Raw genomic sequence first — 57,671 nt, 5'->3', positions numbered from 1 at the left:
AGAATCTGCGTACTATGAGTCGTTACATGAAACACCGCTTATTGCCAATACCATTGCCCGTAAAAAGTTATTTGAAATGAACAGAGTAATTTCTGATACAGCAGAATACGGTTGTTATTTATTTGATCATGCTTGTAAGCCTTTATTAAAAGATTTTATGGCTAAAGTAAATACTTCTGTTATTGGCAAACCATATGCTGCAGATGCAGGTAATGGTGTAGATAATGCTAAATTAATTGCCGTTAACAAGGCATTAAGAGAGCATCCGGTAGAAATTGTTGGTGCAAGATTAAGAGCATCTATGACTGCAATGAAACCTATAGTGTAAACCCAACCAAACTATTCTATAGCCTGTCTGGTTTTTTAGAAACTAGGCAGGTTTTTATTTTTTATTAAAAATGAACTATTTTCCTAACATAGAAAACATTCGCAAAGCGGCTGGTACTATAAGTGCAGTTGCAGACACCACACCATTATTAGACAGTATACGTTATTCAAAGTTATACAATGCTAATATTCTTTTAAAAAGAGAAGATTTGCACCGTGTAAGATCCTATAAAATAAGAGGAGCTTTTAATAAAATAAGCTCATTATCTGCACAAGAAAGACAAAAAGGTGTTGTTTGTGCAAGTGCAGGAAATCACGCGCAAGGTGTAGCTTTTGCGTGTAACCATTTGGGAATTAAAGGCACAATTTATATGCCTTCAGTTACGCCAAAACAGAAAGTAGAGCAAACAGAAATGTTTGGTGGAGATTGGGTTACTATTGTTTTAGAAGGCGATACTTTTGACGATTCTTCTAAAGCAGCTCTTCAATTTTGTGAGGAGCATCAAAAGGTATTTGTACACCCTTTTAACGATCCAAAAACTATTGAGGGGCAAGCTACAGTTGGTTTAGAAGCCATTCATCAATCTAAAAAAACAATAGACTATATTTTTGTGGCTATTGGCGGTGGTGGTTTAGCTGCTGGTTTGTGTGGTGTTTTTAAAGCGTTATCTCCTACTACTAAAATTATAGGAGTAGAGCCTGCTGGTGCACCATCTATGAAAACCAGTATAGAAAACGGAGTAAATACAGAGCTTGTACAAATTGATAAATTTGTTGATGGTGCTGCAGTACAACGCGTGGGCGATTTAACTTTTGAGATTTGTAAAGAGTATTTAGACGATGTTATTACAGTACCAGAAGGCAAAGTATGTCAAACTATTTTAGACTTGTATAATAGAGATGCTATTGTTGTAGAACCTGCGGGAGCTTTAACTATTGCAGCCTTAGACCAATATGCAAAACAAATAGAAGGTAAAAATGTGGTTTGTGTTGTTAGTGGTAGCAATAATGATATTACTAGAACTGCAGAAATAAAAGAACGTGCTTTGTTATTTGCAAACTTAAAGCACTACTTTATAGTTCGTTTTCCGCAACGTCCTGGAGCTTTAAAAGAGTTTGTTGCAGAAATTTTAGGGCCAACAGATGATATTACTCATTTTGAGTATTCTAAAAAATCTAGTAAAGAAAATGCTCCTGCTGTAGTTGGTATAGAGTTGAAAAAACCTGAGGATTTAGAGCCATTAATTGCTAGAATGAAAGAAAATAATTTCTTTGGCGACTACTTAAATAATAAACCAGACCTGTTTCAATATTTAGTATAAAAAGACACATTTTACTAAATTTTTATTAAAAAATGAAATTGAAAACGTTTTCGTATCAAAAGCAATAAATATATTGCTTTAGAACCTCAATTTTAAGCGTAAGATTTAGTAAATTCACTATTCAAGATACTAGAAATAGTCTATAAATTGATAAAAATGAGCAGAACAACGATACCTGAAGAATATAAAATTACAGAGTTAATAGAGCAAAAAGAATACTTAGTTGGTGGCGATCTTAAAAAATGGGATGGCGCAACAACAGAAGTATTTTCTACAATATCATCTACAGAAGAATACAAACCTACATTATTAGGTAGTATTCCAGATATGGGAGAAGAAGAAGCTTTAGATGCATTAAATGCAGCTTTAAAGGCGTATGACCAAGGTCAAGGTGCTTGGCCAACTATGCGTGTTAAAGAGCGTATAGATTGTATGGAGAAGTTTGTAGAAAAAATGATTACTAAGCGTGATGAAGTTGTAAAACTTTTAATGTGGGAAATTGGTAAGTCTTTACCAGATTCAGAAAAGGAATTTGACCGTACAGTAATATATATTAAAGATACTATTGAAGACTATAAACAGTTAGACAGGGATGCTGCTAAGTTTCAAAAAAACGATGGTGTTTATGCTCATATACGTAGAGGACCACTAGGTGTAGTACTTTGTTTAGGGCCTTACAATTACCCGTTAAATGAAACATTTGCATTGCTAATACCAGCAATAATAATGGGAAATACTACAATATTTAAACCTGCTAAACATGGTGTTTTATTAATTACTCCTTTGTTAGAGGCTTTTCAATCATCTTTCCCTAATGGTGTTGTAAATATTATTTTTGGTAGAGGTAGAGCAGTTGCTAGTCCTATTATGAAAACAGGAAAGGTAGATGTGCTTGCTTTAATTGGTAACAGTAAATCTGCAAATGCATTACAAGAGCAGCACCCAAAAAGTAACAGGCTACGTTTGGTTTTAGGTTTAGAAGCTAAAAACCCCGCAATTATTTTACCAGATGCAGATTTAGATTTAACTATAGATGAATGTATAGCTGGTACGTTGTCTTTTAACGGTCAGCGTTGTACAGCTTTAAAAGTTGTTTATGTACACGAGAGTATTGCAGATGAGTTTAATAAACGTTTTGCTAAACGTGTAGACGAGCTTAAATTTGGTAACCCTTGGGATAATGGCGCTAAACTAACACCATTACCAGAGCCAAATAAGCCTGCTTACATACAAGAACTTATAGATGATGCTAAAGCAAAAGGAGCATCAATTTTAAATAAAAAAGGAGGTAAAACTACAGATAATTATATTTGGCCAGCAGTATTATATCCAGTTTCTAAAGATATGCGTGTGTACCAAGAAGAGCAGTTTGGACCAGTTGTACCAGTAGTTTCTTTTAGTAATATTGAAGAACCTTTAGATGATATGGCTGCCTCTAATTACGGACAGCAAGTTAGTTTGTTTGGTAAAGATGTATATACATTAGCTCCGTTAATAGATACTTTGGTAAACTTGGTATGTAGAGTTAACTTAAATAGCTCTTGCCAAAGAGGACCAGATGTTTACCCTTTTACAGGCCGTAAAGACTCTGCACAAGCAACATTAAGTGTACATGATGCTTTGCGTTCTTTCTCTGTACGTACGTTTGTAGCGTCTAAAGACAATGATATTAATAATGAAATTATAGAGCAATTGTTAGAGACTAGATTATCTAACTTTATTAGCACAGATTATATTTTATAAGACCTATGGTTTTAAGTTATATAAAAATCCTCTCAATTAATTTTGAGAGGATTTTTTTTCACAGTTTTCTAATATTTCTTTAGCTCTTTCTAAACCACTATACGGGTAAAATTTAATTGTTTGTTCTTCTTTTTTAAATAATTCTATAGCTCTTTTTACATCTTTACAAAACGGTTCTAGTGGTTGTCCAAAGAACTTTGCAGCTCCCATATCCCATTCTGCTTTACCTAAAACTACTCTTGGGTTATTTGGTGCAATTGCTAATGCTTTGTTATAAATAGCTACGTTTTTACCAGATAATGTCATTCCGTATTTTTGTCCGTCAAAAGCAATATATGCTGTGTTTAATAACGCATATGACATTAATATTTCTGGGTTATTTTCAGATAGTTTGTCAGCAGTATCTAAAAATGTTTTTGCTTTGTTTAGTTTAGCAGTTAGTTCTGCTTCATCTTTTATACCAAAAGCACTTATAATTTCTACGGTAGCTGCATAATATGGCGGTAACCAATTGTCTTTTTCTACACTAGAAATACGCTCAAACATTTGTACTGCTTTTGCACTCTCGTTATTTTTCCATAGTTCAAAAGCTTTGGTCATTCCTTTTTCATATTGTGTTTGTGCACTTAAACTTGCTACACATATAAAGGCTAATAATAAGGCAATCTTTTTCATTTTTTTAAGGTTTTATATTGTTGTTTATTTCTTTATTCAAATATCATAACCTTTGGCTAGTTATGCATTTTTAAGTTACTCAGCTGTAGTATTAAGTAGCTGAAATGTATATTTATAAATTGTCTAACTGGTTATCTTTTTTATTATCACTAATGGTCCAAAAGAAACCAACAAAAAAGAAACGGTCTGCAGCTGGTTTAATAGTTCTACTTTCAAAAACGCCGTTGGTATTTGCTTGGTTTTTAAATTGATATCCGTTTACATTTTGAGTACCAAAAACATTACTAACAGAAAAATAAAGTATTTTTTGTGGACTAATTAAGTATGCCCAATTGGCATTTACAGCATTGTAATTTTTTGCTTTACTATTTAAAAAACCACTTTTATTTGGGTCTGTATAGTTACGCCCAGAAGCAAAATTATAGCTTACTCCAACCTGACTTTTTAAATTACTTATAAAGTGTTTTAGAACTACAGAAGCATTGTGTTGTGATGCAAAACTTGGTGTAGCTTTGGTTGGGTAATTTTTATAATCTCGTTTGGTATCTAAATACGAGTAAGAAACCCAGTATTCTGTATTTTTAATAGTTTTATTATCTCGCCAAAATAAATCTACACCCTTTGCAAAACCACCACCATTATTGCTATAGTTTGCTGTGGGTAGTGGTTGTTCTGTGTTGTATTTAACAAGGTTATTATAATCTTTGTAATAAGCTTCAGCCCTAAATATTTGCTTGTTTTTTACATATTGATAATTGGCAATTAAATGTGATGTATTTTCTGCAGAAAAATTGGTGTTAAATTTTAAATATTCATTTTTAGGGTTTTGGTAAAATTGTCCATATGCTAATGATACCTGAGAGTTAGCACCAGATTTATATGCTACAGAAGCTCTAGGTGAGGCGGTAAACTCATTTAATAAACTAGAATACTCGCCACGTAAACCAATATTTGCGGCTAATTTTTTAGAAAAGAAAATATTTGCTTCTGCAAAAGATGCAGTAATATTGTTATTAAACGTATAATTATAAGTATCCTCATTTAATGCAGTATAGTCTTCATTAAAACTTGTAATAAAATATTCTGCTCCAAAATTTAAACGAAATCTGCTGTTGTAAAATTTACTTAACTTTAATTTTAAATGAGCAGCGTTTTCTGTGTCTTGTACAGTATCTTCTATAATATCTAAATCAGAATAATCATTGGCATAAGACAAGCCAGTTTGTATGCTCCAATCATTTTTTAAAAAGTCTTTATAGGATGCATTAAAGTATAAATTTCTATTTTTCATACCAAAGCGTATACCTTCTTGTATGTTTATATCTTCTTGTGTTAAATCAAAATTTACAGTGCTAAAAGCTCCATATAGCTTAAGTAAACCATCAGTATTAATTTTATGTCTGTATACAGCTTCACCACCAAAAGACTGTACCGGTTTATGCCATTCATTATTATCTGGATAAAGTTCTTGGTAAGGCTGTAGATTTATATAAGAAGCATTAACACTTAAAGAGTTTTTCTCCCACTTTTGTGTATTCCCTATGCCTAAACCAACAGTCATTAAAGATATGTCTGTACGTTCTTCCTCTGGCTCATCAATACTATTTAAAAGTAAAACACTAGATAATGCTTGTCCGTATTCTGCAGAGTATCCGCCAGTAGAAAAAGTTATTCCTTTAAATAGAAAAGGAGACAGCCTACCTCTTGTAGGTATATTATTTGCTGTAGGTGAGTAAGGACTAAATACGCGCATACCGTCTACAAAAATTTGGGTTTCTTCTGCATCTCCGCCACGTACAAATAAGCGCCCATCTTCTGCTACATTAGATGTGCCTGGCAATGTTTGTAAAGCTCCAACAAAATCTCCCATAGCGCCGGCTGTAGTAACAACATCTAACGGTTTTAGTGCGGTAACTTTTGCATTTTCTCCTGCCTTAAATGAGCCTGCATTTACAATTACGGCATCTAAAGTATTTACGTCTTCTTTAAGTTTTATGGTTATATTTTTTAAGTTTTTAACCAAGTCAGTTAAGTGGTACGTTTCAAAAGAAATAAACGAAACTATTAAGGTTTGTTCTCCTGTTTCTTCTGTGGTAAATGTAAATGTTCCATTGTCTATAGTTGCTGTACCATCATAAGTGCCATCTAAATACACATTGGCGCCACTAATAGGAGCTCCTTTTTTATCTGTTATCTTACCAGTAATTGTTGTTTGTGCAAATAGAGAATATGTTGCTAGCACAAAGAGTAAAAAAAATAGCTGTTTCATTTTAAAAAAAGTTTAATTGTTTTTTTTGATTGATGAAGCAAATGTCTATTGGTAAGTTCTGTTTTGATAAAAAGAAATACCCAATTGTAGAATTTTACAGACCAGTTGTTTTTTATGTATTAATTAACATAAATGTGTTAATTCTGTATACAAGTTTCAGCAGTATTCTAGTTACCTTTGTTCGCTTATTTTAATTGTAAAGAAGGGTCTAATTTATTTAGAAAGCAGAAGAAAAAATGAGCGCAAAGAAGATGAACAAAAAGGCATTATTTGCTTTAGCTATAGGTGGTTTTGGTATTGGTATGACAGAGTTTGTTATTATGGGTATTTTGCCAGATGTAGCAAAAGCGTTATCTATTACCATACCAGAAGCCGGACATTTTATTGCTATTTATGCATTGGGTGTTGTTGTTGGTGCTCCTTTATTATCTAGCCTAGGTAGCAAGTGGCCTTCACATAAAATGTTACTTGGTTTAATGCTTTGGTTTACAGTTTTTAATACGCTATCTGCATTTGCAGAAAGTTATACTTCACTGTTAATTTTTAGGTTTTTATCTGGACTACCACATGGCGCCTTTTTTGGTATTGGTGCTGTTGTAGCTGGTAAATTGGCAACTCCTGGTAAAGAACCACAGGCTATGGCAATTATGTTTGCGGGTCTTACTGTTGCTAATGTTGTTGGCGTGCCATTAGGTACGTATTTTGGACATCATTTTAGCTGGAATGTAGCTTTTATGATGGTTGGTGTTGTTGGGGTTTTGGCAATGCTAACAGTTTACTTGTGGATGCCTAAATTAAAACCAGCATCTACAGTAAGTATTAAGCAAGATTTTAAAATTTTTAAAAGAATAGAGCTTTGGATATTAATACTATTAACAACTGTAGGAACAGGTGGTTTTTTTGCCTGGTATAGTTACATAGCACCATTAATTACAGACGTAACTAAATACCCAGAGTATATGATTGGTTATGCTATGATTTTAGCTGGTTTAGGTATGGTTGCCGGTAATTTTTTAGGAGCCAAATTAACAGAAAAATTGTCTCCAATGAGAGCCGTAATTACAAGCTTAGGGCTAATGGCAACTGTTTTGATAATTAATGCATTGGTGGCTGCAAATCCGGTAATGGTTTTAATACTAACTTTTACTATAGGAGCTATTTCTTTTAGTGTTGTAACACCTTTACAAATGGCAATAATAAACGCATCTAAAGGTTCAGAAATGTTAGGCTCTTCAATGAACCAAAGTGCATTTAATATGGGTAATGCTTCTGGTGCATTTTTGGCAGGTTTGCCAATTGCAATGGGGTATAGCGTAGTTTCTTCTAGTTATGTGGGTGCCATTTTAGCTGGTACAGGAGCACTAATAGCAGTTGGAATTGTAATTAGCAGAAGACAAAAAAGAAAATTAAATATTTCTAAAGAGTAAATACTCAAGTAATTTTAGTTTGTTTGCCTTATTTTTTATTTCTAGTTTAGTTTAATATATAACTAACCTATGAAATTTAAACACTATTGCTATTTCTTTTTATTCCTATTTTTAGTTACATCTTGTAAAGACCAAAACAAAGAGGAAATAGATTATTCTGAAGTTGAAGAAGTAATTATTTATGATGATTCAGATGATGAAATAATAATAGAATCAAATACAGGGGAAGAAGAAGTAGAAGAAGTTGGGTTTGATGAAGATATTGAAGAAGTAGAAGATCTAGATTTTCCAGAAACGGTAACATCAGAAGTAGAAACGGAAACAGAACAACAATCTTACAGTTCTATAAATTACCCAGTTTTTACTGCACCAACATACTCTAATAGGGATATAGATTATTACTCTATACTAGAAATTCCTAAACCTAGAGGAAAAGGTATTTTAGGATATGTATCTGATCCAGATGGTTATATTTCTGCTATTTACGAAGAAGAAATTAATAAAGTATTATTTGAGTTAGAAAGGAATACATCTGCAGAAGTTGCCATTGTTGTTGTTAAAAGTATAGGTGATGAAATACCTAAAAAATTTGCAACAAAACTTTTTAATAAATGGAGAATTGGCAAAGCTGATAAAGACAACGGTTTGCTAATTTTAACGGTAATGGACCAGCGTAGAACGGAGTTTGAAACTGGTTATGGTTTAGAAGCTATATTAACAGATAATATTTGTTATAGAATTGGTACAGATGAAATTGTTCCGTTTTTTAAAGAAGGTGAATATGGAGAAGGCCTTTTAAAAGCCGCAGACAAAGTAAAAGAAGTTGTAGAAAACCCAAATACCATAGATTATATCTATTCTAATGATGTTACTTATGAAGTAGATGATGACGATTCTGCATTTTTATTATTTATAGACGACTTATTAGCAACAAATAAATGGATTCTTTTATCGATTGTATATGTGTTTTTTTTAATTTTTCTTACCATTTATTATTCTCTTAAAATTAAATTTATAGATGCATCTAAAGAAGACTATTATGATAAATACAATAGTCTAAAAAAAGTTGAAATAGGTTGTTTTGCTTTTCTATTTCCTTTTCCGTTATGGGGAATGAGTACTACTATAAAAACAAGGCTAAAGCAATATAGATATGACCCCAGATTTAGTAAAGTAAATGGCAAACCTTTAATTTTATTAGACTCTAAAAAAGAAAGAAGTTTTTTAAAAGAAGGTGAAATTGTTGAAGAATATATAAATTCTGTAGACTATGATGTCTGGGTTACAGAGGATAAAAGTGATATTTTAATATTAAAGTATGATGGTATTTCTAGTAGAAAATACTCAAAATGTTACCAATGTAACTATAAGACTAAAGGAAAAACAAAGTCTACGGTTAGAATAAGACCTAATTACGATAGGGAAGGAGAACGTATAGATTTTTACGAATGTAAAAACTGTAATGATAAAACATCTGAGATTGTTGTATTGGCTAAATTGGTTAGAGAAAGCTCTAGTTCATCAAGCAGTTCAAGTTCCTCAAGTAGTAGTTATTCATCTTCATCCTCATCGTCATCCTCTTCATCTTCAAGTTTTGGTGGTGGTAGATCTGGTGGCGGTGGATCTGGAGTTAGCTGGTAATAAACATAAAAAAAGCCTCTGAAATTAAATTCAGAGGCTTTTAACTACTATATAATTGTACTAAGATTATATGTTTTCTGCTAACCAATCTCCAACTTCACTGGTTTTGTATGCTTTACCACCTTCAGATAAATCCTCGGTAACTATACCTTCTGCTAAAGATTTGTTTACTACATCTCTTATAGCTTGTGCTTCATCAACCAATTTAAAATCTTCAAATAACATTGCTGCAGATAATACTGTAGCCAATGGGTTTGCAATATCTTTACCAGCAGCTTGCGGATATGAGCCGTGAATTGGTTCGTATAATTTTGCTTTTTCACCTACAGATGCAGATGGCATTAATCCCATTGATCCTGATATAACAGAAGCTTCATCAGTTAAAATATCACCAAAAAGATTTTCAGTAATCATAACATCATAAGAGTTTGGCCATTGTACCAAGCGCATAGCTACAGCATCTACAAACTCATAAGAAACTTCTACCTCTGGATACTCTTTTTCCATTGCTTGTACAGTTTCTCTCCATAATCTAGAAGATTCTAAAACATTAGCTTTATCTACACAACAAAGTTTTTTAGAACGTGTCATAGCCAATTCAAATCCTTTTTTAGCCAAACGTTGCACTTCTGCTCTTGTATAGGTACAAGTGTCAAAAGCAGTATCTCCATTGTCTTTACGTCCGCGTTCACCAAAATAAATTCCGCCAGTAAGTTCTCTTAAAATAATAAGATCTGTACCTTCTATACGCTCTCTTTTTAAGGGAGATTTATCTATTAAAGAAGGAAATGTAAATGTTGGTCTAACATTAGCAAACAAACCTAATTTTTGTCTCATTTTAAGTAAACCTTGTTCTGGTCTTACTTTAGCAGATGGGTCATTATCAAACCTAGGGTGACCAATTGCTCCAAATAAAACAGCATCTGCAGCTTCACAAATAGCGTGTGTTTCATCTGGGTAAGGTTCTCCAACAGCATCAATAGCTGCAGCACCAGTTAAAGCTGGTGTCCAGTTAATTTCATGATTAAACTTTTTTGCAATAGCATTAGATACTTTTACTGCTTGGTCTATTACTTCCGGACCAATACCGTCTCCTGCTAATAGTGCTATATTTAATTTCATAGGTATGTTTTTTCTCTTTAATTATTTTTTAATTCTGCTAAATTATATTTAGCATTTTTTCTGTTGCTTTTATTGCCGATACAGTTTGGTCAGAGTCTAGTCCACGAGTTTTAAATTCGTTTTCTCCGTTTTGCCATGTTATAATGGTTTCACAAAGTGCGTCAGAATTACTGCCAGGCGGTATACGCACAGCATAATCTATTAATTTAGGAAGCTTAATATTTTTAGCTTTAAAAATTTTGGTAATAGCATTCATAAAAGCATCATATTGTCCGTCACCCTGCGCGTTTTCTTCAAACAATTCATTTTCAATTTCTACGGCAACCGTTGTGCTTGGTTTTAAGCCTTTAGAATGGGTAAGCACATAGCTTTTTACAATGACTTTATCTTGGTAACTATCACTATCAAGAACATCAGAAATTATATAAGGTAAATCCTCTTTAGTAACTTTTTCCTTTTTATCACCCAACTCAATAATTCGTTGTGTAACTTTTCCTAAATCATCATCATTTAGTGTTAGTCCTAGCTCTTGTAAGTTTTTTAAAATATTAGCTTTGCCAGATGTTTTTCCTAAAGCATATTGTCTTTTTCTACCAAAACGTTCAGGAAGTAAATCATTAAAATAAAGATTCTTTTTGCTGTCTCCGTCTGCATGAATACCTGCTGTTTGTGTAAAAACATTTTCACCAACAATAGGTTTGTTTGCTGGTATTCCAAAACCAGTAAATGTAGATACCAGTCTGCTTACCTTGTATAATGATGTTTCTTTTAAATCAATTTCTACATTGGGTAAAAAATCATTAATTACCGCAACAACACTGGCCATTGGTGCATTACCAGCACGTTCTCCCATACCATTAATGGTTAGGTGTAAACCGTGACAACCAGCTTTAATAGCCTCCATTACGTTAGCAACACTTAAATCATAATCATTATGACCGTGAAAATCAAAATGAAGGTTTGGGTATTTTTTTACCAGTTCTGAGATGTACGTAAATGTTTCAGTGTGTGTTAGTACACCTAATGTGTCTGGTAATAAAACTCTTTTTATAGGTTGATGAGATAAAAAATCTAAAAACTGATACACATATGCTTTAGAATTTCGCATACCGTTGCTCCAATCTTCTAAATATACATTTGTTTCTATTTGATGATTTTGAGCAAGCAGAATAGTTTCTTTAATTTCTTTAAAGTGCTGTTCTGGTGTTTTTTTTAACTGATGTGTTAAATGATTTAAAGATCCTTTGGTTAATAAGTTTTGCACTTTAGCACCTGCATCTTGCATCCATTTAATAGATACACCTTTATCTACAAAAGTTAAAACCTCTACATTGTTAATGTAGTTGTGTGCAGTTGCCCAACTTGTAATTTGTTGTACAGCTTGCAGTTCACCATCAGACACACGTGCAGATGCAACTTCAATCCTATCAACCTTTAACTCTTCTAATAATAATTTAGCAAGAGTTAATTTTTCAGAAACAGAAAAGGACACTCCAGAGGTTTGTTCACCATCACGGAGTGTGGTATCCATTATTTCAATCTTTCTTTTCATTATAGTATTGGCGGGTTATTCTGGTACGTATTAAATTACAAAGGAGTATTTTCAGCAAAAGCCGTAATTTCTTCTTTCATATTTAACAGGTAGTCAATATCATCAAAACCATTAAGCATATTTTCTTTTTTATACGCATTAATGTCAAAAGATTCTTTGTCGCCAGTATTAACAATAGTAATTGTTTGTTCTTGTAAATTTACCTCTACTTGTGAGTCAGCGTCTTTTTCTGTTTCTGCAAATATTTTTTCTAAAAATTCAGGAGAAACCTGTACAGGTAATACACCAACGTTTAAACAGTTGTTTCTAAAAATATCTGCAAAAAAACTAGATACTACACATCTAAAACCATAGTCATATACAGCCCAAGCTGCGTGCTCACGAGAAGAACCAGAACCAAAGTTTTTACCACCAACTAGTATTTTACCAGAGTATTTATCTTGGTTTAAAACAAAATCTTTTTTAGGAGAATTGTCTGCATTGTAGCGCCAATCTCTAAATAAATTATCTCCAAAACCTTTACGTTCTGTAGCTTTTAAAAAACGTGCTGGTATAATTTGGTCTGTATCTACGTTTTCTATTGGTAGCGGAACTACACTACTTTTTAAGATGTTAAATTTATCGTATGCCATTTTAATTTACTTTTTGCCTCTAGTTTTTGGCTAGTGGTATATTTTGATTATTAATTTTTATGTAGCATTTAACCAAGGTTAATTGCTAGCAACTAACAGCTATTTTATAGCAATTCTCTAGGGTCTGTAACTTTACCGGTTACTGCAGCTGCGGCAGCTACAAGCGGAGAAGCTAATAGTGTTCTAGATCCAGGACCTTGCCTACCTTCAAAATTTCTGTTAGATGTACTTACTGCATATTTACCAGCTGGTACTTTATCATCATTCATAGCTAAACACGCAGAACAACCAGGTTCTCTTAACTCAAAACCAGCAGCTGTTAAAATATCTAATAAACCTTCTTCTTTAATAGCTGCTTCTACTTTATGCGAGCCCGGCACCAACCACGCAGTTACATTTGGCGCTTTTTGCTTGCCTTTTACAATTTCTGTAAAAGCTCTAAAATCTTCAATTCTTCCGTTAGTACAGCTTCCTAAAAACACAAAGTCAATTGGCTTACCAATCATAGAATCTCCTTCATTAAAAGCCATATATTGTAAAGACTTTTTATAGGTAGATACACCACCCTCTAAACTCTCTGCAGTTGGTATATCTTTGCCAATACCCATTCCCATACCAGGATTAGTACCATAGGTAATCATAGGTTCTATATCTGCTCCTTTAAAAGTAAGTTCTTTATCAAATGTAGCGTCTTCTTCTGTGTACAAAGTATCCCAGTATGCTTTTGCTTTATCCCAAGCAGCACCAGTTGGTGTAAACTCTCTTCCTTTAACGTATTCTAATGTTTTTTCGTCAGGAGCAATCATACCTCCACGGGCACCCATTTCTATACTAAGGTTACAAACCGTCATACGGCCTTCCATAGTCATATTTTTAAATACATCACCTGCGTATTCTACAAAGTAACCTGTTGCACCAGAAGTGGTAAGCTGTGATATAATGTATAAAGCAACATCTTTAGGTGTAACCCCTTTGTTTAAGTCGCCTACAACATTAATACGCATACTTTTTGGTTTAGGTTGCATAATACATTGTGTAGCTAAAACCATTTCTACCTCAGATGTACCAATACCAAATGCAATTGCGCCAAAGGCACCGTGAGTAGAGGTGTGCGAGTCTCCACAAACAATAGTGGCTCCTGGTTGTGTAATACCATACTCAGGACCAACAACGTGTACAATACCGTTTTTTTCATGACCTAATCCCCAGTAACTAATACCGTGAGCTTTAGAGTTTTCTTCTAATGCTTTTAATTGGTTAGCAGATAAAGGATCTTTAACCGGTAAGTGCTGATTAATAGTTGGTGTGTTATGGTCTGCAGTAGCAAATGTTTTTTCTGGGTGTTTTACACCAATATTTCTACTTTTTAAACCTAAAAATGCAACCGGACTAGTAACTTCATGTACCATATGGCGATCTATAAAAAGAACATCTGGTCCGTTTTCTATTTTTTTTACTACGTGGGAGTCCCACACCTTGTCAAACAGTGTTTTCATGTATTATTTATTTTCATCTTGGTTTAGCAAAAGAATAGGTATTTCTACACTAATCTTGTTTTACAATCTATGTAAAACCTCTAACTCTCAAAAATAAAGAATACTATAAATTAACTGTTAAAAGATAGTTTTAAATTACGATGTTCAACTTATGTAGGTCCATATGTTTTTATGCTTTACAAGTTGTGCGTAAGCTTGTGAAACCACGTTATTATTGGGGTGGCTAAGACTAGGGTCTTCTTTTAAAATTTTAATAGCATAATGCCTAGCCGTTTGTAAAATGTCGTTGTCTTTTACAATATCTGCTATTTTAAGATTTAAAACTCCACTTTGTTGTGTGCCCATAATATCTCCAGGACCACGTAGTTTTAAATCTACTTCTGCAATTTCAAAACCATCATTGGTACGTACCATAGTTTCTAGTCTTGTTTTTGCGTCTTCAGATAATTTGTGACCAGTCATTAAAATACAATAACTTTGGTCTGCACCTCTACCAACTCTGCCACGCAATTGGTGTAATTGAGATAAGCCAAAACGCTCTGCGCTTTCTATAATCATTACAGATGCATTAGGTACATTTACACCAACCTCTATAACAGTAGTGGCAACCATAATTTGAGTTTCTCCTTTAATAAAGCGTTGCATTTCAAACTCTTTATCATCTGGTTTCATTTGCCCGTGTACAATAGATATTTGGTATTTTGGAGCCGGAAAATCTCTAGCAATACTCTCATAACCATCCATTAAATCTTTATAATCTAAAGCTTCAGATTCTTTTATTAATGGATATACTACATACACTTGTCTTCCTATATTTATTTCATCTTTTAAAAATCTAAAAACTTTTAAACGGTTTGCATCAAACCTATGCACAGTTTTTATTGGTTTACGTCCTGGTGGTAGTTCATCTATTACAGAAATATCTAAATCACCATACAAACTCATAGCTAATGTTCTAGGGATTGGTGTGGCCGTCATTACCAAAATATGAGGAGGCATTGTGTTTTTACGCCATAATTTTGCTCGTTGTGCTACTCCAAATCTATGTTGCTCATCTATAATAGCTAACCCTAAATTTTTGTATTGTACCTTGTCTTCTAAGAGTGCGTGTGTGCCAATTAAAATGTGTAACTCGCCACTCTCTAGTTCTTCATGTATAATTCTTCGGGCAGATTTTTTTACAGAACCTGTTAGTAATGATACTTTAATGTTTAAGCCTTGTAATAATTCTGTTATTCCGTTGTAATGCTGTGTAGCTAAAATTTCTGTAGGAGCCATTAAACAAGCCTGAAAACCGTTGTCTAAAGCCAATAACATTGTCATTAATGCCACAATGGTTTTACCAGAGCCAACGTCTCCTTGTAAAAGCCTATTCATTTGTGCGTTACTACCTAAGTCTGCCCTAATTTCTTTAACTACGCGTTTTTGAGCATTGGTAAGCTCAAAAGGTAAATAATTATTATAAAAGTCACTAAAATAGGTGCCAACAGCGTTAAAAGGAAAGCCCTTAATTTTGTTTTTACGCACCATTTTTTTAGCAATAAGTTGTAATTGTATATAAAACAATTCTTCAAACTTTAGCCTAAATTGTGCTTTTGCTAAATCTTGCTGACTTTTAGGAAAATGTATGTTTAGTAGCGCATCACTCTTGCCTATTAACTTTAACTCTTTTAGTAAATAAACAGGTAATGTTTCTGCAAATTGAGCTTTAGTATCTATAAATAACTGCTGTAAAAGTTTACTTGTTACTTTATTTGTAATGCCTTTGTTAGTTAGTTTTTCTGAAGAAGGGTATATAGGCTGCATACTAACCTTTAAACCGTTTTTATGGTCTTCTAATAATTCCATTTCTGGGTGAGGCATAGAAAATGTACCATTAAACCAATTTGTTTTGCCATAAATTACATAAGGCACATTTAGTTTAATATTTTCTTTAATCCATTTTTGGCCTCTAAACCAAACTAGTTCCATTTTACCTGTATCATCTACAAAAGTGGCAACTAGTCTTTTTCCTCTTTTTTGACCAACTTCTTTTAAGTGTATTATTTTTCCAATTACTTGTACTTCTGCACTGTTGCGTTGCAATTGGCTAATTTTGTAATATTGGGTTTTATCTAAATACCTGTTAGGGAAAAGATTAAGTAAATCCTGATAGGTATACACGCCCAGCTCACTCTGTAAGGTTTGAGCTCTACTTGGCCCAACACCTTTTAGATATGCAATAGGAGTTTGTAAATAATTAGGATTCATACGACTAAAATAAACCGAATCTGAACAACCACAAAAGATGAAAATGCTTATTTTGGTTGAAAATTAAAATGATGATTTTTTTTAGATACCTTACGCTGTTTTTAATTTGCACGCAATGCGTTGTTTTACAGGCACAAGAACAACCTAAAGTAGACTTTTTAACCGCAAATGTAGATGTTAAGCCAAATGAGCAGGCTAAAAAAATTAATGGTACTGTTACCTATGCTTTTAATGTATTAGCAACTGTAGACTCCGTTTTTTTAGATGCAAAAAAAATGAATTTCACAACAGTTTTACTTAACAATAAGCGTGTAAAATATAAGGTAGATGAAAATAGAATTACCATTTATAAAAAGCTAAAAAAGGGTAAAAAATATAATTTAAAACTTACTTACCAAGCACAACCAAAACAGACACTGTATTTTGTAGGTTGGAATAAAAAAGATGATAAAAACAATCAAATTTGGACACAAGGTCAAGGTAAATATACAAGCCATTGGCTGCCAAGTTTTGATGATATGAATGAGAAAGTTATTTTTAACTTAACTATTACTTTTAATGAAAATTACCAAGTTATAGCTAATGGTAAGTTAAAAACAACTAATGTAAAGGATAACTTAAAGGAATGGGAATTTAGGATGAAAAATCCAATGTCTAGTTATTTGTTAGCCTTTGCAATTGGTAAATACGCTGTTAATAAACAATTTTCTGCTTCTGGCGTGCCTTTAGAGTTGTATTACTACCCAAAAGATTCAGCAAAAGTAGAAACCACATATAAATACAGTAAAGCTATTTTTAATTTTTTAGAAGAAGAAATTGGTGTTGCATACCCTTGGCAAGTATATAAACAAATACCTGTACGCGATTTTTTATATGCTGGTATGGAAAATACAACAACTACTATTTTTTCTGATGCTTATGTGGTAGATTCTGTGGCGTATAATGATACCAATTATGTAAATGTAAATGCTCATGAGCTTGCTCATCAATGGTTTGGAGATTTGGTTACAGAAGTAGATAGCAAAAATCACTGGTTACATGAAGGTTTTGCTACTTATTACTCCTATTTAGCAGAGAAAGAGGTGTTAGGAGAAGAACATTTTAATTGGAAACTATTTTCTACAGCTTTACAACTAGATAAGTTTAGTCAAAAAAATAAAGGAGAGTCTTTGCTAAACCCAAAAGCGAGTAGTTTAACCTTTTATGAAAAAGGTGCTTGGGCATTACACGCATTAGTAGATTTAGTTGGTAAAAATGCTTTTAAAGAGGGAGTAAAAAACTATTTAGAAAAGTATAGATACAAAAATGTTACTGTTTCAGATTTTTTATCAAGTATAGAAGCGGCAAGTGGTATTAATTTAAAAGACTATAAGTCTACCTGGTTAACAGCAAAAGATTTTCCTACAAGCAAGGCTAAAAATATTTTAAAAAGGTCATCATCATCTATAGCAACATTTTATAAATTACAGAAGGAACTAACGGTTAGTAATAAAAAAAATAGTATAATAATAGATAGGTATTGGGATAAAGCTACATCAACCCAACTAAAAAAATATATTGTAGAGTTTTATTCTAAGTCGTTATCTAAAACAGTTAAAAAACATATATTAACATCTAATGATGTAACGTTAAGGCAAACATTGCTATTAAATACACAAAAATTAATAGGAGAGGATATTGCTTATTTTGAATCTTTTTTAATGGATAAAAGTTATACTACTGTAGAAAATGCACTGTATAAGCTTTGGATTTACAACCCAGAAAAACGTGTTACATATTTAAATAAAACTAAAGGTATTATAGGTTTTTCTAGCAAAAATGTGAGGCAATTATGGCTTGCATTGGCAATTATGACTAAAGAATATAATGTAGATTTAAAAAATGAATATTTAAAAGAACTAAGGGGCTACACTAGTGAAGCAGAACATTTTGAAACCAGACAATTGGCTTTTTCTTATTTAAACGATTTATTTTATTTAGATAAAACTAATTTAGTAGATTTAATACATGCAACAAACCATCCTGTGTGGCAATTTAAAAGTTTTGCTAGAGGTTTAGTTAATGATATTTTAGAAAAAAAAGAATACAGAAAAATGTTTTTAGAGCTAGAGCCACAAGTTTCTAAAGAAGATTTTAAATATATAAAAAGTAAGTTGTAAGTATGCGTGCAATGGTAATTTCTGGAGGAGGTAGTAAAGGCGCTTTTGCAGGAGGTGTTGCACAGTATTTAATACAAGATGCCAAGCATACATACAATATGTTTATAGGAACCTCTACAGGTAGCTTGTTAATTTCTCATTTAGCTTTACAAGAAATTGAAAAAATTAAACAAATTTATACTTCTGTAAATGAAGATGATATTTTTAGTTTATGTCCGTATACTAAAACAAAAAAACAAGGTGTAGAAACTATAGGTATTAATCACTTTAGTGTATTAAAAAACTTATTACGTGGCAGCAAAACTTTTGGCGAGAGTTATAACCTTTTAAAGTTGATAAAAAAATCTATTACAGAGCAAGAGTTTCATCAACTAAAAAAAAATAATACAGAAATTGTAGTTACTGTAGCCAATTTGTCTTTAAATAAAGTAGAGTATAAATCTATTAAAAATTGTACATATAATGAGTTTTGTGAATGGGTTTGGATTTCTTGTAATTACACTCCGTTTATGAGTTTGGTTAAAAAAAATGGATGTGAGTATGCAGATGGTGGTTTGGGTAGTATGGTACCAATTGAAGAAGCTATTAAAAGAGGAGCCACAATTGTAGATGCTATTATATTACAAACAGAAACTAATTTATTTAATAGAATGCCTTCTAAAAATGCGTTTTCATTGTTAACAAATATGTTTGCTTTTATGGCAGACAGAATTGAGCAACAAAACATACGTATAGGTAAGTTTGTAGCTAACCATAATAATGCAATTATTAACTTTTATTACACTCCAACAATTTTAACTACAAATTCTCTTATTTTTGAAGAGGAAAAAATGACGACTTGGTGGAAAAGTGGTTATGATTTTGCAAAAAATAAGAATACAGAAACCAACCTTATAGATATAGAATGAGAGCATTAGTAATAAGTGGCGGCGGTAGTAAAGGTGCATTTGCCGGTGGAGTAGCTCAGTATTTAATGGAAATTGAACACAGAGATTATGATATTCTTGTAGGTACATCTACAGGCAGTTTATTAATTTCTCATTTGGCATTAAACAATGTAGGGTTGTTGTATGATTTGTACACCAATGTAAACCAGCGTAAAATTTTTAGCTTAAACCCGTTTGTAGTTAAGCGTAAAGGAGAAAGAGAGTTTGTTTCTATTAACTACTTTAATGTTTTATTGCAGTTTATAAAACGTAAAAGAACCTTTGGAGAAAGTAAATCTTTACGATCTACAATTAAAAAGAATTTTACAATATCTGATTTTAGACAAATAAAAGAGAATACAGCTAAAGACGTTGTTGTAACAGTATCTAATTTATCAAAAAATAGGGTAGAGTATAAGTCTATTAGAGATTTTAGTTATGAAGAGTTTTGTGATTGGGTGTGGATTTCTTGTAATTACATACCATTTATGTCTTTAGTAAAAAAAGATGGTTATGAATATGGTGATGGTGGTTTAGGTTGTGTTTTACCTATTAGAGAAGCTATAGAGCGTGGTGCTACAGAGGTAGATGCTATTATTTTAGAATCTGAAAAAATGGAACATAACAAAGTATTGGGGAAGAATCCGTTTTCTTTAATGCTTAGTATTTATGGTTTTGTTTTAGATCAAATAGAATACCATGATATATCTGAAGGTGTAATTTATGCCAAACACAAAGGTGTTAAGTTAAATTTGTATTATACACCAACTAAACTAACAGAAAACTCTTTAGTATTTAATAAAAAACTAATGGCTCAATGGTGGGAGCAAGGTTTTAGTTATGCAGAAAAGAAAGCTGCAAAATTAAAAGTTAGCATTCCTATGTCTAAATAATATACAATAGTTGATATAAAAAAAAGACCGCTTTTAAAAGCAGTCTTTAGTATAAGTTATAACGGATGTAAGTTTACCAAAGTTCACTAATTTCCTTTTTAATGTAGCTTAATGCTGTAGCAGATGGTGATGCCTTATCCATTGTATCATTTAAAATATCTTCACGTAATTTATCTGCAGAATCTGCTTCACTCATAGCGGCTTTGCGTATGGTTTGTATTGTAGCGCTTTTAGCCGTTTTAATAATATTCCAGCTTTCATCAGACAAATATATTTGTTGAGACAAGTTGTGGTCAAACTCTTTTTCAATATTCTTTATTAATAAAGTTTCATATGCATTTTTATCATTACCCACAGGAGCAACACGTACTACTAAACTAGGTATAGATATACGCTCTAAAAATAAAGCCATACGCTCATAAGCTTGTAATCTGGTAGGTATGGTATTTTTTTGAGAATCTTTATGTAATAAAAAACGTCTTCTGCCTTCCTCATTTTTAGTATGCATTTTAAAAAAATAAAAAGCTACCATACCAGTTACTACACTAGGCAATAAATAGGCAAACATTTGTAATATAATTTCTGTTGTCATTGCGGGTTATATTTTAAGTTTGATTACGGTTGTAAAACGCACAATTTGCACAAAAATTATATGAATATTATATATCAACAAACATCACATTAGTTAATGCTTTTCATATGCTCTCTAACGCGTAAATAAAAGTTAGCATAATCTGTATGTATTTTAAACAAAACAGTATTGTTATTCTGCGTAGTACTTTCTAAGCTAATACGCTCTGTAACAACATTAAACTTGCTAACTAGGCTATTTTGTAATGCAGATAAGCTAGAGCTTGTACTAGTTATAGTTAGTTTAGAGTCTATATTTAACTCTAGTATTTTAGATATTTTTTCAAGAAAAGCTTCTCCTGTAGCGCTTACTTTTGTTTTTGATGCATCTAATATATTTTGCTCTGTTTCGGTAATTACAACTTCACCATTGGTTACTGCAATTTTAGTATTTTCACCTAAAGACTGTTTAGCGTTTGTTAATATAACAATAGCAGTAGAATCGTTTTTACTAAAAGAGTCTTCAATAATAGAAAGTTGAGATTCCTTAGCCTTTAAAGCTTCTAAAGTTCTTGCCATATTTTTAGAATTTTGACTAGATACTTGCGTAAAGTTTTTAAGATTAGTTAATAAGGATTTATTTGCATTTTGTAACTCTGTAGCTTGGTTTTTATATAAGTCTGCTTCTGCAACACTTACTTTTGCTACTTTATTAGCTTCTGCTAAGGCAATGTTGGTTTGTGAAATACTATCTTTTAGTGTCTGTATTTGAGCAATTAAGTCGCTCTTTTTTTGAGCAAAAGATACTATTGTAAAACATAAAAGTAGTAGGGTAGATAGGGTATTTTTTTTCATAAAATTTATAAGATTTAAGTGACAAATTTAAACATTTAATTTAGCTTACAAATTAATTTTAATAAGTTGTGTTTTTAATAAATAATGGTATAGTTTCCTAATAATAACGTAAAGATGTGTGGTAATAATGACTGGCATATTGTTTTTTAATATCTTGCACACCAAAAATTAATTACTGTTGCATATGTCATATACTACCTGTGTAGTAATACCTTGTTATAATGAAGTTAAAGAACTTAAAAATAGAGTTTATGATGGCTTTTTAAAAGAAGATACAGATACGCTTATTTGTTTTGTAGATGATGGCTCTACAGACGGTACATATACAGAACTAAAAAGTTTAGAAAAACAGTATCCAACCAAGGTTGTAGTTTATAAAAACCCCAATAATGTTGGTAAAGCAGAATCTGTTAGAAACGGAGTAAATTTTGCTTGTGAAAATTATGAAATAAAACTTGTGGGTTATTTAGATGCCGATTTGGCAACTTCATTAGAAGAGTTTTCTTTTTTAACCACTTATATAGACAATACTATTTCTTTTGTTTTTGGCTCTAGAATAATGAAGCTTGGCTCTACAATAGAGCGCAAGGCATCTCGTTTTTTTATTGGTAGGTTTATAGCTACAGTAATTTCTACAATTTTAGATTTAAAAGTTTACGATACACAATGCGGCTGTAAAATATTTAAAAAAGATTTGGCTTTAGAAGTTTTTAATAAACCATTTGTTTCTCGTTGGCTTTTTGATGTAGAAATATTTAATAGAATTGTAGTATTTTACGGTAAAGAAAAAGCTCTAACAAAAATGTTAGAAGTCCCCTTAAAGCGTTGGGTAGATCAAGGAGATTCTAAAGTAAAAACATCTTACTTTTTTCAGCTTTGGTTAGATTTATATAAAATTAATAAAATTTGCAAAAAGGGATTAAAACACAATAATAGTATATAAAATGACAGATAAGAAAACTACAGTAAATTATATGTTGATAGCAGTTTTGTCTATCGTTGTCTTCAGGTTTATTATTACAGGAGCAATACCTTTGTTAGATAAAACAGAGGCTCGTTATGCAGAAATATCTAGACTAATGCAAGAAACGGGAGAGTGGGTTGTACTACAAATAGATTATAACGAACCTTTTTGGGCTAAACCACCGCTATCTACTTGGATGTCTGCAATGAGTTTTGAGCTTTTTGGAGTAAATGAGTTAACAGCAAGGCTGCCATCATTTTTGCTAGGTGTTGCAATGCTTTTTATACTAGGTTACTTTGTTAAAAAAACAAAAGTATCTCCGTTAGTGCCAGCTTTAGTTTTAGTTACTACACCAGAGTTTTTAATTCATATGGGAGTGGTTTCTACAGATTCTGCTTTGTGTTTTAGTGTAATGTTAATTATGCTATCATTCTGGAAAAGTATTACATCAGACAAAAAAACAATTTGGAATTACCTCTTTTTTGTTGGCTTAGGTTTAGGTTTTTTAGCCAAAGGACCATTGGTGTTAGTTTTAACGGGAGCTCCAGTGTTTTTTTGGTTGTTGTTAGACCGTAAAACGTTTTTCTCTAACTTAGCTAAATTGCCTTGGATAGTTGGTTTGCTAATTACTGTAGTTATTGCGTTACCTTGGTATTTATTAACAGAACAAAGATCACCAGGTTTTATAGATTATTTTATTGTTGGTGAGCATTTTAATAGGTTTTTAAAGCCAGGATGGAGCGGAGATTTATATGGTCAGCCAAAAACACAGCCATTAGGTTTAATTTGGGTATTTATGTTGTCTTTTTGTTTGCCTTGGTTTTATATAGTATTGGCAAAAATAGTAAAGCTTAAAAAGCGCATTTTAGATGATAAGTATGTAGCGTTTTTATTGTTTTGGTTGTTTTGGACACCAATTTTCTTTACCATATCTAAAAATATTTTACATACCTACATTTTGCCTTCTACAGTACCAATGGCACTTTTAATTGCACATTGGTGGCCAGAATACAAGCATAAAAAGAAGGCACTAATTGCCTGTTCTATATTTCCTATTTTAGTTTTTATAGCAGGTGCAGGACTTTTGGTTACTGACCAATGGAAAGTATATATGAACTCTGATAAATTACTAGTAGCTAAATCTGAAGAATTAAAAATTGATAAAAACCCTCCTATTTTGTACCTTGATTCTAAAACATACTCTAGTCAGTTTTACAATAAGGGTAATGTTATAGACACTAGAGATGAACCTGCTAAAATAGATTCTATTTTAGAGGCTTATGATAAACTTTATATTTTATCGGATAAAAGAGAGTTTTACCTTTTACCTAAAAAGTACGTAAGTAAATTACAGGTAATAGATACAACAAAAAAAGCACGTCTTTATTTGTACAATAAATAAGCGCTTTTGCCATTATAATTTTAAAAAAAACGAGCCTATTTTTTAGGCTCGTTTTTCATATATTCTTTTCCGCCTAAGTGTGCACAATCATATAGTTCTTGCATGCCATTAAAAGGAACTTTTGCTTTGTTGTAACCATAGGTAAAAGCTAAACTTCTATTTAGTTCATTATCGTCTAGGTTTACTTGTATATCATCCATAGTATATTGGCAAGGATGCTCATAACCAGAGGCGTGTGTAATTTCTATTAACTCTTTTCTAAAACTTTTAAAATATTGAGCCAAACGATCTGACTTAAGAGGAACATTTATGCCTCTTTGCAACCACTGATTTTGTGTAGCTATACCAGCCGGACACGTGTTTGTATGGCAAGATTGTGCTTGTATACACCCAATACTCATCATTGCTTCACGTGCAACATTTATACAATCTACTCCCATTGCAAATGCCATTGCAGCTTTTGCAGGGAAACCTAATTTACCGCTACCAATAAACACAATTCTGTCTGTTAGTTTTTTCTCTAAAAACAATTTGTATAAGCTAGAGAAACCATAAACCCACGGTAAAGAAACGTGGTCTGCAAAACTTGGCGGAGCAGCACCAGTACCACCTTCACCACCATCTACAGTAATAAAATCTGGTCCTTTACCTGTTTTTAACATAATATCTGCTAGCTCTTCCCACTGATCTAATTTTCCAATAGCTCCTTTAATACCTACGGGTAAACCTGTTTTTTCTGCTATTTCTTCAATTAAATTTACCAATTCTTGTACAGAACTAAAGGCTTTGTGTGTAGCTGGTGACAAAACATCTTTTCCTATTTCTACACCACGTATTTCTGCTAACTCTGCAGTAATTTTAGCTCCAGGTAAAACACCACCTTTTCCTGGTTTAGCTCCTTGAGATAATTTTATTTCAATGGCTTTAATACAAGGGTTGTTTTCTACTAAATTGGTTAGCTTATCCATAGATAAATTTCCGTCTTCAGATCTTACTCCAAAGTAGCCAGTTCCAAAATGAAAAATTACATCTCCTCCTTGTTTATGGTAAGGAGATAAACCACCTTCACCAGTATTATGGTAAGCGCCACTTTTTAACACACCTTTGTTCATAGCTTCTACAGCAGCAGCAGATAAAGAACCAAAGCTCATTGCAGATACATTTATTGCAGATGCAGGTCTAAAAGGTTTTTTACGTTTATTGTATGCACCTATAACTTTAGCGCAAGGTAAAAAGGTTTTGTCTTTAGCGTTAGGATGATTTTCATCAATTTTATAAGCCATCATTTGGTTTTTAACAAAAATATGCTGGTGTGCATATACATCTCTGTCTGTACCAAAGCCTTCGTAATTATTTTCGCTTTTTGCAGAAGCATAAATCCACCCGCGCTCTATGCGGTTAAAAGGTAATTCTTCTCTGTTGTTAGCAACAAAATATTGTCTCATTTCTGGACCAATACTTTCTAACATATACCTTATATGCCCAACAATGGGAAAGTTGTGAGAAATAGTATGTTTTTTCTGAAAAAAAATATCTCGTATAGCAACTAAAGCTAATACTATTAATACCCATATCCACCATGAGATACTAGATATAAAACTTAAAAAAGAATCCATTTAATTATGTATTTGTTAACTAAAGCCAAACTTATTATAAGTTTGGCTTTGTAATTATGCTACAAAAATAACCAAATCTGTGGTCATTTATTGTTAGGTTTAACGTTATTTATTTAAATAATCTAGACTCATTTCTGTTAGTGTTTTAACACCTAAAAGCATTCCGTTATCATCTATTTTAAAGTCTGGCGTATGGTGTGGGTAAGCTTCTTTGTTTCCAGGAGTCATTCCGCCTAAAAAGAAATAGAAACCAGGGACTAGTTCTTGAAAATATGAAAAATCTTCGCCGCCAGTAGTAGCTTTAGTTAACTGCACATTTTTATTACCCGCAACTCGTTGCATTGTTGGTAACATTTGGTTTACCAAGGCAATATCATTATACGTAATAGAGGTCTGACTTTCTACACTAAATGTTGCACTACCACCATAAGCTTTAGCAATAGTTTCTGTCATTTCTTTCATTCTACGTAAAATAAGCTCTCGCATATCCGGATTTAATGTTCTTACAGTGCCAATAAGTTCGGCACTTTCTGGAATAATGTTAAAACGAACACCACTTGTAATTTTACCAACAGTAATAACTGCAGCTTCTTCAGTTAGTTTAGATTCTCTACTAATTATGGTTTGCAAGCCGTCTATAATTTTAGCAGAAATTACTATAGGATCTACACCAGACCAAGGTTGTGAACCGTGCGTTTGTTTACCTTTTACGTTAATAACAAAACGCTCTACTGCAGCCATTATACCCTCTGTTTTGTATTTAATAACACCTACTGGTGTACCAGAATTAATGTGTAATCCAAAAATAGCATCTACTTTAGGGTTTTCCATAACACCTTCTTTTATCATTAAAGCAGCACCACCTTCTTCTCCTGGAGGTGCACCTTCTTCCGCAGGTTGAAAAATAAACTTAACAGTACCGTTTATTTTGTCTTTATTTTTAGCTAAAATCTCTGCAACACCCATTAAAATTGCAGTATGTGTATCATGGCCACAAGCGTGCATAACACCAGTTTCTACGCCTAAAAATGTATCTGTAACGTTAGATTTAAATGGTAAATTATTGCGTTCAGTAACAGGTAAAGCATCTATATCTGCCCTTAAAGCAATTACTTTACCTGGTTTTTTACCTTTTAAAATACCTACAACACCAGTTATAGCAACCTTAGTTTGTACTTCTATACCTAATGATTTTAAATGAGCAGCAATTTTTTCTGCAGTTTTAAACTCTCTGTTAGATAATTCAGGATTTTGGTGAAAATGATGCCTCCATTCTATAACTTTTTTTTCTATGTTTTTGTAATCGTTCTCTAACTTATAATTTTGTGCTTGTAGGGCAGAACCGCAAAGCAAGAGTGTTAAAATAAATTTGTTTTTAGTTTTCATATTTATATAATTAGTCAGTTATTTTGGTTTTTTTATTAATCTTAAAAATTAGATTTCCATTCTCATATTTACTAAGTGTTTTTTAAATCCGGCTTTTTCATAAGCCCGTAAGGCAGCAGTATTTTCGCTGTAGACATCTAACCTAACTTCTGTAGTATTCTGTTCTTTTATCCATTTAAATAAAAAATCTATAATATTTTTATTTATTCCTTTTCCTCGGTATTTAGGGTCTATATACATAAAACCTAAATAGGCGTAATTGTTGTGTTTTAAATGTTTTTTAGCTTGTTTAATTGTTGCGTACGCAGAGCCAATTAATGTATTGTTTAGTGTTGCAACAGCTACAAGTGTGTTTGTATCTTCTAATAAATTTTTAATACTGTAATAAGAAATTGGATCTGGTTTTAGAGTTTTATCAAAAGGACGCTCGGCAGAAATAATGCCTTGCTCAAAAGATTTTAAAGTTTGTAAATCTTTTAATTCTGCTGCTCTAATTTTAATTTCTTTCAATATTTTTATGGTTTAAATTGTAGTATTCTCTAAAGATATTTAAAATTAAACTGCTATTAAATTTTATTGTTTATAATTATTAAAACTACTTGTTTTATCTGGAGTTAATTATGGTTAAATTTACACTTCTCTAAATTATATAAGAAAAAACAATTGGAAGAATTTATTGCCCAACTTAACGAGGCTCAAAAAGCACCTGTTTTACACACAAAAGGACCATTAATGGTAATTGCCGGAGCTGGTTCTGGTAAAACAAGAGTGTTAACATACCGTATAGCATATTTAATACAGCAGGGTGTAGACCCGTACAATATTTTATCACTTACGTTTACCAATAAGGCAGCAAGAGAAATGAAAGTACGTATTGCAGATATTGCTGGTAGTGCAGAGACAAAGAGTTTATGGATGGGAACTTTTCACTCTATATTTGCTAAATTATTGCGTTATGAGGCAGACAAGTTAGGTTATCCAAATAATTTTACTATTTACGATACTCAAGATTCTCAGCGTTTAATTGCATCTATTATTAAAGAAATGCAATTAGATAAGGATATATATAAGTACAAGCAAATACAAAACAGAATATCATCTTACAAAAATAGTTTAATTACTGTAAAGGCATATTTTAATAATCCAGATTTAATGGAGGCAGATGCAATGGCAAAACGCCCACGTACTGGTGAAATTTATAAAAATTATGTAGAGAGATGTTTTAAGGCAGGAGCAATGGATTTTGATGATTTATTATTAAAAACCAATGAGCTTTTAAACGTTTTTCCAGAAGTGCTTCAAAAGTACCAAAATAGGTTTCAGTATATAATGGTAGATGAGTACCAAGATACCAACCACTCACAATACTTAATAGTTAAGGCTTTATCAGACAAATTTCAGAACATATGTGTGGTAGGTGATGATGCACAGAGTATTTATTCTTTTAGAGGAGCAAACATTAGTAATATTCTAAACTTTCAAAAAGATTATGATAATGTTGCAATGTACAGGTTAGAGCAGAATTACCGTTCTACTGGTAATATTGTAAATGCCGCAAACTCTATCATAGAAAAAAATAAAAATCAGCTTGAAAAAGTTGTATGGACCTCTAATGATGATGGGCCACTGATTAAAGTTCATCGTAGTATTACAGATGCAGAAGAGGGTAGATTTGTTGCCGGTACTATTTTTGAAACTAGAATGAACGAGCAACTGCATAACGGAGAATTTGCAGTGCTTTACCGTACCAACTCCCAATCTAGATCTATTGAAGATGCTTTGCGTAAAAGAGACATACCGTACAGAATATATGGAGGTTTATCTTTTTACCAACGTAAAGAAATTAAAGATGTGTTAGCATATTTAAGGTTAGTAATTAACCCTAAAGATGAAGAGGCATTAAAGCGCGTTATAAATTTTCCGGGTAGGGGAATTGGGCAAGCAACTATAGATAAACTATTAGTTACGGCTAACCATTATGGACGCTCTATGTTTGAAGTTATGGAAAACATAGATAAAATAGAATTAAAAATAAACGCTGGTACCAAACGTAGATTAACAGAATTTGTTAATATGATTAAAGGTTTTCAGATAATGAATAAAGGAGCAGATGCTTTTTCTTTGTCTGAACACGTAGCTAAAAAAACAGGTATTCTTTTAGAGTTTAAAAAAGACGGCACACCAGAAGGTATTGCCAAAATGGAAAACATAGAAGAGCTTTTAAATGGTATAAAGGATTTTGTTGAAGGGCAAATGGAACTTGCTGATGCAACAGGTAATATAGCAGAATTTTTAGAAGATGTAGCACTTGCTACAGATTTAGATAATGATAAAGGTGATGATGACCGTGTTGCGCTTATGACCATACATATGGCAAAAGGGTTAGAGTTTCCGCACGTATTTATTGTTGGTATGGAAGAAGACTTGTTCCCATCTGCAATGAGTATGAACACGCGTACTGAGCTTGAAGAGGAGCGAAGATTATTTTATGTAGCTTTAACCAGAGCAGAAAAACAAGCTTATTTAACATATACAGAAAGTAGATACCGTTGGGGTAAATTAGTAGATGCAGAGCCAAGTAGATTTATAGAGGAGATAGATGAAAAGTATATAGAAAACCTAACTCCGGTAAGTAATTATAAATACAAATCTTTAATAGATAAAAATATTTTTGGTGAAGTAGATAAAAGTAAACTTAGACAAGTTAAACCTGTTTCAGGTATACCACCAAGTGCCCCTAAACCAAATGAAAACCAACTACGTAAGCTACGTAAACTAAAACCAGAACTTGCGCAGCCAATAGCAAATAATGCCAACCTAGATCCTAATTTGGTAGAAGGTGCAGCAGTTAACCATACGAGGTTTGGTAGGGGAGTTATACTTAAAATTGATGGTGTAGGTAACGATAAAAAAGCAGAAATTAAGTTTGATAAAGGTGATATTAAAAAACTTTTACTACGTTTTGCTAAGTTAGAAGTACTGTAAACAGGGATGTAATTTTCCTACTAAATAGTTTTATTTGTGTTATATTTATTACAAATAACCACCAATTTTTTTTAGTATGATATTTTACGGATCTAATTCATCGCAATTAAAGTCTAAGTTAACAAGGCAAATACCTTGTGCTAACTGTAATGAGAGTGCAAAATTTAATGTAGAAGTTTATGGCAAGTACGCCCATTTGTATTGGATACCTATTTTTCCAATAGGTAAAACAGGTGGTGCAGTATGTACCAATTGTAATACTGTTTTTGAGCCAAAGCAAATGGACCATAATTTAAAATTAGAATACCAAAATGTTAAAGACGAAGCTAAAACACCAATAAGACATTTTTCTGCATTATTTATTATTGCTATATTAATTACAGGATTAAGTGTTTCTTCATTTTTAGATGGTAAAAACTCTGAAGAATATATAGCACTCCCTATGGTTAACGATTTGTATGAGTTTAAAACTGAAGCTAATTATTATTCTACAATGAAGATTTCTTCTATATCAGATAGTATATACTTTAAGTTTAATGAATATGAAACCAATAAAAAGTCTGGAATTTCTGAAATTGATATACCAAAAAATTATGAAGAGCAAGAATATGGGTATACAACAAAAGAGTTGCAAGGACTGTTTAAAGACAATATTATTTACGAGGTAAAAAGAAACTAAGTGTATTGTAAGGTTTTTTATAATACTAAGATTTATTTTTATCTGTTATTAAATACATAAAATTATGGCTCAGTTTATTAAAATATACCCAGAGAATCCTAATGCAGATGCAATTAAAAAAGTTGTAGATGTTTTAAAAAAAGGAGGTTTGGTTATATATCCTACAGATACTGTTTACGGTCTAGGTTGTGATATAACCAATACTAAGGCTTTAGAGAAAATAGCACGTATTAAAGGAGTTAAGCTTGCCAAAGCTAATTTTTCATTTATTTGTGCAGACCTTAGCAATTTGTCTGAGTATGTAAAACAAATTGATACAGCTACATTTAAAATTTTAAAAAGAGCATTACCAGGGCCTTATACTTTTATATTGCCTGGTAATAATAATTTACCTAAAGATTTTAAAAAGAAAAAGACTGTAGGTATACGTGTGCCAGATAATTCTATAGCAAATGCAATGGTAGAAGCACTAGGAAACCCAATAGTGTCTACATCTATTAGGGATGAAGATGAGTTGTTAGAATATACTACAGACCCAGAATTAATTTATGAAAAATGGGATAATTTAGTAGACATTGTTATAGATGGTGGTTACGGAGATAATACGGCATCTACGGTGGTAGATTTATCTGATGGCGAACCAGAGATAATAAGAGAAGGTAAAGGAAGTATAGATATATTTTAATTGTAAATAAAATATAAGTTAAGGAATAAAAAAAGCCTCGCATTATGCGAGGCTTTCTTATTATAAATAATAATTAATACTATTTGTTTATTGCAGGATCTTTCATTCCTTCTTCAATCATACTGTAAAACTGATCAATTTTAGGAAGTACTACAATTCTTGTTCTTCTGTTTCTAGCTTTATCTGTAGAAGATACTGGTATGTATTGAGATCTACCTGCAGCCGTCATACGCTTAGGATCTACTCCGTACTCATTTTGTAATATACGAACTACAGCAGTTGCACGCTTAACACTTAAATCCCAGTTGTCTAATAAAACACCTTTTCTGTAAGGTACAGCATCTGTGTGTCCTTCTACCATAAATTCAAAATCTGGCTTGTTATTTACAACTTGTGCAACTTTACCTAATACTTCTTTAGCTCTTGTTGCTACATTGTAGCTACCGCTGCTAAATAATAATTTATCAGATATAGATACAAAAACCACACCTTTTTCTACGCTAATTTCAATATCCTCGTCATCTAAATTACCAAGAACACCTTTTAAACTCTGTACTAATGAAAGGTTTACAGAATCTCTACGTGTAATTGCATCGTTTAATTTACGTATTGTTAAATCTTTTTCTTTTAAACTTTCTAAAGACTTTTCTAAGTTTTCAGCACCTTTCGCAGACAAATCTGTTAGGTTACCCATATTATCTACTAACACTTGGTTGTTGGCTTTAAGAAAATCGTTTTGGTCTTCTAAAGTTCTTAACCTTGCATCTGCAGTAGCTTTTTCTTCTATACAGCTATTAAGCTTAACCGTTGCTGAATTTAATAAATCTTCAGTTTCTTTATTTTTTGCCTCTAACTCCGCATATTTCTTTTGCGATACGCAAGAAGATAATAATATTGTAGCTCCTAAAGCGCCTAAAAAAATCTTTTTCATATTCATATTACTATTAATTGTTATTTGTTTCAAAATTATATAAAATGTTCTATCTAATGGTACTACAATTTAGTTAATCTTTTACTAAATTGTTAAATTCCTTATAACCATTTACGAAATAAGACCACACAACGGATTTAATTAGATAATATTTTTTTGTTCTACTGTTTAACTCTTTCTTTTTTAGTGTTTTAGGTAAATTCCAATAAAAACTAAAATGTGCCTTAACAATTGCTAAACAATGTGTAAATCTCATTTGCGATAAAAATCGTAAACCTGCTATACCATCCAACAATAACCTTGCCATAACTATAAAAAATGCCTTATAAATTGGTATATTTTTTACAATACTGTAAAGTGAATTTCTAAAGTTTAAAAATGTCTTTTTTGGATTCATTTCATTAAGAGTAGACCCGCCTAAATGGTAAACTGTAGAAGCACCAACATACATAATTTTTAGGCCTTTGTTTTGTGCACGCCAACATAAATCTATTTCTTCTTGGTGCGCAAAGTAATCTTCATCAAAACCACCTAAATTAAAAAAAGTAGCTTTACGTATAAATAAGCAGGCACCACTTGCCCAAAATATTGGCAAATTGTCATTGTATTGTCCTTTATCTTCTTCTAATGTGTCAAAAATTCTACCTCTACAAAACGGATAGCCAAAACTGTCTAAAAAACCACCTGCAGCACCGGCATATTCAAAATGAGACTTCTTTTTTAAGTCTAAAATTTTTGGTTGTATTATAGCAGTGTTTTTATTTTCATTAAAATAGTTTTCAATAGGAGTTAACCAGTTAGGTGTAACTTCTACATCTGAATTAAGTAAGCAAAATATATCTTCTTTTACATTTGGTAACGCATCATTATACCCTTTTGCATAACCTCCATTGCTTGTGTTTTGTATAATTTTTACACCAGGAAAATTCTCTTTTACATAGCGTATAGATGTATCTGTAGAAGCATTGTCTGCTACATAAATTTTATGGTTGTTAGAGTGTTTTATAACTAATGGCAAAAAACGTTCTAATAGTTGTACGCCATTCCAGTTTAAAATAACAACAGCAATTTTAGGCATAATGTATATCTTACTTTATCTAAGTTCTTTTACAAATTTAACGGTTAAAATCAGGAATATCACGTAAAAACGTATAATTATCTTCGGTACTATTTGTTTTGCAATAAAAATGATTTAATCCGTTAGTAACCATTAAATAATTTGCATCTAATTGCATATTGTAACGTGCAATTTGGTCAAAAGTAGCTTGTGTAATTGTTATTTCTGGAGCTTTACATTCTACCAAAATGTTAATGTTTCCATTTGGTTTAAAAACAGCAACATCATATCTTTTTTTTAAGTCATTAATTACCAGTTGCTTTTCTACATTAATAAGGCTAATTGGGTATTTTTTTTGATGAATAAGATGATGTACCACATGTTGCCTAACCCATTCTTCAGGTTGTAAAACCACAAACTTTTTTCGTATTACATCAAAAATATAGACTTTATTTTCGCTATTTTTGAAACGGAAGTTGTGCGTGGAAAAATTTAGCTTCTGCATACTGCAAATTTGATGATTTTTTTTAAATGGACGAAGTAAAAAAACTAATCTCCGATATAAAAAACGGAAACGTAAAACCTATATATTTTTTAATGGGAGAGGAGTCTTACTATATAGATAAGATATCTGAATATATTGAAAAAACTGTGTTAACAGAAGAGGAGCGTGGTTTTAACCAAATGGTATTGTATGGTAAGGATGTAACTATAGATGACATTGTTTCTAATGCCAAGCGTTACCCAATGATGGCAGAAAAACAAGTTGTAGTTGTAAAAGAAGCGCAACATTTATCTAGAACAATAGATAACTTAACAAGCTACGCTAACAACCCACAACTAACCACGGTACTGGTAATTTGTTATAAGTATGGTAAGTTAGATAAGCGTAAAAAATTGTATAAAGCTGTACAAAAAACTGGTGTATTGTTTGAAAGTAAAAGTTTGTATGAAAACAAAGTTGCAGACTGGATAATGAAAGTGTTAAAAGGCAGTGGTTATACAATTACACCTGTTGCTGCGCAGTTGCTTGTAGAGTATTTGGGTACCAGTTTAAGTAAAATTAATAACGAGTTAGAAAAGCTAAAAATAGTTATTACAAAAGATACGCAAATTACACCTGCAACCATAGAGGAACATATTGGTATTAGTAAGGATTTTAATAATTTTGAGCTTAAAAAGGCAATAGGCGAGCGTAATACTTTAAAAGCAGCGCGTATTATAAACTACTTTGCACAAAACCCAAAGGATAACCCGTTTGTGGTAACAGTAACCGTGTTGCATACTTATTTTACGCAAATACTACAGTACCACGGATTAAAAGACCATTCTAAAAGCAATGTAGCTAAAGTGTTGGGAGTAAATCCATATTTTGTTAATGAATACCAAACAGCAGCCAGAAATTTTCCAATGAAAAAAGTTAGTGGAATAATATCTGCTTTACGAGATTTAGATTTAAAGGGGAAAGGTGTAGGTGCCTATAATATGTCTCAGGCAGACTTACTAAAAGAGCTTTTGGTAAAAGTTTTTTAATTATTTACCGTCTACACTAAATCTACCAGGACCTAAAAGAAATATAATCATAAAAAACAGAAGGTAAAGTACAGCCATTTCTTTTACACTAAAAGGATCTGCAGCGTGTTGTACAAATGCAGCAATTAACATTGTTACAGCAGCTGGTACAGCAAACCATCTTGTTTTGTACCCTAATATTATAAAAATTGGACATAAAACTTCACCAATTACCGCTAAAAATAAAGAAGGGCTAGCTCCTATACCAATTGGGTCTGGAAATTTTATTTCATCGCCACTAAAAAAGTTTTGTAATTTAGGTATTCCGTGTGTAAGCATCATTGCAGATGGCGCAATACGCAAAAGCGCCAATCCTATATTTGTCTTTATATTATCTCTCATTCTATTTGGCTCCGGGGATATAAATATCTATGTATTCCAAATTTAGAAATATTTTTTTAATACACGAAAAATAACAACTAATAAAAGAATAAAATTAGACAAAAAGTGTTATTTACAACAATTACCTAAGTTTTGGAAAACTGCTAGGATTAGCTTCATGCATTATATCGTATATTTTTTCAAATATATCTTCTGCATTTGGCTTAGAAAAATAGTCACCATCTGTTGCATATGCAGGTCTATGGGCATTAGCAGTTATTGCTTGTGGCATACTGTCTAAATACTTGTAAGCTCCTTGTTTTTCTGTTATTTCTTGTAGTAAATAAGCAGAGCATCCTCCTGGTACATCTTCATCAACAACTAGTAATCTGTTGGTTTTTTGCACACTTTTTACCACATCATGATTAATATCAAAAGGTAGTAAACTTTGAGCATCTATTACTTCTATATCTATTCCAACCTCTAACAATTCTTTTGCTACTTGTTGTACAATACGTAGTGTAGACCCATAAGATAATACGGTTATGTCTGTACCCTCTTTTACCGTTTCTACAACTCCAATAGGAGTACAGTGTTCTCCTAAGTTAGCTGGCTTATCTTCTTTTAATCTGTAGCCATTTAAGCACTCTATTACCAAAGCAGGCTCATCAGACTTTAATAAGGTGTTATAAAAACCTGCGGCTTTAACCATGTTACGCGGTACAAGAATATGCATACCTCTTAACAGGTGTATAAAACCACCCATTTGTGATCCAGAATGCCATATACCTTCTAACCTGTGTCCTCTAGTTCTAATTATTAAAGGAGCTTTTTGTTTACCAACAGTACGGTATAGTAGTGTTGCTAAATCATCACTTAATGTTTGCAATGCATACATTAAATAATCTAAATATTGAATTTCTGCTATAGGTCTTAATCCTCTTAAAGCCATACCAATTCCTTGGCCAATAATAGTAGCTTCTCTAATACCAGTATCTGCAACTCTATGTTCTCCGTATTTAGCTTGTAAGCCCTCTAGTCCTTGGTTTACATCTCCAATAGCACCAGCATCTTCACCAAATATTAAAGTGTTAGGGTTGTTCCCAAAAATGTGATCAAAATTATCTCTTAGTATTACTCTACCATCTACAGATTCTGGGTTTTCATCATAAACTGGTTTAACCTCTTCTATATTTGTAGCTTTGTTAGGTAAATTACTATATAAATGAGAGCTGTACTTAGGTTGCATTTCATTTAAATAGTTTGTAATCCAGTTTGTTAAAGCCTGTTTCTCAGGTGAGTTTTCACCAATTAAATAACGTAAAGCTTTTCTGGCACTAGATGCTAAATCTCTTTTAATTGGTTCTTCTATTGCAATTAAATCGTTTTTAATTTTTGCAATAAAATTTTTGTTAGGGCTTTTGCTAGCAGCATTATCTAAAACAACAACTAAAGCTTTTTTTTCTTCTTTATTAGGGTTAATAAATTCTGCCCAAGCTTCTTTTTTGGCAGTACGTACTTCCTTTTTAGTTTCTTTATCTATAGCGTTCAGTTCTTCTTCTGTAGCTATATTATTTTCTATAATCCACTCTTTAAAGCGTTTGTTACAATCGTTTTCCTTTTCCCACTCTAGTCTTTCAGGAGATTTGTATCTTTCATGTGAACCAGAAGTAGAGTGCCCTTGAGGCTGTGTTAATTCTTTTACGTGAATAAGTACAGGAACGTGTTCTGTTCTTGCAATTTCAGAAGCATTCTCGTAAGCGTGAATTAATGCGGTATAATCCCAGCCGTTAACTTTTATAATTTCATAACCCTTATTATTTTCATCTCTTTGAAAACCTTTAAGAATTTCAGAAATATTTTCTTTTGTAGTTTGGTGTCTTGCGTGTACAGATATACCGTAAGCATCATCCCAAACACTAATTACCATTGGTACTTGTAAAACACCAGCAGCATTTATAGTTTCAAAAAAGTGTCCTTCACTTGTGCTTGCATTACCAATTGTACCCCAAGCAACTTCATTACCATTGTTTGAAAAATTGGTTGCATCTATACCTGAGACATTTCTGTAAATTTTAGACGCTTGTGCCAAACCTAATAACCTAGGCATTTGCCCAGCAGTAGGAGAAATATCTGGACTACTATTTTTTTGTTCTGTTAAGTTTTTCCAACTACCATCTTCGTTTAAACTATGTGTGCCAAAATGACCACCCATTTGTCTACCGGCACTCATAGGGTCTTTGGTAATATCTGTGGTAGCATATAAACCATGAAAAAACTGCTTAGCGTTTAATAAACCTAAAGCCATCATAAAAGTTTGGTCTCTATAGTACCCACTTCTAAAATCGCCGTTTTTAAAAGAACGTGCCATTGCTAATTGTGGAAGCTCTTTACCGTCACCAAATATTCCAAATTTAGCTTTACCAGTTAAGACTTCTCGCCTCCCTAACAAGCTGCACTCCCTACTTAATACGGCTATTTCATAATCTTTAATGATTTGCGATTTAAAATCGTCGAAAGAAATATCGTCTTTTGTTTGTGGTTTTACGCTCATAGCTTACGAAGTTATATTTCTGCAAAAGTACCAAATTTGATTGGTTTTTGCAATAGCTATTAGCGATATGTTATTGAATATTTATCAAAATAAGGTGTAATTGGGTGTTTTAAATTATGAAATACTTAAAATATTTACCTTAAAATGACAATTTGCTATTTAATTAAAACCATTTTCTTGTAAATAACCCAGTTAGGGACTTTGGGCTTAAAGTAACAATAAAACGTATTTTTTCTCCGTAATTTGGTTGAGACACTTCCCATCCATTATTAGAATACATAGGAAAAAATAGCTCAAAATAATCTGTTACTAAGTTTAAACGTATACCAGCATCATACACAAAGCGTGCTTTAGAGCCTTTGTTTTTTAAGTAGCCAATATCTCCGTAAGCTTCTATCCACCTATAAATATTGGTACTTGCGTTTGTAGTAGCTATCCAGTCATTAGCAAAGGGGTTATCTAATTTAGATTTAAATCCTCCCTCTGCAATAATTATTTGTTGGCTATAAATACCAGAAGATGCCGATCTACCTAAATAAGAGTAATCAAACAAATAATCTGTAGGTCTGTCTAATGCATAACTAAAATAGTCATCATCAGTTTTATTGTTTATAAACTTACCAGCAAAAAACCTTAAATTAAATTGTCTGTTATTTTGAAAAAGTTTGCGATATTCTAAGTCAAAAGAAAGTTTAGAAAATTTGCCTGCATATTGTGCATCTACAAACCAAGATAAATAATTTATTAAGTCGTTATTTGTATCTCTAAATCTTGCATTTAAAACACTATAATCTGGCTCTAGCTCATTAGCTTCTACAAAAGCTGGGTCAAAATCACGAAATACATTTATATAGCGTACAAAAAGACTTTGACTTCTATTAGATCTTAGGTCTTTTGGTCTCCACGCTAATCCAAAAGAAGGAGTAATGGTAGAGTATCTAGAGTTTTTTTGAAAATGAAATGTAGAAAAGCTTAAAGAGTATGTACTTAAAAATAAGTTTTTATTTTTATGCTGATCTCTAATTGTAAAGTTTCCAGAACCAACAAAAGCATTTTCCTTTGTTGCATAACCTGGGTTTAGTGCAAATACAAATGGCCTATCTAGTAACGTTTTGTTGTGCAGTTTTAAAATAGGTGTAAAGCCATCATAAGCATTAAACCTCATTTCTGGATTGTAAAATATTTGGTTATAGTATGGGTTTTCTGCATCTTTAAAAAACTGTAATCTTAACTTTTTGTTACTAGCTAAAAAGCCCTTTAGAGATTTCCAATTGTCTCTTTGGTTGTACTCTGGTATTTTTTTATCGTAGTTTAATACCAACTTATCTTCTCCGTTTCTTGGTATAGTTACGTTTTTTTGAGTTACTACATTAGATACCCAATATTTAGATACTATAGAATCATTTTTTAAACCAAATAAGGAAATAGGAAGATTTGTAGATGTTTTATTTTTAATTGTAACAGTTAGTGAGTCTTCAGTTTTTTCAATTTTTTTAATTTTAAAATCTATTCTATCATTGGTAGATATAAACTCATTAAAAAACCAATTTATATCTTTATTGGTAGATTTTTTTAAAATATTTTCAAAATCATTAGTAGTGACTTTTTGTTGGTTGTATTTTTTGTAAAATTCCTTAATACTTCCTTTTACATTATTATAACCAATATATTCTGATAAATAGGTGAGTCCTAAGCCAGATTTATAGCTGTTTGCTATTCGTTGATTAAATTTTATTAAAGAATCGTTAGATGCTGTTAATGGTTGATCTAGATTTTTTCTGCTGGTAAGCATAGACATTAAGGCATACTGATCATTAAAATCATACTTAGAAATTTCAAAACTTCTAACTCCCCATATTTTTGAAAACTTACCCAGTAATTTTTGACCATTGTAAAACTCATCTACATACGTAATCATTAAATAATTAACTATAGCATCTGTAACCCATTTTTCTTTTCTGGGGTTTAAATATACACTCTCATTTAAAATTTTATAAAGTGTAGTTTTTAATAGTTTTAGTTCATAACTAAAGGCTTCTGAGTAAGGAACTATAAAAGAAGGTAGTTGGTTAATGCCGTATAATGGGTTCTTTTTATAATCTAACTCACTTACTAATATTTTCTTATGTGGGTATTCTCCTAAATTATCTTTTATATATTTGGCAACTTTATTAATAGAAATTCCTTGTAAAATTTCAGGGTATTTTGAAGCTTTAAAATCGGTTTCTATTGTAAGGTCTGGAGTAATATGGGTAATAAATTCTTTTTGATTACTTAGAATTACTTCGGCACTTTTTCTGTTTTCTCCATCAATAACTATTGTTTTATTCCCGTTTAAACTGTATTCATTAGTTTTATTAAGGTTTGTAGTAACATAATAGTCTTTATTTATAGTTAAGTAGAGTTTGGTTGTTGTAGCATCTGTTTGTAAGTCCTCTAGGTTTTTGTTAGAGTAAAGGTTCCATTTACCATTGTAGGTTGCAGGTGTTAAATACCAGTCTTTTAGGTAGTAAGTACTATCATTACTATAACCAAAATTAGTGTATTTGTTTGGTGGTAACTGTACTTTGTAGTTTATTTTTAGTGTTAAGGTAGTATCTGGAGCTAGTGGTTTATTAAGTATAAACATCACTATGTCTTTACTTTTTGTATGTTTGTTAGCAAGTGTGTTACCTTTATTGTCCTTGGCTTTAATAATATTTGTGTAGCCTCTTTCTTTAGGTTTTGCTAAATGTAAACTTTTTTTAAATTCTTCAGAAAAACGTTTTGCTAAAGCTGTTTTTTTGCTAGAATAGGCGTTAGGCCAATCGTTAAAATATAAAACCTCTAATGTATCTTTTGATGTGTTTTTATAGTTAAACTCTTGCTGAATAGAAATTTCATGGCAAGATGTATCTAAAAAAGCATTTATAATAGTTTTGTGTTGCGCACGTAATTGTACACAGTTTAGGAAAAGTATTCCTATAACTGTGTATATTACATTTTTCTTTATTTTAAATGCTGTCATACTTTAATTAGAAGTTAGGACTAAGATCATGTCCTTTGTAGAAGGCATCAATTATTTCTACAACTTCGTCTGCAGTATCTACTATTTTAATAAGATCTAAATCTGAAGCACTAATATTACCCTCACCAAGCATTGTTTCTTTAACCCAATCAATTAAACCAGTCCAGAAGCTAGTACCAACAAGTATAATTGGGAATTTTCCAATTTTGTTAGTTTGTATTAGTGTAATGGCTTCAAAAAGTTCATCTAAAGTTCCAAATCCACCAGGCATTACAACAAAACCTTGAGAATATTTTACAAACATTACTTTTCTAACAAAAAAGTAGTCAAAGTTTATGCTTTTGTCATGGTCTATATATGGATTGTCATGCTGTTCAAAAGGTAATTCTATATTTAAACCAACAGATGTGCCACCTGCTAAGTGAGCACCTTTATTACCAGCTTCCATAATACCTGGTCCGCCACCAGTAATAACACCGTAACCAGCTTCTGCAATACTTTTTGCTACGTCTACAGCTAGTTCATAATATTTAGACCCCTCTTTTGTACGTGCAGACCCAAATACAGAAACACAAGGTCCAATGGCACTCATTTTTTCAAATCCGTGTACAAATTCTCCCATTATTTTAAAAAGTGCCCAAGAGTCGTTAGTTTTTATCTCGTTCCAGCCTTTAGGGTGTTTTTCTCTTCTCATTTTATTCTATTTTATTAGCAGCAAACGTTATTCTGTTTGCAATATTTTTAATGTTATAATTCTTTTTTAAGAAACTTTGCAGTGTAACTTTTTTTATCCTTAATAATTTCTTCTGGAGTTCCTTTTGCTACCAATTTTCCTCCGCCACGGCCACCTTCATAACCAATATCTATAATATAATCTACCATTTTAATTACATCCATATTGTGTTCAATAACTAAAACTGTATTTCCTTTGTCTACTAATTTGTTTAAAACTTCCATTAGTACACGAATATCTTCAAAATGCAATCCTGTTGTAGGCTCATCTAAAATATAAAAAGTATTACCTGTATCTCTTTTAGATAATTCTGTAGCTAACTTAATACGTTGTGCTTCACCACCAGATAATGTAGTAGATTGTTGGCCAAGAGAAATGTATCCTAAGCCTACATCTTGTATGGTTTTTAATTTGCGATTAATTTTTGGGATGTTTTCAAAAAAAGTAACGGCTTCATTAATTGTCATTTCTAATACATCTGCAATAGATTTTCCTTTGTATCTAATTTCTAAGGTTTCTCTATTAAAACGTTTGCCATTACAGGTTTCACAATCTACGTAAACATCTGGTAAAAAGTTCATTTCTATAACGCGTAGACCTCCACCTTGACAAGTCTCACACCTTCCGCCAGTAACATTAAAACTAAAACGACCTGGTTTGTAGCCTCTAATTGCTGCTTCTTGTGTTTTAGCAAATAAGGCTCGTATTTCTCCAAAAACACCTGTATATGTTGCTGGGTTAGAACGTGGAGTTCTGCCAATTGGTGATTGGTTAATATCTATTACTTTATCTATATGCTCTAAGCCTGTAATTTTTTTATACGGCATTGGTTTTTTAACACCGTTAAAATAGTAAGCATTTAAAATAGGGTAGAGGGTTTCATTAATTAAGGTAGATTTTCCACTGCCTGAAACTCCTGTTACTCCAATCATTTGACCTAGAGGAAATTCTACCGAAACATTTTTTAAATTGTTACCTGTACAACCCGTAAGTTTTATTTTTTTACCATTTCCTTTTCTTCGTTTTTTAGGAACGGAAATTTCTCTCTTACCTGTAATATAATCAGCAGTAAGTGTATTGTAATTTTTTAAATCTTCAGGTTTACCTTCAGAAATTATTTGTCCGCCGTGCTTGCCCGCTTTTGGTCCAATATCTATAACGTGGTCTGCACGCTCTATCATATCTTTGTCATGTTCTACTACAATAACAGAGTTTCCTATATCTCTTAAAGCCTCTAAAGATGCTATTAAACGCTCGTTGTCTCTTTGGTGTAACCCAATACTTGGTTCATCTAAAATATATAAAACACCTACTAGTTGAGATCCTATTTGTGTGGCTAAACGTATACGTTGTGCCTCACCACCAGATAAAGATTTAGAGCTTCTGTTTAATGATAAATAGTCTAAACCAACATTTAGTAAAAATTGTAGCCTAGTTTTTATTTCTTTAATGACTTCTTCAGCAATTTTAAGTTGATTTTTAGTGAGCTTTTTATCAACCTTACTAAAAAACTCTGCCAAGTCAACAATATCCATTGTTGCTAAATCTGCAATATTTTTATCATCAAATTTAAAATATAAAGATGCTTTTTGCAGTCTAGAGCCTTCACAAGTAGGACAAACAACTTTGTCCATAAACTCTTTAGCCCAACGTTTAATAGGAGCAGAGTTAGCCTCGTTATATTGGCTTTCAATAAAATTAGAAATACCCTCGTATTCAATTTTATAGTTTCGTTTTATGCCTAGTGTTTTAGAATCTACCTCAAAACTTTCATTACCACCATTTAAAATAACTTCTATAGCCTCTTCTGGTATTTTAGAAATAGGATCTGTTAATTTAAAATTGTAACGCTGAGCAATAACATCTAACTGTTTAAAAGCCCAAGAATTTTTAAACTTACCTAATGGAGCAATACCACCATCCTTAATAGATAACTTAGTATCTGGAAAAATTTTAGATGTATTAACTTGGTATTTATGACCCAAGCCATTACAGCTAGGGCACATACCCTTTGGTGAGTTAAAAGAAAATGTATTTGGTTCTGGTTTTGGGTAAGATATACCTGTGGTAGGGCACATTAAATCTCTACTAAAATAGCGAGGTTCTTTTTTACCTTCTTCCAAAATCATTAATACATTATCACCACTATACATTGCTGTATTTATGGTTTCTGTAATACGTTTATCTAGGTCTGCGTTGTCTGATATTTTTAACCTGTCTATAACAATCTCTATATCATGTACTTTGTAACGATCTAATTTTAAACCTTTAACGATGTCTACAATTTCGCCGTCTACTCTTACTTTTACAAATCCTTGTTTAGCAATTTGCTCAAACAACTCACGGTAATGACCTTTTCTAGATTTAATAACAGGAGCAAGAACGTTTATTTTTTTATCTTTAAAATCGTTTATAATAAGCTCTTTTATTTGAGCATCACTATAACTAACCATTTTTTCTCCTGTGTTGTAACTATGTGCATCTGCTGCACGAGCAAAAAGGAGTCTTAAAAAGTCATATATTTCGGTAATTGTACCTACTGTAGATCGTGGAGACTTTGACGTTGTCTTTTGCTCTATGGCAATTACGGGCGATAATCCATCTATTTTATCCACATCTGGACGCTCTAAACCTCCTAAAAACTGACGAGCATAGGCAGAAAAAGTTTCTATATACCTACGTTGGCCTTCTGCATAAATAGTGTCAAAAGCTAATGAAGACTTACCACTACCAGACAGGCCTGTAATAACAACAAGCTTTTCTCTAGGTATTGTAACGTCTATATTTTTAAGGTTGTGCACACGTGCACCTTTTACCTCTATGTTTTCTTCGTATGTAATCATTTACTAATTTGGCAAAGTTGCTAAGTTACGATTTTGGATTTTAATTTAATAATTGCGTCTATTTAGTTTTTGTTAATTAGTACTGTAATTATATTTTAGCAGCATTAACTAAAAAAATACAACAATGCAATTATTAGGAATAGGCTCTAGAATACAACATAATGAATTAGGAAAAGGAGTGGTAACAAATGTTACAAGTAAACATTATTGGGTTACTTTTATAGAGAATGGTTTAGAAACTATAGATATAGATTCTGATTTTGAGGTTATTGAAGCTGTAGAGGATGAAGTAGACAGTGTTAGTTTTTCTGATGTAGAAAACTCTTTAATAACAATATTAAGAAAATGGAGTGATGCATCTAGCATAACGCCAATTGCAGATAAATGGAAAAAGGGGACATTAATTTTAGAACCTGGAGATGGAAAATCGGCTAACAAGGAAATACCAATTGATACTTTTTTTCATAAAATAGTTATGGTGCGTGACAGAATTAGAGTAATGGAGCAAAAAATTAATGCTAGTAAAAACCTTGTAGATCAAGAAAAAGTAGATTTACAACAATATATTACGCGTATTTACGGTAGTTTAACTTCTTTTAATGTGTTATTTAAAAGTAAAGAAGATCAATTTGTAGGTGAGCGTAGTAAATAGAGAATTAATATAGAAAAAATAAAAGCCCAAACTAAAACATAGTTTGGGCTTTTAATCTACTAATTTTAGATTAGTTATTATTTTTCAAAGAAATATTGGTCAACATATGAATTGCCATTATCATCATTTTCTATAATATTTATAATTAAAGATGATTCAGTTAGTGTAATTTCATCGTTAAAATCTATATCTCCATTTTCATAGTTATCATTGTATACTTCTCCGTCATACATTTCTGTGTCAGAAAATGTCACTAGAGTAAGTTTGCCATCTTCACTGTAAGCCCATTTACCAATAGCTTTGTAAGTGTAATTAGACTCTTCATAAATAGCTTGACAGTTTTGATTGCTTGCATCCCAATCTATACTTTCTTCTATAGATGCCTCATTTAATTCATATGTACCATCATTATTAAGTTCAAGCTTTAAAGAATTTATAGTTTCACAATTATTCACAGCGGTTTCAATTTCACATATATCAGCATTAAAACTATAACACTTTACTTCATTTACTTTTGTCTCTTTACCATCTTCTATATCCTTAGTAAAGTTCCAAGTACCAACTAAATCACTATTACCTCCCCAGGCTTCAACGGTTACACAAACCTCTGTAGGTTCGCTAATGTTTCCTTGTGCATCGTATAAACAAATAACATAGCAAAAAGTGCCTGCTGTAACACTTTCGTCAAGGTTTACTTCAATAGTAGCATCATTTTCTTTACCGGCAGATTTTCCTTTTAAAAAGCCTCTATTTTTTTTAGTTTGTTCGCCTTTACCAGAAACGTAAATTTCATCTCTTGGAACATCAAAATAAGAATCTGCCATTCCGTTTTCATCCTTTAATTGTATGTAACCGCCAGTATAATTTGATGCGGAATTAAATTCAATTTCAAATCCGTTTTTCTGAAAAGCAGATTGTTTGCTGTAATCCATAGTAAACTCTAAACCACCTGTAGGAGTTAGGGTTCCTGTTTTTTTAGTAGCTCCTTCTATAATAAGTGCAGAACTTACGCTGTTTATTTCTAAAGGTTCATCTTCCTGAGCATTAATTTCTGCATCATTATTTTTAGAAGATGAGTCATCATCAGATGAACAAGAAAAAAAATTTAGTGCTAAAAAGCACACAATCATAATGTTAATTTTTTTCATTATAAAAATTGATTAAGGTTATAAATTAGATAAACGAATGTAGTACTAATTTAGTATTTACACGTAAGGTATTTCGTATATTTTAAGTAGTGTAAGTGTATAAATGAAAAAGCCCAAACTAAAATATAGTTTGGGCTTTTAATCTGTTAATGTATTGATTTTAAATTAGTTATTCTTTTTCAAAGTAATACTCATAAATATCCTCTTCTAAACCAACATTTTCAAATAATTCTTTTATTATTAATGAAGATCCAGAAACTGTAACTTCTCCTTCAATATCTAATGAGCCATTCTCGTAAACATAAGATTCTTCTTCGTTATTATAAGTTTCTGTTTCAGAAAAAGCAACTAAAGTAAGCTGGTTCTCTTCCTCATTGTACGCCCATTTTCCAGATGTATCTGAAGAAGATTCATCATTGTTATAAATAACTTCACAAGCTTCATCACTATCTATCCAATTTATATTTTTATCAGAAAATGAATTATTATATGTAAATGTTCCATCACTATTAAATTTTATTTTTAAAAAATTTACGGTAGAGCATTCGTCAACAATTACTTCTTCATTACATAAAGTATAGTCAAAAGTAAAACAATCCTCTTCATTCACTTTTACTTCATCACCATCCGAAATTTCTTTTGTAAAGTTCCAAGTACCAACTAAATCACTATTACCACCCCAAGCTTCAACTGTTACACAAATCTCTGTAGGTTCACTAATGTTACCCTCACCATCATACAAACAAATAACATAGCAAAAAGTGCCTGCTGTAACACTTTCATCAAGGTTTACTTCAATAGTAGCATCGTTTTCTTTACCTGCAGATTTTCCTTTTAAAAAGTTTCTATTCTTTTTAGTTTGTTCTCCTTTACCAGAAACATAAATCTCAGATCTAGGAACATCAAAATAAGAATCTGCCATTCCGTTTTCATCTTTTAATTGTATATAAGCGCCAGTATAATTTGATGCGGAATTAAATTCAATTTCAAATCCATTTTTTTGAAAAGCAGATTGTTTGCTGTAATCCATAGTAAACTCTAAACCACCTGTAGGAGTTAGGGTTCCTGTTTTTTTAGTAGCTCCTTCTATAATAAGTGCAGAACTTACGCTGTTTATTTCTAGAGGTTTATCTTCCTGAGCATTAATTTCTGCATCGTTATTTTTTACAGATGAGTCATCATCAGATGAACAAGAGAAAAAATTTAGTGCTAAAAAGCACACAAGCATAATGTTAATTTTTTTCATTATAAAAATTGATTAAGGTTATAAGTTAATTTAACGCTATAAGAGATGTTTTAGTATTGTTTTTGTAGGTATTTACATAGATAAGTTATTAAAAAATTGGATTTATTCCATTTTTGCAATGGATTTATTCCAAAATAACTATATTAGCGTATGGGAAATGATTATAGTATAGAGGTAAAACGGTTTACAGAGGTACGTAGAGACTTAGGTTTTACTCAAGCAGAATTCGCAAAATTATTAGGAATATCTAGTACAACAGCAGATATAGAACGAGGACGAACTAAACTTTCTGGTAAAGTTGTTACAGAACTATTAAAACAATTTAAAATTAATCCGCTATGGCTTTTTGGAGAGGGAAATCAGAAATACCTATCTGCTACAGCAAATAGTGTAATTCCAAAATTTGTTACAGTAGATGCAGAAGACAACGAGAATATGGTGTTGGTAAATGCTAAAGCTGCAGCTGGTTACCCACAAAATATACAAGATGCTAGTTGGTATAAGCAATTGCCTGCTTTTGATTTGCCCATTCCGGAATTTAGAAATGCAACCTATAGAGGGTTCCAAGTAGAAGGTGATAGTATGTTGCCTAATTTATACCCTGGAGAGTGGGTTTTGGCTAAAGCAACAGAAAGTTTAAATGACATTAGTGCAAATAAAATGTATGTAGTTGTTTTGTATGATGCTGTATTGGTTAAAAAAATAGAAAAAGTACCTAATAGTAATTTTGTATCCTTAATTTCTTTAAATGAAACGTATCCACCATACCAAGTGGCAGCAGACCAAATACAAGAACTTTGGCAAGTAAATAGTAAAATTTCTTTTGGTTTAGATACAACCACAGAAAAAGGTTTGTTAAAAGAACTGCAGCAATCTATGGAGGAGTTAAAGAAAAGAATTAAGTAAAATAACTACGCCATACCTTGCATGGCTAAATAGGTAACAACCCATACAATTACAGAAGAAAAGAAAATGCCAATGGTGTTAGCTAAAAAAGCTTTTTTTCTTTCTATTTTAAATAAATAAGTAGCTATTGTACCTGCGTATACACCTGTACCAGGTACCGGTAGCATAACAAAAAATATTAATCCCCAAAAGCCGTACTTTTTAATCTTATCTCCAGATCCTGTTTTTGCTTTTCTGGCAACAAATATTGCTCCTTTTTTATATACACGCCATTTTAGTAAATAATGATTTATTTTATTTAAAAAAAATAACATCACAGGAAAAACAAGCACGTTAGACGCAAAGCATAAAATAAAAACAACGTAAATGTTTAGCCCGTTGTACATACCATAAGGAATACCAACTTTGGCCTCTCCAAACGGAGACAAGCTCCATAACATTGCTATAATATATTTTATAATCACTCTTGGTTAGGTTTTAATTTGCAAATCTAACATTCCACTTTTAATATTAACTTATTATAAACATAAAAAAATATTAATTTTTAAAATCAAGATCGGTTTAATAACGGTCTATTAGTCGTAATATTATTTTATTCATACAAAACGTTTTTATGCTTGGTTACTTTTCTTTTATTAAAAAAATAAGTTAAATGCATAAAGGAAATACTATATTTATTTGTGATGCTCTTTATTTTTTATTACCATAGCTTTATAGTGAAATATGTATCAAACAGCATTAAGTCCAACATACTACTGTTACACGTATATTTTATAGAAATTTAGGTATGAGTGAGAGAAAAGAGAAGAATAGTCTAAATGTAAAAAAACAAAATCATAATTATTTTAATATAGCAACAGGTTTTAAAGCATATTTACCCGCAATACTAAGTTTTGTAATACTCCTTATAGGTATTGCTTTAGATTACTTTAATAGTACTCCATATTTTAAAGGATGGTATAGATTAGTTTGGTATACATTAGCATACTTACCAGTAGGATTACCAGTTTTAAAAGCAGGGTTTAAAAGTATTCAAAAAGGAAATTATTTTACAGAGTTTTTATTAATGTCTATAGCTACAATAGGCGCTTTTGCTATAGGTGAGTATCCAGAGGGTGTAACTGTAATGCTTTTTTATACCATAGGAGAGTTATTTCAAGGAGCAGCAGTAACTAAAGCTAAAAGCAATATTAAAGCGCTATTAGATATTAGACCAAAAGAGGCGTTAGTACTTAGAAATAGTAGTTATGTAAGTGTAAAACCAGATACTATAAAAATTGGAGAAATTATAAAGGTTAGATCTGGAGAAAAAATACCTGTAGACGGTATTTTGTTATCTAGCAATGCATCTTTAAACACTGCAGCTATAACAGGAGAAAGTAAACCTTGTAATATAGGTAAAAACTCTGCCGTTTATGCAGGTAGTATAAACTTGCAAAATGTTATAGAAATTAAGTCTACTAAAGAGTTTAAAAACAGTTCTATAGCTCGTATCCTAAACTTGGTACAAAATGCTACAGCTCGTAAATCTAAAACGGAATTATTTATTAGAAAATTTGCAAAAATATACACGCCAATAGTAGTTTTTTTAGCCGTAGGGCTTACGCTTTTACCTTTCTTTTTTGTAAATGATTATGTTTTTAGAGATTGGCTGTACAGAGCATTAGTTTTTTTAGTTATTTCTTGCCCTTGTGCATTAGTAATATCTATTCCTTTGGGGTATTTTGGTGGACTTGGAGCAGCTTCTAAAAACGGAATTTTGTTTAAAGGAGCATCTTTTTTAGACATCATTGCAAAAGTAAATACTTTAGCAATGGATAAAACAGGTACAATTACCAAAGGTGTTTTTAAAATTCAAGAAATAAAAGCACTATCTATTAATGAACCAGAAATGATGAAATATATGCTTGCATTAGAGGCTTCGTCTACGCACCCTATAGCAAAAGCATTATTAGATTATCCTTTAAATGAAACTTTTAATGCAATAAAAATTAAAGAAATAGCAGGTAAAGGAATAAAGGGTATTGTAAATGAAAAAAGAGTGTTGGTAGGCAATGCAGCGCTATTGTTAGATTATAAAATAGATGCATTAACAGAAATTGAAGATATAGTTGAGTCTAGTGTATTAATTGCTATAGATGGCCAATTTGTGGGTTACGTAATTATATCAGATGAAATTAAAGAAGATGCTAGAGAGACTATTTCTGAGGCTTATAAAATTGGAGTTAAAGATTTTTATATGTTTTCTGGTGATAGGGAGTCTATTACTAAAAATGTAGCTAAGCAAATAAATGTATTACGTGCTAAAGGTGGTTTGCTGCCAGAACAAAAGCTAAAAGAAGTAGAAGAATTAATGAAAAACCCTAAAGCTACAGTGGCTTTTGTTGGAGACGGTATTAATGATGCTCCTGTGCTAGCAGTTAGTGATGTTGGTATTGCAATGGGTGGTTTAGGTAGTGATGTAGCTATAGAAACTGCAGATGTTATTATACAAACAGATCAACCATCTAAAATTGTACAAGCCATAAAAATTGGCAAGTCTACAAAAACAATTGTATGGCAAAATATAGCACTAGCTTTTGGTGTAAAACTTATTGTATTGCTTTTAGGTGCTGCTGGATTGGTAACTATGTGGGCAGCTGTTTTTGCAGATGTGGGTGTGGCATTATTAGCTATTTTAAATGCTGTAAGATTACAGCGAATGAAATGGTAAAAAACTAGAGATTAGTATATGAAAAACATAGAAGAAATTACACCTTTTAAGGTTACTACTAATGAGTTGAGCTTAGGTGTAATTACTGCATTAGAAATGAAAAACGGAATATCGGTAAAAAACAGTATTTACTGTAAAAAACAAACATTAATAGCTAGTTATGTTTATGATATAGATGGTGGTTATAATCTGGTATATACAATTATAGATAACAAGGGAAAAGCAGAAAACTTTAAAGAAGAAGATGGGGTTTTGCCAACATTATTTTTTAGTCCGTCTTTAGAAAATTACGTGTCTGTTGTTCCTTACCACCCAAACAAACAATTAGAAATTAGTATTCCGATTTTTAATAGAGAAGAAACTAAATTACCAAAAGGGAATAGACCTTTTACGGGTAAATTTATAGGGGTTTCTAATCAGTTTTCAATTTTTTATGACGTAGATATTTGGAATGATAAAAAACCAGATAAACTTTTAGCAATAGAGTTTAAAAATAATATACTTAAGAAAAAACATAATATAAAAGTTCCTTTACCAAGAAACAATAAAATATTTATACAAAATAATGAAATTCATTTGCTCTCTAATACCAGAACTACTTGGTTGCACAGACAAATAGATGAAAAAGGTAAAGAGATAAGACGCAGAGAACTACAAGCTTCTACCAACTTTTATAGAGAAATTATTAGCTTATCTTTTGAGTCTAACTCTTATGTTTTAACCCAAGAAAATGGGAAACTAAGTATAGAAACAATAACAGTTGATGCTATTTGTACGTCTAAAATATTAGCAGATATTAAAGATGATTTATTTAATACGTGGCAACCAGAGAAAATTAGTAATAACACTTGTGTTATAAGATTTAATACAGAATTTGGTAATGGTTGGTTTACTATAAGGGGCAACGAAATTCTAGAACTTTTTTATAGTAAAGATGTTAAAGGATTTAAAGACTTAATTAGTGGCGAGGTTATAGATTTTAGCTACTCTAATTTAATTATATCTAACATTAATAAAACAAAAGATAACGGCTATGCAGTTGTTTTGTATCCTGTGGTAGAGCGTAAAGAAAAGAATAAAGAAATGTTTGTATTTCAAAGGGTTTTGGAGTAATATAAATAAGAGTACTTTTATAGTCTACAAATTAGTTATGGAACAAAACTTTAAAACATATCTTTTTGATAAAATGGGGGTAAGTACTGTTGCTTTTAAGCAATTAGAACCTCATATAAAAACTAAAAAAGTACTAAAAGGAGAACAACTTTTAAAAGCAGGAGATGTTTGTAAGCATACATTTTATGTAGAAAAGGGTGTTTTACGCCTATATGGTTTAGATGAAAATGGTAAAGAAAATATTCTGCAATTTGGTACAGAAAATTGGTTTGTTACAGATAGAGATAGTGTGTATTTTAAAGAACCATCAAACTATTATATAGATGCTTTAGAGGACACAACTGTAATACTGTTAGATGAAGATTTTGTAGAGCTTGTGGCCGATTTAAATCCATCTTTTAGAAAAAAAAATGAAAAATTATTACACAACCATATTCGTCATTTAAACAGAAGAATACATTTACTTTTAGGGGCTTCTGCTAAAACAAGGTATTTAGAGTTTATAAAATTATATCCAGATGTTTTGTTGCGTGTACCACAATGGATGATAGCATCTTACTTGGGTATTACACCAGAGAGTTTAAGTAGAATACGTAAAGACTTGGCAAAGCAAAACTTTACCAAGTATTAAGTATATGTTTAAAAAACCATAGGAACCTCTATTAATAGTACTTTACTATTTTTACTAGCATTTATAGCTATATTGTCTGTTTCCCATAAACCAATACCATCACGTTTACTCAATTGCTCACCTTCAATACTAACATTACCTTCTAAAACAAAAGCATATACACCATTGTCTTTTTTGTTTAAAGCATAGCTTGTAGTAGTATCTTCTTTAAAAGTACCTAAATTAAACCAGGCATCTTGGTAAATCCACACACCAGCATCATTAGCATTAGGAGATAATATTTGATATAACGAGTTCGGTTTTTCTAGCTCTTTTAAGGATATTTGATCATATCTGGGCTTAACATTAGTTTTATTAGGAATAATCCAAATTTGTAAAAATTCCACAGCCCTGTCTTTATTTTTGTTGTATTCACTATGCATTATTCCGGTGCCAGCACTCATTACTTGTATGTCTCCTTGCTTTATAATTGTAGCGTTTCCCATATTATCTTGGTGCTGTAAGTCGCCTTTTAATGGTATAGATATTATTTCCATATTTTGGTGCGGGTGCGTACCAAAACCTCTACCTTCACTTACAGTATCATCATTTAATACACGTAATGCTCCAAAATTCATACGTTCTGTGTTTTGGTAATTGGCAAAGCTAAAAGAGTGGTAGCTGTTTAACCAACCGTGATTAGCGTGTCCTCTTGTATTTGCTTTATGTATTACTGTTTTCATAATTACTTTTTTTAATCTTCTAAATAACCAAATTTACCCATATTAAAATCGTTTATAGCTTGTGCAATTTCTTCTTTAGTGTTCATTACAAACGGACCTTGGGCTGCTATAGGCTCGTTAATTGGTTCGCCACTAAGAACTAAAACAATTGCTTGTTCTGTTGCTTTAATTTTAAAATCTTTCCCTGTATTTTCAAACAACGCAAAATGGTCTGTAGTAACATTTTCTTTATTATTTACAACTACAGAGCCTTCTATAACCAAAATTGCTGTGTTGTAATTCGCAGGAAAACTAAAGAGCGCTTCTTTATTGGTATTTAACTTAGCATTAAGCATATGCAAGGGAGTAAAGGTACTTGCAGATCCTTTTGTGTTTTTATAATTACCAGCAATAACTTCTATTGTACCAGCATTATTATCCAATATATGTTTGTTAATATCATCATTAGAAAAACCTTGGTATTTAGGTTTGCTCATTTTGTCTTTAGCAGGCAAATTTACCCATAGCTGTACCATTTGAAACTCGCCACCTGTTTTGCTAAACTCTTTTTCATGATATTCTTTATGTAAAACGCCAGATGCTGCTGTCATCCACTGTACACCACCTTGACCAATAATACCGCCGCCGCCGCTACTATCATGATGCGCAATTTTACCTTTGTAAGCAATTGTAACAGTTTCAAAACCTCTATGCGGATGCACACCAACACCTTTTGGAGTATCTGAAGGAGGAAAGTTGTATTTAGAATTGTAATCTAACAATATAAACGGACTCATACGTTCCATATCTAGCCTAAAACCGCTTGGGATAAAATTATGAACTCTAAAACCATCACCCACAAAGTGTGGAGTTCTTGGTGCTGCAATAAATTCTATATTTTTTGTGCTCATATTATAACTATTTGTAACAAAATTACACAGGTATGGTAAAAAGTACATTGATGTATGATAAGAAACAAATAAGCCTATATTTATTATCTTTTTACTTAAAACTAATACTTACTTTTGCTGCTTTATTTTTTATCCCTTTATTATGAGTAAATCATCTAATACAACCTTAATAATATTGGCTTTTTTCTCTATCTACGTTATATGGGGATCTACCTATTTATTAAATAAAATAGCAGTAACAGAGTTGCCACCTTTTATGTTAGCAGCTATACGTTTTATTACTGCAGGTATACTTGTATTTGTAATTAGTAAATTTTTAAAGTTTAAATTAAAAATAACAGCAAGGCATTTACTAAATACCATAATAGCAGGTTTTTTATTTTTAGCATTAGGTAATGGAGTAGTGGTTTGGGCTTTACGTTATGTAGATAGTGGCTTTGCTGCTTTAGAAATATCTGCGCAACCGTTAGTTGTTTTATTGTTAATGAGAATTTTTCAAGGTAAAAAAATACAACCAATGTCTATTGTAGGTGTTGTTTTAGGCATAATTGGTATTTACCTTTTGGTTAGTCAAAAACAAGTGGTAAATAAAGAAGGGTCTTTGTTGGGAATGATAATGATTTTTGTGTGTATGGTAAGCTGGTCTAGTAGTAGTTTATTTGTTGCAAAGTCAGATTTGCCAAAAAATTACTTTGTAAATACAGGTTATCAAATGTTATCTGGAGGCTTCTTTTTGTTAATAGCAAGTTTTTGTTTTGGAGAAACTTGGTCTTTACCAACCCAATGGCAAGGAAAAACACAAATGGCTATGCTATTATTAATTGTTTTTGGTAGTATTGTAGCGTTTACTTCTTTTAACTATTTATTAAAATTTGTTTCTCCAGAAAAAGTAGCCACTTCTACTTATGTAAACCCAATTATTGCATTGCTTTTGGGGTGGTATTTTTTAGATGAAACCATTACCATACAATCTGTTATAGCTGCAGTTGTACTTTTAACAGGAGTTTATTTTATTAATACCAAGAAAAAAATTATGATATTCTCTAGATTCTCTAACAGAATAGGAAAAAAGTCTTAGTTTTTACGATATCCCTATTTTTTTTAATATTTGTGAATAGTTTTTTAGCTAATTATTCGTTAAAAACGCAGCAAAGAGCGTATTTTTGCAGCCCAATTAGATATGGATACTATGACGAAGACTGCTTTCGAACTACAAGAAAAGAAGACAGATAAAGAGCTGTATGACTACCAAAAAGGAGCTTTAAATGAAATTTTTGAGCGATTTGAAACAGCTCCAGATGACCATCACTTACTATACCAATTACCAACAGGTGGTGGTAAAACTGTTATTTTTTCTGAAATAGTTAGGCAATACTTAAAGCACCACCAAAAAAAGGTGTTAATAATGACACACCGTGTAGAGCTGTGTAACCAAACATCTAAAATGTTAGATAGTTTTGGTGTAATAAGTAAGGTGGTAAATAGTACTGCTAATTTAGATGACCAAGAAAGGTATAGCTGTTTTGTAGCAATGGTAGAAACACTTAACAATCGTTTGAATGACGATATGTTAGATATTTCTGATATTGGATTGGTTATTATTGATGAGGCACACTACAACTCATTTACTAAATTATTTAAGTTTTTTGATAAATCTTTTATATTGGGTGTCACGGCAACACCGTTAAGTTCTAATAAGAACTTGCCAATGAAAGATAATTATGATGAGTTAATTACTGGAGAAAGCATTGGTTCTCTTATAGAAAATGAGTTTTTGGCTCGTGCAGAAGTTCATCAATATAATATGGGGTTAACCTCATTAGAAATTGGCTCTAATGGAGATTATACTGTAAAATCTTCTGAAGATTTATACTCTAGTACTGCAATGTTAGATAAGCTTGTAGAAGCTTATAAAGAACACTCTAAAGGTAAAAAAACATTAATATTTAATAACGGTATTAATACATCTATACAAGTATATTATACTTTTAAAGATGCTGGTTTTCCTGTAATGCACCTAGATAATACAGCTACAAAAAAACAGCGTAAACAAATATTAAAATGGTTTAAAGAAACTCCAGATGCTATACTAACATCTGTAAGTATATTAACTACTGGTTTTGATGAACCTACTATAGATACCATTATCCTTAACAGGGCTACTAAGTCATTAACTTTGTATTACCAAATGATTGGTCGTGGTTCTCGTATACTTAATAACAAATCTAAATTTACAGTAATAGATTTAGGTAATAATTACCATAGATTTGGACCTTGGGGAGCAGATTTAGATTGGCAAACAATTTTTCATAACCCTAATTTCTATATGGATCGTTTAAAGAACGATGAAGAAATAGAAAGCACTTTTAAGCATGAAATGCCAGAAGAAATTCGTGAGCAATTTGCTAAGTCAGAAGAGGTTTATTTTGATATTAAAGAAACTTATGTAAATGCTGTTTCTGCAGGAGAATCTTCTAAAGTTGTATTGGAGCGTTCTATAGAGCAACATGCAAAAATTTGTATAGAAAATAGCGAAGATGTTTATGATGCTTTAGCTTTAGCTAAATTGTTAGATGTAGATATAGATTACCGTATACAAATGTATGCAAAGTGTATTAGTAGAAGTACTTATAATTTTTTAAGTTGGTTAAAGGACGATTATAAGAAGCGATTAACAGCTTATTTACGAGAGAATTTTGATAGAGATTTTGAAAAAATACACGGTTACCCGCCAGAAGAATAATTTTTATAAATAGTAAAATAACAAAAAGTGTTCAGTAGTAATTGAGCACTTTTTTGTTTTCAGTATGTATTGTTTGTAATAGTGCATAAAATGAAAAAGAGTCTTGTCGGCAAAAACAAGACTCTTTTTACGAGAACACTATATGAAAATGAAAATTTTATTCTATTTTAATTACACTACTAATATATATAGAGTATAAAGGTTTTAAAACTTTATGTTGTAAAAGAGCTCTTTTATGTGGTAAGCATAGTCTTTTTTGATGTAACAAATTTTACAGCGCTGTATAAATGCTTTTAAAAAGAGAATAATTAAC

The 57,671-nt window shown here is 31.7% G+C and carries 46 protein-coding genes (1 of these 46 only partly in view); 21 read left to right on the top strand and 25 right to left on the bottom strand.

The genetic code is table 11. The annotated features are described in order from the left end of the window. The 3 genes from ilvC to KLA_RS03565 all read left to right on the top strand — a co-directional run. Positions 1 to 328, top strand: the 3' portion of a protein-coding gene (ilvC, locus tag KLA_RS03575) for a ketol-acid reductoisomerase (RefSeq protein WP_013622309.1). 1,148 nt of this gene lie to the left of the window's left edge; the window shows 328 of its 1,476 coding nt (coding positions 1,149-1,476); its start codon lies off the left edge, out of view; the stop codon is at positions 326 to 328. 70 nt (positions 329 to 398) lie between these two features. Further along, positions 399 to 1,649, top strand: a complete 1,251-nt coding sequence (gene ilvA, locus KLA_RS03570; protein WP_034643896.1) for a threonine ammonia-lyase IlvA — start codon at positions 399 to 401, stop codon at positions 1,647 to 1,649. A gap of 156 nt (positions 1,650 to 1,805) precedes the next feature. Beyond that, a complete protein-coding gene (locus KLA_RS03565) occupies positions 1,806 to 3,392 on the top strand; it encodes an NADP-dependent glyceraldehyde-3-phosphate dehydrogenase (protein ID WP_034643895.1) in 1,587 nt (528 codons plus the stop codon). A gap of 36 nt (positions 3,393 to 3,428) precedes the next feature. Here the strand turns inward: KLA_RS03565 and KLA_RS03560 are convergent, their stop codons facing one another. Together KLA_RS03560 and KLA_RS03555 are read right to left on the bottom strand one after the other, a co-directional pair. Further along, the gene (locus KLA_RS03560) at positions 3,429 to 4,067 is read right to left on the bottom strand and encodes a hypothetical protein (protein WP_034643893.1); all 639 of its coding nucleotides are present in this window, start codon (positions 4,065 to 4,067) and stop codon (positions 3,429 to 3,431) included. 112 nt (positions 4,068 to 4,179) lie between these two features. Then, positions 4,180 to 6,336 (bottom strand): carboxypeptidase-like regulatory domain-containing protein, encoded by a 2,157-nt coding sequence (locus KLA_RS03555; RefSeq protein WP_034643891.1) that lies wholly within the window; start codon positions 6,334 to 6,336, stop codon positions 4,180 to 4,182. A 236-nt stretch (positions 6,337 to 6,572) separates the two neighbouring features. On the opposite strand from KLA_RS03555, the gene KLA_RS03550 reads away from it, so the two are divergent. Both KLA_RS03550 and KLA_RS03545 read left to right on the top strand, forming a co-directional pair. After that, the gene (locus KLA_RS03550) at positions 6,573 to 7,763 is read left to right on the top strand and encodes an MFS transporter (protein ID WP_034643890.1); all 1,191 of its coding nucleotides are present in this window, start codon (positions 6,573 to 6,575) and stop codon (positions 7,761 to 7,763) included. 69 nt (positions 7,764 to 7,832) lie between these two features. Then, positions 7,833 to 9,404: a TPM domain-containing protein gene (locus tag KLA_RS03545; protein ID WP_034643889.1), complete on the top strand. Its 1,572-nt coding sequence runs from the start codon at positions 7,833 to 7,835 to the stop codon at positions 9,402 to 9,404. Between the two features lie 66 nt (positions 9,405 to 9,470). On the opposite strand, the gene leuB is transcribed toward KLA_RS03545, so the two are convergent. The 5 genes from leuB to recG form a co-directional block, all read right to left on the bottom strand. Continuing rightward, positions 9,471 to 10,526, bottom strand: a complete 1,056-nt coding sequence (leuB, locus tag KLA_RS03540; protein ID WP_034643886.1) for a 3-isopropylmalate dehydrogenase — start codon at positions 10,524 to 10,526, stop codon at positions 9,471 to 9,473. Positions 10,527 to 10,563: 37 nt separating this feature from the next. Next, a complete protein-coding gene (locus KLA_RS03535; protein WP_235183515.1) occupies positions 10,564 to 12,078 on the bottom strand; it encodes an alpha-isopropylmalate synthase regulatory domain-containing protein in 1,515 nt (504 codons plus the stop codon). Between the two features lie 35 nt (positions 12,079 to 12,113). Then, complete coding sequence (gene leuD / locus KLA_RS03530) at positions 12,114 to 12,710, bottom strand: 3-isopropylmalate dehydratase small subunit (RefSeq protein ID WP_034643880.1); 597 nt, start codon at positions 12,708 to 12,710, stop codon at positions 12,114 to 12,116. Between the two features lie 104 nt (positions 12,711 to 12,814). Continuing rightward, positions 12,815 to 14,206 (bottom strand): 3-isopropylmalate dehydratase large subunit, encoded by a 1,392-nt coding sequence (gene leuC / locus KLA_RS03525; protein ID WP_034643878.1) that lies wholly within the window; start codon positions 14,204 to 14,206, stop codon positions 12,815 to 12,817. 144 nt (positions 14,207 to 14,350) lie between these two features. Continuing rightward, positions 14,351 to 16,456 (bottom strand): ATP-dependent DNA helicase RecG, encoded by a 2,106-nt coding sequence (gene recG / locus KLA_RS03520; RefSeq protein WP_034643875.1) that lies wholly within the window; start codon positions 16,454 to 16,456, stop codon positions 14,351 to 14,353. Positions 16,457 to 16,524: 68 nt separating this feature from the next. Here recG and KLA_RS03515 point away from each other — a divergent pair, with 68 nt between their 5' ends. Genes KLA_RS03515 through KLA_RS03505 form a run of 3 tightly spaced genes read left to right on the top strand, consistent with a single transcriptional unit; the run spans position 16,525 to position 20,434 of the window. Further along, entirely contained in the window at positions 16,525 to 18,615 is a 2,091-nt protein-coding gene (locus tag KLA_RS03515) for a M1 family metallopeptidase (RefSeq protein ID WP_034643871.1), read from the top strand. Between the two features lie 2 nt (positions 18,616 to 18,617). Continuing rightward, positions 18,618 to 19,523: a patatin family protein gene (locus KLA_RS03510; protein WP_034643868.1), complete on the top strand. Its 906-nt coding sequence runs from the start codon at positions 18,618 to 18,620 to the stop codon at positions 19,521 to 19,523. Continuing rightward, positions 19,520 to 20,434, top strand: coding sequence for a patatin family protein (locus KLA_RS03505; protein ID WP_013622323.1), 915 nt, complete (start codon positions 19,520 to 19,522; stop codon positions 20,432 to 20,434). Before KLA_RS03510 ends, KLA_RS03505 begins: the two co-directional genes overlap by 4 nt. A gap of 73 nt (positions 20,435 to 20,507) precedes the next feature. Here KLA_RS03505 and KLA_RS03500 read toward each other — a convergent pair whose 3' ends face one another. Together KLA_RS03500 and KLA_RS03495 are read right to left on the bottom strand one after the other, a co-directional pair. Next, positions 20,508 to 21,026 carry a hypothetical protein gene (locus KLA_RS03500; RefSeq protein ID WP_013622324.1) on the bottom strand — a complete coding sequence of 173 codons (519 nt, stop codon included), beginning with the start codon at positions 21,024 to 21,026 and terminating at the stop codon, positions 20,508 to 20,510. A gap of 89 nt (positions 21,027 to 21,115) precedes the next feature. Further along, positions 21,116 to 21,859: a hypothetical protein gene (locus tag KLA_RS03495; RefSeq protein ID WP_034643865.1), complete on the bottom strand. Its 744-nt coding sequence runs from the start codon at positions 21,857 to 21,859 to the stop codon at positions 21,116 to 21,118. A gap of 184 nt (positions 21,860 to 22,043) precedes the next feature. Between KLA_RS03495 and KLA_RS03490 the strand changes: the two genes are divergently transcribed. Both KLA_RS03490 and KLA_RS03485 read left to right on the top strand, forming a co-directional pair. After that, complete coding sequence (locus KLA_RS03490) at positions 22,044 to 22,802, top strand: glycosyltransferase (protein WP_034643862.1); 759 nt, start codon at positions 22,044 to 22,046, stop codon at positions 22,800 to 22,802. 1 nt (position 22,803) lies between these two features. After that, a complete protein-coding gene (locus KLA_RS03485; RefSeq protein WP_034643861.1) occupies positions 22,804 to 24,225 on the top strand; it encodes an ArnT family glycosyltransferase in 1,422 nt (473 codons plus the stop codon). A 35-nt stretch (positions 24,226 to 24,260) separates the two neighbouring features. Here KLA_RS03485 and KLA_RS03480 read toward each other — a convergent pair whose 3' ends face one another. The 3 genes from KLA_RS03480 to KLA_RS03470 all read right to left on the bottom strand — a co-directional run bounded on the left by KLA_RS03480 (position 24,261) and on the right by KLA_RS03470 (position 27,737). Continuing rightward, positions 24,261 to 25,841, bottom strand: a complete 1,581-nt coding sequence (locus KLA_RS03480; protein WP_034643860.1) for an FMN-binding glutamate synthase family protein — start codon at positions 25,839 to 25,841, stop codon at positions 24,261 to 24,263. A gap of 105 nt (positions 25,842 to 25,946) precedes the next feature. Further along, on the bottom strand, positions 25,947 to 27,227 hold the full coding sequence (locus KLA_RS03475) for an amidohydrolase (RefSeq protein ID WP_013622329.1): 1,281 nt from the start codon (positions 27,225 to 27,227) through the stop codon (positions 25,947 to 25,949). A 48-nt stretch (positions 27,228 to 27,275) separates the two neighbouring features. Next, the gene (locus KLA_RS03470; protein ID WP_013622330.1) at positions 27,276 to 27,737 is read right to left on the bottom strand and encodes a GNAT family N-acetyltransferase; all 462 of its coding nucleotides are present in this window, start codon (positions 27,735 to 27,737) and stop codon (positions 27,276 to 27,278) included. 153 nt (positions 27,738 to 27,890) lie between these two features. Between KLA_RS03470 and KLA_RS03465 the strand changes: the two genes are divergently transcribed. The 3 genes from KLA_RS03465 (at position 27,891) to KLA_RS03455 (ending at position 31,576) form a co-directional block, all read left to right on the top strand. After that, positions 27,891 to 30,212, top strand: coding sequence for an ATP-dependent helicase (locus KLA_RS03465; protein WP_013622331.1), 2,322 nt, complete (start codon positions 27,891 to 27,893; stop codon positions 30,210 to 30,212). Positions 30,213 to 30,288: 76 nt separating this feature from the next. Further along, positions 30,289 to 30,891, top strand: a complete 603-nt coding sequence (locus tag KLA_RS03460; RefSeq protein ID WP_034643859.1) for a zinc-ribbon domain-containing protein — start codon at positions 30,289 to 30,291, stop codon at positions 30,889 to 30,891. Between the two features lie 64 nt (positions 30,892 to 30,955). Beyond that, positions 30,956 to 31,576, top strand: coding sequence for an L-threonylcarbamoyladenylate synthase (locus tag KLA_RS03455; protein WP_034643857.1), 621 nt, complete (start codon positions 30,956 to 30,958; stop codon positions 31,574 to 31,576). 79 nt (positions 31,577 to 31,655) lie between these two features. Here KLA_RS03455 and KLA_RS03450 read toward each other — a convergent pair whose 3' ends face one another. The 3 genes from KLA_RS03450 to KLA_RS03440 all read right to left on the bottom strand — a co-directional run bounded on the left by KLA_RS03450 (position 31,656) and on the right by KLA_RS03440 (position 34,069). Continuing rightward, positions 31,656 to 32,507 carry a flagellar motor protein MotB gene (locus tag KLA_RS03450; RefSeq protein WP_034643856.1) on the bottom strand — a complete coding sequence of 284 codons (852 nt, stop codon included), beginning with the start codon at positions 32,505 to 32,507 and terminating at the stop codon, positions 31,656 to 31,658. Positions 32,508 to 32,580: 73 nt separating this feature from the next. Next, positions 32,581 to 33,585 carry a glycosyltransferase family 2 protein gene (locus KLA_RS03445; RefSeq protein WP_034643855.1) on the bottom strand — a complete coding sequence of 335 codons (1,005 nt, stop codon included), beginning with the start codon at positions 33,583 to 33,585 and terminating at the stop codon, positions 32,581 to 32,583. A gap of 37 nt (positions 33,586 to 33,622) precedes the next feature. Next, positions 33,623 to 34,069 (bottom strand): type I restriction enzyme HsdR N-terminal domain-containing protein, encoded by a 447-nt coding sequence (locus KLA_RS03440; protein WP_034643852.1) that lies wholly within the window; start codon positions 34,067 to 34,069, stop codon positions 33,623 to 33,625. Positions 34,070 to 34,095: 26 nt separating this feature from the next. Between KLA_RS03440 and holA the strand changes: the two genes are divergently transcribed. Then, positions 34,096 to 35,097 (top strand): DNA polymerase III subunit delta, encoded by a 1,002-nt coding sequence (gene holA, locus KLA_RS03435; protein ID WP_013622337.1) that lies wholly within the window; start codon positions 34,096 to 34,098, stop codon positions 35,095 to 35,097. On the opposite strand, the gene KLA_RS03430 is transcribed toward holA, so the two are convergent. The 5 genes from KLA_RS03430 to uvrA all read right to left on the bottom strand — a co-directional run bounded on the left by KLA_RS03430 (position 35,098) and on the right by uvrA (position 44,594). After that, complete coding sequence (locus KLA_RS03430) at positions 35,098 to 35,478, bottom strand: DoxX family protein (RefSeq protein ID WP_013622338.1); 381 nt, start codon at positions 35,476 to 35,478, stop codon at positions 35,098 to 35,100. Positions 35,479 to 35,599: 121 nt separating this feature from the next. Beyond that, positions 35,600 to 38,011 carry a thiamine pyrophosphate-dependent enzyme gene (locus KLA_RS03425; RefSeq protein ID WP_034643846.1) on the bottom strand — a complete coding sequence of 804 codons (2,412 nt, stop codon included), beginning with the start codon at positions 38,009 to 38,011 and terminating at the stop codon, positions 35,600 to 35,602. Positions 38,012 to 38,174: 163 nt separating this feature from the next. After that, entirely contained in the window at positions 38,175 to 41,018 is a 2,844-nt protein-coding gene (locus tag KLA_RS03420) for a metalloprotease (protein WP_034643844.1), read from the bottom strand. A gap of 7 nt (positions 41,019 to 41,025) precedes the next feature. Continuing rightward, positions 41,026 to 41,712 carry a TIGR00730 family Rossman fold protein gene (locus KLA_RS03415; RefSeq protein WP_013622341.1) on the bottom strand — a complete coding sequence of 229 codons (687 nt, stop codon included), beginning with the start codon at positions 41,710 to 41,712 and terminating at the stop codon, positions 41,026 to 41,028. Between the two features lie 53 nt (positions 41,713 to 41,765). Then, on the bottom strand, positions 41,766 to 44,594 hold the full coding sequence (gene uvrA, locus KLA_RS03410) for an excinuclease ABC subunit UvrA (RefSeq protein WP_013622342.1): 2,829 nt from the start codon (positions 44,592 to 44,594) through the stop codon (positions 41,766 to 41,768). Positions 44,595 to 44,718: 124 nt separating this feature from the next. Between uvrA and KLA_RS03405 the strand changes: the two genes are divergently transcribed. Beyond that, a complete protein-coding gene (locus tag KLA_RS03405; RefSeq protein WP_034643841.1) occupies positions 44,719 to 45,246 on the top strand; it encodes a hypothetical protein in 528 nt (175 codons plus the stop codon). Between the two features lie 77 nt (positions 45,247 to 45,323). Here the strand turns inward: KLA_RS03405 and KLA_RS03400 are convergent, their stop codons facing one another. Further along, positions 45,324 to 46,394 carry a hypothetical protein gene (locus KLA_RS03400; RefSeq protein WP_235183514.1) on the bottom strand — a complete coding sequence of 357 codons (1,071 nt, stop codon included), beginning with the start codon at positions 46,392 to 46,394 and terminating at the stop codon, positions 45,324 to 45,326. Positions 46,395 to 46,563: 169 nt separating this feature from the next. Continuing rightward, the gene (locus KLA_RS03395) at positions 46,564 to 47,640 is read right to left on the bottom strand and encodes a hypothetical protein (RefSeq protein WP_034643838.1); all 1,077 of its coding nucleotides are present in this window, start codon (positions 47,638 to 47,640) and stop codon (positions 46,564 to 46,566) included. 150 nt (positions 47,641 to 47,790) lie between these two features. Between KLA_RS03395 and KLA_RS03390 the strand changes: the two genes are divergently transcribed. Next, positions 47,791 to 48,546 (top strand): XRE family transcriptional regulator, encoded by a 756-nt coding sequence (locus KLA_RS03390; RefSeq protein ID WP_013622346.1) that lies wholly within the window; start codon positions 47,791 to 47,793, stop codon positions 48,544 to 48,546. 5 nt (positions 48,547 to 48,551) lie between these two features. On the opposite strand, the gene KLA_RS03385 is transcribed toward KLA_RS03390, so the two are convergent. Next, positions 48,552 to 48,986 (bottom strand): COG2426 family protein, encoded by a 435-nt coding sequence (locus KLA_RS03385; protein WP_013622347.1) that lies wholly within the window; start codon positions 48,984 to 48,986, stop codon positions 48,552 to 48,554. 347 nt (positions 48,987 to 49,333) lie between these two features. Here KLA_RS03385 and KLA_RS03380 point away from each other — a divergent pair, with 347 nt between their 5' ends. From KLA_RS03380 to KLA_RS03370, 3 genes are read left to right on the top strand one after another with little or no spacing between them, the layout of a single operon-like run. Further along, positions 49,334 to 51,259 (top strand): heavy metal translocating P-type ATPase, encoded by a 1,926-nt coding sequence (locus KLA_RS03380; protein ID WP_013622348.1) that lies wholly within the window; start codon positions 49,334 to 49,336, stop codon positions 51,257 to 51,259. 18 nt (positions 51,260 to 51,277) lie between these two features. Beyond that, the gene (locus KLA_RS03375) at positions 51,278 to 52,372 is read left to right on the top strand and encodes a hypothetical protein (protein ID WP_051456030.1); all 1,095 of its coding nucleotides are present in this window, start codon (positions 51,278 to 51,280) and stop codon (positions 52,370 to 52,372) included. Positions 52,373 to 52,409: 37 nt separating this feature from the next. Further along, positions 52,410 to 53,003 (top strand): Crp/Fnr family transcriptional regulator, encoded by a 594-nt coding sequence (locus tag KLA_RS03370; protein ID WP_013622350.1) that lies wholly within the window; start codon positions 52,410 to 52,412, stop codon positions 53,001 to 53,003. 8 nt (positions 53,004 to 53,011) lie between these two features. Here the strand turns inward: KLA_RS03370 and KLA_RS03365 are convergent, their stop codons facing one another. Continuing rightward, a complete protein-coding gene (locus KLA_RS03365; protein ID WP_034643835.1) occupies positions 53,012 to 53,725 on the bottom strand; it encodes a pirin family protein in 714 nt (237 codons plus the stop codon). Between the two features lie 11 nt (positions 53,726 to 53,736). Then, entirely contained in the window at positions 53,737 to 54,615 is an 879-nt protein-coding gene (locus KLA_RS03360) for a pirin family protein (RefSeq protein WP_034643833.1), read from the bottom strand. A gap of 142 nt (positions 54,616 to 54,757) precedes the next feature. On the opposite strand from KLA_RS03360, the gene KLA_RS03355 reads away from it, so the two are divergent. Both KLA_RS03355 and KLA_RS03350 read left to right on the top strand, forming a co-directional pair. Then, entirely contained in the window at positions 54,758 to 55,693 is a 936-nt protein-coding gene (locus KLA_RS03355) for an EamA family transporter (RefSeq protein WP_034643830.1), read from the top strand. A gap of 111 nt (positions 55,694 to 55,804) precedes the next feature. Then, positions 55,805 to 57,358 (top strand): DEAD/DEAH box helicase, encoded by a 1,554-nt coding sequence (locus tag KLA_RS03350; protein WP_034643977.1) that lies wholly within the window; start codon positions 55,805 to 55,807, stop codon positions 57,356 to 57,358. Positions 57,359 to 57,671 lie beyond the last annotated feature (313 nt).

The organism is Cellulophaga geojensis KL-A (assembly GCF_000568425.1).
Classification (GTDB): domain Bacteria; phylum Bacteroidota; class Bacteroidia; order Flavobacteriales; family Flavobacteriaceae; genus Cellulophaga; species Cellulophaga lytica.
The sequence above is the reverse complement of the archived record's forward strand: the minus strand, read 5'-3'. Positions and strand labels throughout refer to the sequence as shown.

What these genes read in the sequence shown, in the direction of transcription:
- KLA_RS03375 (WP_051456030.1), top strand. Translation starts at nt 51,278, where the DNA reads ATGAAAAACATAGAAGAAATTACACCTTTTAAGGTTACTACTAATGAG.
- KLA_RS03415 (WP_013622341.1), bottom strand. Translation starts at nt 41,712, where the DNA reads ATGAGAAGAGAAAAACACCCTAAAGGCTGGAACGAGATAAAAACTAAC.
- KLA_RS03485 (WP_034643861.1), top strand. Translation starts at nt 22,804, where the DNA reads ATGACAGATAAGAAAACTACAGTAAATTATATGTTGATAGCAGTTTTG.
- KLA_RS03380 (WP_013622348.1), top strand. Translation starts at nt 49,334, where the DNA reads ATGAGTGAGAGAAAAGAGAAGAATAGTCTAAATGTAAAAAAACAAAAT.
- KLA_RS03550 (WP_034643890.1), top strand. Translation starts at nt 6,573, where the DNA reads ATGAGCGCAAAGAAGATGAACAAAAAGGCATTATTTGCTTTAGCTATA.
- KLA_RS03535 (WP_235183515.1), bottom strand. Translation starts at nt 12,078, where the DNA reads ATGAAAAGAAAGATTGAAATAATGGATACCACACTCCGTGATGGTGAA.
- leuC (WP_034643878.1), bottom strand. Translation starts at nt 14,206, where the DNA reads ATGAAAACACTGTTTGACAAGGTGTGGGACTCCCACGTAGTAAAAAAA.
- KLA_RS03515 (WP_034643871.1), top strand. Translation starts at nt 16,525, where the DNA reads ATGATGATTTTTTTTAGATACCTTACGCTGTTTTTAATTTGCACGCAA.
- leuD (WP_034643880.1), bottom strand. Translation starts at nt 12,710, where the DNA reads ATGGCATACGATAAATTTAACATCTTAAAAAGTAGTGTAGTTCCGCTA.
- KLA_RS03490 (WP_034643862.1), top strand. Translation starts at nt 22,044, where the DNA reads ATGTCATATACTACCTGTGTAGTAATACCTTGTTATAATGAAGTTAAA.
- KLA_RS03545 (WP_034643889.1), top strand. Translation starts at nt 7,833, where the DNA reads ATGAAATTTAAACACTATTGCTATTTCTTTTTATTCCTATTTTTAGTT.
- recG (WP_034643875.1), bottom strand. Translation starts at nt 16,456, where the DNA reads ATGAATCCTAATTATTTACAAACTCCTATTGCATATCTAAAAGGTGTT.
- KLA_RS03370 (WP_013622350.1), top strand. Translation starts at nt 52,410, where the DNA reads ATGGAACAAAACTTTAAAACATATCTTTTTGATAAAATGGGGGTAAGT.
- KLA_RS03390 (WP_013622346.1), top strand. Translation starts at nt 47,791, where the DNA reads ATGGGAAATGATTATAGTATAGAGGTAAAACGGTTTACAGAGGTACGT.
- holA (WP_013622337.1), top strand. Translation starts at nt 34,096, where the DNA reads ATGGACGAAGTAAAAAAACTAATCTCCGATATAAAAAACGGAAACGTA.
- KLA_RS03420 (WP_034643844.1), bottom strand. Translation starts at nt 41,018, where the DNA reads ATGACAGCATTTAAAATAAAGAAAAATGTAATATACACAGTTATAGGA.
- KLA_RS03455 (WP_034643857.1), top strand. Translation starts at nt 30,956, where the DNA reads ATGGCTCAGTTTATTAAAATATACCCAGAGAATCCTAATGCAGATGCA.
- KLA_RS03560 (WP_034643893.1), bottom strand. Translation starts at nt 4,067, where the DNA reads ATGAAAAAGATTGCCTTATTATTAGCCTTTATATGTGTAGCAAGTTTA.
- leuB (WP_034643886.1), bottom strand. Translation starts at nt 10,526, where the DNA reads ATGAAATTAAATATAGCACTATTAGCAGGAGACGGTATTGGTCCGGAA.
- KLA_RS03505 (WP_013622323.1), top strand. Translation starts at nt 19,520, where the DNA reads ATGAGAGCATTAGTAATAAGTGGCGGCGGTAGTAAAGGTGCATTTGCC.
- KLA_RS03475 (WP_013622329.1), bottom strand. Translation starts at nt 27,227, where the DNA reads ATGAAAACTAAAAACAAATTTATTTTAACACTCTTGCTTTGCGGTTCT.
- KLA_RS03450 (WP_034643856.1), bottom strand. Translation starts at nt 32,507, where the DNA reads ATGAAAAAGATTTTTTTAGGCGCTTTAGGAGCTACAATATTATTATCT.
- KLA_RS03350 (WP_034643977.1), top strand. Translation starts at nt 55,805, where the DNA reads ATGACGAAGACTGCTTTCGAACTACAAGAAAAGAAGACAGATAAAGAG.
- KLA_RS03555 (WP_034643891.1), bottom strand. Translation starts at nt 6,336, where the DNA reads ATGAAACAGCTATTTTTTTTACTCTTTGTGCTAGCAACATATTCTCTA.
- KLA_RS03360 (WP_034643833.1), bottom strand. Translation starts at nt 54,615, where the DNA reads ATGAGCACAAAAAATATAGAATTTATTGCAGCACCAAGAACTCCACAC.
- KLA_RS03395 (WP_034643838.1), bottom strand. Translation starts at nt 47,640, where the DNA reads ATGAAAAAAATTAACATTATGCTTGTGTGCTTTTTAGCACTAAATTTT.
- KLA_RS03500 (WP_013622324.1), bottom strand. Translation starts at nt 21,026, where the DNA reads ATGACAACAGAAATTATATTACAAATGTTTGCCTATTTATTGCCTAGT.
- KLA_RS03385 (WP_013622347.1), bottom strand. Translation starts at nt 48,986, where the DNA reads ATGTTATGGAGCTTGTCTCCGTTTGGAGAGGCCAAAGTTGGTATTCCT.
- KLA_RS03445 (WP_034643855.1), bottom strand. Translation starts at nt 33,585, where the DNA reads ATGCCTAAAATTGCTGTTGTTATTTTAAACTGGAATGGCGTACAACTA.
- KLA_RS03440 (WP_034643852.1), bottom strand. Translation starts at nt 34,069, where the DNA reads ATGCAGAAGCTAAATTTTTCCACGCACAACTTCCGTTTCAAAAATAGC.
- KLA_RS03565 (WP_034643895.1), top strand. Translation starts at nt 1,806, where the DNA reads ATGAGCAGAACAACGATACCTGAAGAATATAAAATTACAGAGTTAATA.
- ilvA (WP_034643896.1), top strand. Translation starts at nt 399, where the DNA reads ATGAACTATTTTCCTAACATAGAAAACATTCGCAAAGCGGCTGGTACT.
- KLA_RS03355 (WP_034643830.1), top strand. Translation starts at nt 54,758, where the DNA reads ATGAGTAAATCATCTAATACAACCTTAATAATATTGGCTTTTTTCTCT.
- KLA_RS03405 (WP_034643841.1), top strand. Translation starts at nt 44,719, where the DNA reads ATGCAATTATTAGGAATAGGCTCTAGAATACAACATAATGAATTAGGA.
- KLA_RS03365 (WP_034643835.1), bottom strand. Translation starts at nt 53,725, where the DNA reads ATGAAAACAGTAATACATAAAGCAAATACAAGAGGACACGCTAATCAC.
- uvrA (WP_013622342.1), bottom strand. Translation starts at nt 44,594, where the DNA reads ATGATTACATACGAAGAAAACATAGAGGTAAAAGGTGCACGTGTGCAC.
- KLA_RS03510 (WP_034643868.1), top strand. Translation starts at nt 18,618, where the DNA reads ATGCGTGCAATGGTAATTTCTGGAGGAGGTAGTAAAGGCGCTTTTGCA.
- KLA_RS03430 (WP_013622338.1), bottom strand. Translation starts at nt 35,478, where the DNA reads ATGAGAGATAATATAAAGACAAATATAGGATTGGCGCTTTTGCGTATT.
- KLA_RS03425 (WP_034643846.1), bottom strand. Translation starts at nt 38,011, where the DNA reads ATGAGCGTAAAACCACAAACAAAAGACGATATTTCTTTCGACGATTTT.
- KLA_RS03495 (WP_034643865.1), bottom strand. Translation starts at nt 21,859, where the DNA reads ATGAAAAAAAATACCCTATCTACCCTACTACTTTTATGTTTTACAATA.
- KLA_RS03480 (WP_034643860.1), bottom strand. Translation starts at nt 25,841, where the DNA reads ATGGATTCTTTTTTAAGTTTTATATCTAGTATCTCATGGTGGATATGG.
- KLA_RS03460 (WP_034643859.1), top strand. Translation starts at nt 30,289, where the DNA reads ATGATATTTTACGGATCTAATTCATCGCAATTAAAGTCTAAGTTAACA.
- KLA_RS03400 (WP_235183514.1), bottom strand. Translation starts at nt 46,394, where the DNA reads ATGAAAAAAATTAACATTATGATTGTGTGCTTTTTAGCACTAAATTTT.